Genomic DNA, 57,671 nt, shown 5'->3' with positions numbered 1-57,671 from the left:
CCAATTGAGCAGTGCAGTCGAAGAGGTCAGTGCCGTATCGAGCCAAACCTCAAGCGGGATGCAAAGCCAGCAACATGAAGTATCACAAGTGGCGACCGCGATGGCGCAGATGAAAGCCACCGTTGCCGACGTGGCGCAGAATACCGAAAGCTCATCCACCGCCGCCAACGAAGCGAGCGAGCAGTCCCGTATGGGGGCGCAAGACATCGATGGCATGGTTGCTTCGATTCGCAAAGTAGCAGAGGACATGCGTCAAACGGGCAATACCGTGAGTGAGCTCGATCAGCAGTCGAAACAAATCAACATGGTGGTGGATGTCATTCGTGATATTGCCGAGCAAACCAACTTACTGGCGTTGAACGCGGCAATTGAAGCAGCGCGTGCTGGTGAATCGGGCCGTGGCTTTGCGGTGGTGGCCGATGAAGTGCGTACCTTAGCGGGCCGTACCCAAGACTCAACGGGCGAAATCACCACCATCATCGAAAAACTGCAGCAACACGCCACGCAAGCGCGCAATGCCACTACGCAAAGCTGTGAAAGCATTGAGCAATGCGTAGAGCAGGGCGACCAGGCTCAACAGCTGGTGCGTGGGATTGAAACCTCAGTGGAAAACATCGCTGATATGGGCATGCAAATTGCCAGTGCCTGTGGCGAGCAAGACTCGGTAGCGGATGAGCTAAGCCGTAACATTGAGCGCATCAATGATTCGTCACAAGAAGTCGCTGGCGGTGCTGATCAAACCGCACAAGCCTGTAGCGAGCTCAGCCAGTTGGCGCAATCACTGCAAACGACCATGCAGCGCTTCCGTCTAACCAAATAGGTCGTACCGCCAATAGATGAAAACAAAATCCCGCTGATTCAGCGGGATTTTTTGCTTTAAACGGCGGATGCGTCACTCACCGATAAACGCATATCAATATGGGGGATCCCATCTTCTAAGTAGGCGTCGGAAAACGCCGAAAAGCCATGGGTTTGATAAAACCGCTGTAAATGTGTTTGTGCGCCAATCTCAATATCATCATGTGGCCAATGTTGCTGGCAAGCCTGAATCGCGTGGCGAACCAATTGATGCCCCCATTGACCGTTTCGGTGAGCGGGCGCAACGATCACACGGCCAATGCTGGCGCCTGAGTAACTTGCACCTGGTGCCAGCACACGGGCATAAGCCGCCAGCTCGCCATTCAGCCAGCCCATTAAATGCAGCGTCTCTGGCGCGGTGTCGAGCGCATCAAGCTCTGGGTAGGCACAGGCTTGTTCCACTACAAACACATCTACCCGTAATTTCATCAGTGTGAATAAGGTGCGCGTATCAAGCGCGTCAAATGTCACGATTTGCCAATCCATACCAAAACTCCAAAGGGGAAAGTAAAAAAATACCGCAGACAGGCTGCGGTATTCAAAAGCTATTTATTGGGTGTCGTTAACCAGCTACTGACGAGGCTGGCTTAAATCAACATGATAAACGCCAAATCCCACTTCATCAGTGCCTTGGCGGCGCATTGACCATTGGCCTTTTTGCTCGATAAATTGCGCCGCTTTCTCGCTCGGTGAGGTTTCAAAGCTGACCACAGCGTCGCCTTCGATAGGCGCGATAGACCAGTTGTTATCCGCACTCACTGTGACTTGGCCTTCTTCTTGACTCACACGGCTGATGTAGTTGGCGACCACGGTACGGTTTTCATCCGGCGCGGCAAAGGCGATATGGTCGCTGCCGGTGCCTGGGAACTTACCACTATAAGCACGGTAATTGTTGGTCGCTATCAGGAAGGTTTGCTCAGGGTCAACCGGCTCACCTTGATAGGTCAGGTTGATGATTCGCGACGCGTCTGGATTGACCTCATTGCAATCTCCGTCGTAGCGGGCAGGCTTGGTGATATCAATCTGATACTCGACACCGTCAATGACATCAAAGTTATAGGTGCGGAATCCATCCCAGTTCACCAGTGACTGGGGCTGCTCTGTGTTGGGATCGATTTGGTTAAACTGGCCGGCACTGCACTCTAGCCATTGGGTAAGCTCGGCACCAGAGACTTTCAGTGCCACCAAGGTATTCGGGTACAGATAAAGATCGGCGGCGTTACGGAACGTCAGTTGGCCCGCCTCCACTTCGGTAAAGTTGCTCGGATCGTTTTTGCGACCACCGGCTTTAAAAGGCGCGGCGGCAGACAGCACCGGCAGATCGGCTAAGTCAGGGTCCCCTTGAATCATGCGCTCGACATAGTCTTGCTGTGCGAGGTTAACGATTTGTACGGTCGGATCGTCTTGAAGCAGGGCCAAGTAGGAATACATCACATCATTGGCTTGACCAATTGGCTGATTGACGAAATCTTGTGTGGCTTTATGGTCTGACTCCACAGCCTTAAGCAAAGCTTCATCGGCCTCGACTAAGGCCTTGTTATTGGCCTGATCAAAAATCGGACGCGCCTGAGCCTGACTGTCAGTGACTTGCCATTTGCCATCGACTTGCTCGAGCGCCAGATCTATCACACCGACATGGCTGCCCCAGCGGCCGGCCATCACACTGGCCACACCATTGATCGTGCCTTTATCGATATCCGCACCGGGAATATTGGCGAAGTCTTCTCCAGGGAAGACGGCATGTGAATGACCAAAGGCAATGGCATCAATGCCGTCGACATCCGTGAGGTAATACACAGAATCTTCTGCCATCGCTTTATAAGGCGCTTGTGAAATACCTGAGTGAGGAATAGCCACGACCACATCGGCCCCTTTGGCTTTCATTTCCGGCACTAACTTTTCTGCGGTTTGTTTAATGTCTTTGGCGATCACCTTTCCTTCGAGATTGGCTTTATCCCAAGTCATTATCTGCGGCGGGACAAAGCCGATGTAACCGACTTTGATGGTGTGGCTATCACCGTCTTCATCTTTGAGTTGGTATTCTTTAATTAAATACGGGTCGAAGTAGTGCTCGCCGCTATCGGCATCAAACACGTTGGCGTTGATATACGGGAAGTTAGCGTCGTTGATTGACTCTTTTAAAAAGGCCAAGCCATAGTTGAATTCATGGTTACCGATGTTTCCCACTTCATAATTGAGCAAGTTCATCGCTTTGTACACTGGGTGCACTTCGCCAGGTTGGATACCTTTGCTCGCCATGTAATCGCCCATTGGACTGCCTTGGATCAGGTCACCGTTATCGACCAATAGCGCGTTTTGTGCTTCATCGCGAGCTTGTTTGACCACGGTCGCGGCGCGGACCAAACCGATTTTTTGTGACGGCTTATTTTTGTAGTAGTCGTAATCCATCACATTAGTATGAATATCGGTGGTTTCAATCACACGCAAGTTGATGGTATCGGCAAAGGCACTGCCAGATGCGGCAAACAGACCGGCAACCACCGCGGTGGCGACAGCAGAAGGGAGCAAACGCATAACAGGATCTCCAAGTGAAAAGTGTGCGTTAGTTATCAAGCAATTGAATTATGCCGTTTATCATTCACATGAAGCTGTGCGCTTGATCGGCTTTATCGAACCGTTTCAAAGCTCTGAGGCGGGGATTGAGCGCTTTGCGATCGCAGTCATTGTTTGATTGACCCGATGCCTTACCCATTCCACTACTCCTAAAGCACTAAAAAGAATAAAAAATGAATTTATAGAATTTCAGGTAATAGTTGTGGGGCGATATAGTGGCGGTATTGTCATCAAGGAAATGCGCGATCATGGATTATCTTCCTCTTTTTGCTCAGCTCAAACGTCGTCCTTGCCTCGTGGTGGGCGGTGGCGAAGTGGCATGGCGAAAAACCCGCATGCTACTCAAAGTCGGGGCGGCGGTCACCTTAGTGGCCCCAGAGGTCGACCGTGAAATTGAAGAGGCGCAAGCGCAAGGAAAGTTGAGGGTGTTGCGCGAGGCGTTTCGTCCCGATCATCTGGACGGAAACATGCTGGCAATTGCGGCGACCGATAATGCCTTAGTCAACGAGTTGGTCTCCACTGCCGCTGACAGCCGCAATATTTTGGTCAATGTCGTCGATGACACCCCTAAATGTAGCTTTATTGTCCCTTCTTTAGTGGATCGCTCCCCCATTATCATTGCTATCTCGTCGGGCGGTAAAGCGCCGGTATTGGCACGGATGCTACGTGAAAAAATTGAAACCTTGGTCCCCCAACATATCGGCAAAATGGCAGCGATGGCGGGCGCGTTTCGCGACAAACTGAAAGCACGCATTCCGACTTTAACGGGGCGGCGCAAATTCTGGGAGGCCGCTTTTAGTGGCCGGTTTGCTGATTTAGTCGCGGCGGGCAAACACCAGCAAGCCGAGCAGGCGCTTGAACAGCTCAGTGGACAAATCACCACCCAAGGCGAAGTGGCCTTGATTGGCGCCGGGCCAGGGGATCCTGGGCTATTGACCTTGCGCGCGTTGCAATTGATGCAGCAAGCCGATGTGGTGTTATACGACTATTTAGTCGCTGAGCCGATTATGGAGTTGTGTCGCCGAGATGCAGAGCTGGTTTGCGTGGGCAAACGGGCGAGCTACCACAGTGTGAGCCAAGACGACATTAATCGTCTGTTGGTCGAGCATGCTCAAGCCGGAAAGCGGGTGGTGCGCTTAAAAGGAGGCGATCCGTTTATGTTTGGCCGTGGTGGCGAGGAGTTACAAACACTGGCCAACGCCGGAGTCTCGTTTCAAGTGGTGCCTGGTATCACCGCCGCTGCAGGGGCAACGGCGTATGCCGGTATTCCGCTTACCCATCGCGATCACGCCCAAACGGCGCTGTTTATTACCGGCCATTTGAAAAAAGAACAAGACACGCTGGAATGGGCCACCTTGGCACGCGCGCAGCAAACCTTGGTGATCTACATGGGGCTAATGAAGTCGGCCCACATTCAAAGCCAGCTTTTGGCTCATGGCCGTTCACCGGAGACGCCAGTGGCGGTGATTGAAAACGGCACCCGCCCAGAGCAAAAAGTCTTTACCGGTCAACTCAACAACTTACCGTCGCTGGCGGAACAAGCTGCGTCGCCCGCGCTGATCGTGGTGGGCGAAGTGGCGGCACTCGCCGGTCAGCTGACATGGTTTGGCGAGGGGCGCGCGGTAAGCGATGCCGATCCCACGCAAGCGCCAACCGCCGTGGTTAACTTCGCTTAAAGGATAATGAAGATGGACGCAAAAACACTGACTCACCTCCAGCAGTTGGAAGCCGAGAGCATTCATATACTGCGGGAAGTCGCAGCGGAGTTTGATAACCCCGTGATGCTGTATTCAATTGGTAAAGATTCGTCGGTGATGCTGCATTTAGCACGCAAAGCCTTTTACCCCGGTAAGATCCCGTTTCCGCTGTTGCATGTCGATACCGATTGGAAGTTTCGCGACATGATTACCTTTCGCGATCGCACCGCTAAAGAGCTGGGGCTAGATCTGATTGTGCACAAAAATCCAGAAGGAATAGCACAGGGGATTAATCCTTTTGATCACGGCTCCGACAAGCACACCGACATCATGAAAACCCAAGCGCTGAAGCAGGCGCTGGATCAACATAAGTTTGATGCGGCGTTTGGCGGCGCGCGTCGAGATGAAGAAAAATCCCGTGCCAAGGAGCGCGTCTATTCGTTTCGCGATAAGAACCACCGCTGGGATCCGAAAAATCAACGGCCAGAGCTGTGGCGCAACTACAACGGCCAAGTGAACCCGGGCGAGAGCATTCGTGTGTTTCCGCTCTCTAACTGGACCGAGCTCGATATCTGGCAATACATCTATCTGGAAAATATCGATATTGTCCCGCTTTACTTGGCGGCTGAACACCCGGTGGTGGAGCGTGAGGGCACCTTGTACATGGTCGATGATGCGCGGATGCCGATTGGGCCCGAGGAAACCGTGATGCATAAATCGGTACGTTTCCGCACGCTGGGCTGCTACCCGCTTACCGGGGCGATTGAATCCACCGCGACCACCTTGCCAGAGATCATCGAAGAGATGTTGGTCGCTACCTCAAGTGAACGCCAAGGGCGGGCGATCGACCACGATCAGTCCGGATCCATGGAGCGCAAAAAGCGTCAGGGTTATTTCTAAGGAGCAGTCATGAATCCAGCAATTCAACAACAGGTGGCCGATCTGGGTATTGAGGGTTATCTGCAACAGCATCAACACAAAAGTTTATTGCGCTTTTTGACCTGTGGCTCGGTCGATGACGGTAAATCGACCTTGATTGGCCGCTTGCTGCACGACTCGCAACAGATCTATGAAGATCAGCTGGCTGCTGTCCATGCCGATAGCCAGCGTGTCGGCACCACGGGCGAGAAACCGGATCTGGCGCTATTGGTAGACGGCCTACAAGCCGAGCGCGAGCAGGGGATTACCATTGATGTGGCGTATCGCTATTTCTCCACCTCCAAGCGTAAGTTTATCATTGCCGATACCCCAGGCCATGAGCAGTACACCCGGAATATGGCCACCGGTGCGTCGACCTGTGATGTGGCGGTGATCTTAATCGACGCCCGTCACGGCATCTTGGATCAGACCCGCCGTCATTCGTACATTGCTAACTTGCTGGGTATTCAGCATTTTGTGGTAGCGGTGAACAAGATGGATTTGGTGGCATATAGCCAAGCTCGGTTTGATGAAATTCAACAGCAATATCTGGCGTTTGCCGATCAGCTCAATCCCGGCTTGTCAGTGTCTATGGTGCCCTTGTCGGCACTGGAAGGCGACAACGTGGTCAATGCCAGTGACGCGATGGCGTGGTATCAAGGCGAGCCGCTACTCAGCCAGCTAGAAGCCATCGACATTGAAAAATCGCGCGGGACGGGTGCGCTCCGTTTTCCCGTGCAGTATGTCAATCGACCGGATCTGAACTTCCGTGGCTATGCAGGCACCCTTGCCAGTGGCGAGTTGCATGTGGGCGATGAGGTTAAGGTACTCCCTTCTGGGCTGACCGCGAAGATCGCGCGCATCGTCACCTTTGACGGTGATCGTGAATTTGCCTTTAGCGGTCAAGCGGTCACCCTCACTTTAGATAGAGAAATTGATATCTCGCGTGGCGATCTCTTGGTGCGAGCGGATGATGACGTGGCGGTGGGTCAACGATTTGACGCCGACGTGGTGTGGATGACGCAAACCCCACTGGCACCGGGGCGCGAATACGACATTCAGTTGGCCAGCAAGAAAACCTCAGCGCAGGTTGAGGCACTGTCGTATGGGGTCGATGTTAATACGCTTAATACTCATGACGCAGACACCTTGCCGCTCAATGGCATAGGTCGTTGCACCTTGACCTTGAGCGAAGCGGTGCCGCTGGATACCTATCACGATAGCCCGAATACCGGTGGCTTTATCCTGATTGACCGCCTCACCAATGTGACGGTCGGCGCGGGGATGATCCGTCATGTGGCTGAGACGCAGCCACTAACCACCTCGTCGTTTTCAGCATTTGAGCTTGAATTAAACCAGCTTATCCGCAAGCACTTTCCGCATTGGCAAGCGCGGGATCTACGCCAACTGGGGTAAACGATGAGTTGGCAAGAAACCACGGTACTCACCTTGCTGGTGGCGATTGTCGCCGGCTTGGTGCTCACTCGAATAAAGCCTGTGCTCTTGTTTGCGGGGGCCGCGTTTGTAGCATTCCAAACTGGGCTCACCTCGGTTGAAGCGCTGACGGCGAACTTTACCGCGCCATCACTGCTGACCTTGGTATTGCTGATTTTGGTTTCTTGTGCGCTAGAGAAAACCCATTTGACCAGCTGGGTTGCGCAGCAGGCGTCGCACGGCGAACTCCCCACCGTGATTGCCAAATTAGGCATCTCAAGTGCGTTGCTGTCGGCGCTGGTCAATAACACAGCGGTAGTGGTGTCCATGATTGGCGCGATCAAGCGCAACCGACGTCACTCACCCTCACAGCTTTTGATCCCATTGTCATACAGCGCCATTCTCGGCGGCACCCTAACGCTGATTGGCACGTCCACCAATCTCATTGTGAACAGCTTTGTTGAGCGGGCGGGTTTACCCAGTTTGGGCTTTTTCACGCCAACGGTCATTGGTGCTGCTGCATTGGTGTCAGGGCTATTGGTATTAATTCCGTTTAGCTATCGGTTGCCACGCCATGATGGTGAACAAGAAGAGAGCTTGCCGTATGTGCTCGAAGCACGGTTGGCTGCCGACTCACCCTTATGCGGTCGTAGTGTGGCAGACAATGGCTTGCGGGCACTACGCCGCTTGTACTTGGCCGAAATTCATCGTCAAGACGGCGTCATTGCGCCTGTGTGTCCGGATACGCCGTTATTGGCCGGTGACAAGTTGCAGTTTGCCGGCGATGTGGAAAGTGTCGCGACCTTGCAAGAGATCCCGGGCTTGACCTTGTTCGGCCAGCATCACATTGATGGACAAAACTTGATTGAGGTGGTGGTGAGCCACAGCGCCAGCATTTGTGGCAAAACTCTCAAAGCCGCCCGATTTCGCGAGACCTTTGATGCCGTGGTGGTCGCCATTCGCCGCGGCCATGAAAAACTCGACGGTGGGCTGGGTAATATTCCTTTGCATGCCGGCGATACGTTGGTGTTGGTGCCGGGCAAAACCTTTCGCCAAGACAGCCAAGCGTTACGGCGTGAATTCGTACTCTTTAATGGTTTGGAAGCCAGTACCCGGCTTTCCGAGCGTAAAAGCGTTGCGGTACTAGTGGGATTTGTCGCGGTGATTGGCGCGGCCTTGCTCACCCCTATGCCAATTCTCAATGGCTTAGCCGCTTATTTGGTGGTGTTGCTGGTCACCGGCATTATCTCCTTGCACGATTTACAACGTCGATTTCCGGTTGAAGTGGTGGTGATTGTCGGCGCGGCGCTGACATTGGCACAGCTTATGTTGGCGTCAGGGTTGTCGGCGCGCTTTAGTGATTGGTTTATGGCGACCTTTACCGCAGGGGGAGCGATAGGAGCGCTGGTGGCTGTATACTTACTGACTTTGTTACTGACCGAGCTTATCACCAACAATGCCGCGGCGGCGCTGGCTTTCCCGCTTGGCTATAGCCTGGCGCTAGGGTATGGGGTTGATCCTATGCCTTTTGTGATGGCGGTGCTATTTGGCGCCAGTGCCAGTTTTATTTCCCCTTACGGGTATCAAACCAATTTATTGGTATACAGCGTGGGAAATTACCAGCTACGTGATTATTTGCGTCTGGGACTGCCATTATCTGTGGTGTATTCCGCAGTAGTGCTCACCCTGTTACCGATTGTTTTTCCTTTAACGGCGGTCGCCCCTTAATTATGGCGTGGCCAACGAAATAGCGGAGACTTTCATGACTGACACTGTATCTGCGTCAACTGATCCCAATGTGATCTGGCATCAGCATCATGTTGACCAAGCCCAGCGCAGTGAACAAAAACAGCAGCAACCTGTGGTGCTTTGGTTTACCGGCTTGTCTGGCTCGGGCAAATCGACCATTGCTGGTGCGTTGGAGGCCGCCTTGGTGGCAGAAGGGCACCATACCTATTTGCTGGATGGCGATAATATTCGCCATGGATTGTGTCGCGATCTGGGTTTTTCCGATCAGGACAGAGCCGAGAATATTCGCCGGATTGGTGAAGTGGCCAAGTTGATGACCGATGCTGGTCTGATTGTCCTCAGTGCTTTTATCTCACCATTCCGCGCGGAGCGAGAGATGGTGCGCGAGCGTTTGCCAGAAGGGCAGTTTATCGAAGTCTTTGTCGATACGCCGCTGGCGGTGTGCGAGCAGCGCGATCCAAAAGGGCTGTACAAAAAAGCGCGCGCTGGCGAGATCCCTGCGTTTACCGGCATATCGTCAGATTATGAACCGCCGCACGCACCGGCGATTCATTTAACTGGCGATCAGCGTGTTGCTGAGCATGTGGCGGTCTGCCTTGATGTGTTGCGCGATCGGGGAGTGCTGCGCACCTAAAGGTATCACGCATGGGTGTTGACGGTATCGCCAATGTCGCTGTGCATCTCAAAGCCTTCAGCGAGCAAGGTACAAATCGCGTGGTGGTAGTCGGGATGCACGCGTTTGCCGACCAGTTTAGCCAGCTCGTGGCCGGTGGGACTAAAGCGGTAATAATACAGGCGCATCCCTTTGTGGAGCGGAGTGAGCATGTACTGGGTGTCTTGCAGTGTAAATGGCATGGCAGGATGCATCTCAATGATCCCAGATTCAAGCTCGGTGCGCAGGATCAGCCCCAAGTCCATCAACAGCATTAAGTCGGTGTAAGACAGTTGATAGTGACCCAGAGAGAGCTTATGGGGCGGCTCTGGGCGTAGCAGTTGCACCAAGCCTTGGCGGCGGCGAAAACCGGTGACTAGCTTTTTGGTGCTGTCTTGGCCAAAGGTGCTGGACAATGCACAGGCGCGTTGCAGTGCTTGCGCTTCGCGCTGGGTCATGGTTTCTAAAAGGGTGAGTGCTTTGATCGAGGTGCTTCCCGGACGCAATATTTCCTGTTTAAGGATCTTGGCCCAAAGCTGTTGCATCGCATAGCCGTGAATATTGCGGGCTAAGTCGAAAAAGCGTACCAGCCAATCCGGATCGGGGGTTTGTGCCGTTTCACTGTGACAACTTTCATAGGTATGAGCAATGATCGCTTCGAGGTTGGCTTGTTGCTTTTGCATCACCTGGCGTTGGCGGTTTGCGCTGCGATGGGCGAGATCCTCTTGCTCCACGTCTTGTAAGCGAGCATCAACCTGATACTCGCTCGCAATCGCTTTTAGTCGCCCTTTACTGCCGCGTAGATCGGCATCTTCTTTATAGCTGTGATCTTGGTGTTGCCGTTTCTGTGGGTGGGCGTCGACGACCACGGGTTTTTCTTGCTCTGCCATGCGGTTCTCACACTGATTGTCAGCAAAATTTTATGCTGGCAAATATGTTAATTAATGATTAAATTTGTTAACATTATGGTGTTATCTATTAAGCGTAGGGATGCGTGTGCGAWGGCAAAAACCTAACTCCATCAATTTACTGTTGATCGCCATTTATATCGGCGCACTAGCGATATTGTCTCATTATATTGTCTGACAATGGTGTCGGCGCCGATCAAGCTCACTGATTGATAGAAATCTATCCGTCGTCGTAGGCGCTTAGCGTTGTACCTTGCAGTACATATCCTACCTCTGCCAAGTCATGACTGACATGCTCAGTATTGAGTGTCCCTTCGACATAAACCACATCCCATAGTTCTTGAATCGGCGCGCCATCGGCAAACTTTACGTAAATAATTTGATTGGGCGGTGGGGGTGGCACATGGATGCAGGCGCCAAGAAAAGGGACCAGCAAGAATTCGGTCACCCGTTGATCGTCACCTTCTAACGGGATCACAAAGCCGGGGATTTTAACTTGGCTATTATTGAGTTCAGGGCGAACCGATCCGACCAAGCTTTGCGGGTTATCACCGTCGTGGCTAATGTCTGGCATGCCGCGGCTATCAAACTGTGCCCGTTCGTGCTCAGGAACCAAATCTATCCAATCGAGCATGAGTGGTTCACTGCTTGCCCAAGCAAGCGAACTCAAAAGGCCGCTAAGCAAGGCGATAAGATGGAGCGTTATCCGTTTTTTCATGGGTTATACCTTCATTGTCATGCCGTCGGACAGTGTTTGTCGGTACGCGCGCCAAGCGGGAATTAAGCCGACCACGAGACCAGCGATAAACACGCCGACCATTAACAAACATTCATAATAAGAGGGCCAGTCGAGCGGTAAGAACAGGCCAAATTCACTGATAATATAGGGCTGGGTGAGCGCGAGACCGCCATAAAGCAGTAGCACACCTAAGATGATACCCGCCAGGGTGATGGCAACCGCCTCACTGATCAACAGCAGAATAATATGTACCGGACGTGCGCCCATTGCCCGTAAAATGGCCATTTCTCGTCGACGCTCGTTCAGGCTGGTGAGCAGGCTAGAGAGCATGCCTAATAATCCAGCGACGGCGACAAATCCAGCGATCACTAATAGCGCTTGCTCGCCCACGCGCATCATGCCCCATAGCTCATGCAAGGCAATGCCGGGCATGATGGCAGTCAATGGCTCGCGTGGATAAGTATTGACCCAACGCTGGACGGCAAACGTTTTGATTTTACTGTTCAGACCCACCATGACTGCAGTGAGTTGCTCGGGCTGTAATTCACGCTGCTGTGCTTGGGCTTGAGTGAGGCCTTGGCCGAGTCGTGCGCCACTTTCCCAGCCGACATGAATCGCTTCTATGGCTTCGAGCGACACATGCACACTGCGGTCGACGGGCGTGCCGGTGGGCGCCAAAATACCGGTGACAGTAAATGGCAAATTGTCGTGTTGATTAAAGCTTTTATCGGCCAGTCCATGAGCAATCACTAGGTTATCGCCCATTTTGTATCCCAGATCTTTCGCCACTTGGGCGCCAATCACGGTATCAAATAGACCGGAAAATGGGCCGCCTTGGCGAAAGACGAGTGGTTGTTTTTGACCATATTGATAATGGGAAAAGTAATCATTGCTGGTGCCGAGCACGCGAAAGCCACGGTGAGAATCCCCGAGTGAAATGGGGATGGTCCAACTCACATCTGAGTGCTCGCGAAGGCGCTGATAACTTTCCCAGCCGATATTGTTGGTGGCGTTACCAATTCGAAACACGGAATAGAGCAGCAAATTAATGGAGCCGGAACGGGCGCCCACAATTAAATCGGTGTTGGAAATGGTGTTGGCAAAGCTGGCCTTCGCTTGCGTGCGCACCTTTTCGACGCCGAGTAACAGCACCACGGCGATGGTGACGGTCAGCAAAGAAAGCAATGCGGTGGCGCGGCGATTTTTCAGGCTTTTCCCTGCGAGTCCCAATAGCGAAATCATTGCTGATTCTCCTTGCGACGCATGGCGCGATTCAGCGCGGGAAGCGAGACATCACGGTCAAACAAGGGCGCTAATTGACTGTCATGGCTGACAAACAATAAGCTGCTGTTGGCTTCTCGGCAGCGGTCTTGAAGCAACTGAATAAAGGTGTTGCGGGTGTCAGCGTCGAGCGCAGAAGTCGGCTCGTCAGCGATAATTAACGCCGGCGCACCAATCAGCGCCCGCGCCGCCGCGACCCGTTGTTGCTGGCCGATACTCAGCGCGGTGACCGGCTGGTGGTGGCAGTTTGTGGGTAAGCCCAATTGGTCGAGCAAGGTGGCGGCCTCTTGATGAGGCGATCGTGTCAACGCCTGACGACGCAGGTGAGAGAAGCGCAGCGGCACGGTGACATTATCGATCACCGATAAATAAGGCAGCAGATTAAATTGCTGAAAAATATAACCAATATGGTTAGCACGGAATTGATCACGCTCGCGATCATTCAGTGCCGTTAGCGCTTGATGATTGACCGTCAGTGTACCTGTCTGGGGGATATGAATACCCGCAATCAGGCTTAGCAGGGTGGATTTACCACTGCCGCTGGGACCTTGTAAAAATATATGCTCGCCTTTACCGATCGCAAAGCTATCGATGTCTAAGATCGGTTGCGACTGCTCGGGCCACGTAAAACCTAGTTGTTTGATGGTTATCATGCCTGACAGGGGCACTGGATGCGCCCCGCCTCCTTTTTTCACTACCACTGGATGTGCGACTTAGCACGAATCAAGGTATCAACCCAGACCTTATCATCGGTAACGGCCTGAATTTTGATGGCTTCTGTGTTGGGGAACAGGCTAAACCAATCCGTTTTCAATTCGGTGAAGGCTTGTGGGTTTTGGCAAACGAATTGGTAGTTCACGGATAAAGTGTTGTGGTTACCCTGATCATGCCCATGATGGTCGTCATGGTGAGCATCATGCTCGTCGTCGCCGTGGTGCTCGTCGTGGTTATGGTGCTCGTCATGACCGTGGTGTTCATTGTGGTCATGGTGTTCGTCGTGGTCATGGTGTTCGTCGTGACCATGATGCTCCTCATGGTTGTGATGCTCGTCGTAGTCGTCAAAACTGCTAGTGACTTTGGTCTCGGCAAGCTGGCAATTCGCCGCTTCAGCAAGTTGGAAGCGTTTTCCACCATCACGCAGAAGCGCATAGGCATCTTCGACCGCTTGCTGGTCGGCGGCGTTTTTAGGCTGGTGTTCAAAGCCGACCACATCGTGTCCCGGGGCCGTTAATTCAATGAATACGCGCTCACCGTCTTGGGCGAGGCTCAGTGCCACCTCCCCGTGGACGTGGGCATCGAACGACTGATAGCTGGCTTCATCGGCTAATGTTGCTGCAGAGGTGGTCGCGATGGCCATAGTGATAACGCTGGGTAATAAACGAGCTTTCATGTGGTTTCTCCTCGTGAATAAATGAATTAGATAATGAAGGCATTTATTTCACTCGGTGGGGCGCGCGCCGAAAAGGCTATAGCGGTACGATAAGCTCGCTGAGGTTTTGACCAAACGATGAGGGTATTGGCGGCATAGGTGGGCGTCGGTGTCACGATACTGGAAGCCAGTATTGCTGGTGGGATGAGATGACAGACACCACAATGCTCACTGTGATGGCTCGGAGCTAAGGTGTCGACTTGATGGTGCGCCCACAGTCCGGCTTGGCTAAGCACCAATACAAATAGCAGGTTGACGAGCACTCGCCGAGTCATCCAGACGTCCATGAGGTTATTAAGTAATGTGATAACATAACAATTGTAGCCTTGAACGCCAAGTCTGAAATGAAAGCGCGGGCCTTGCCCGCGATATGATTATTGGTTTACCAGCTCTGTCACCAAGCTGACAACTTGATTCACTTCATCCTCGTTTAGCTTGCCTTCTTTTACAAAACGCACCATGCCTTTGTCATCCAGTACGGCAATCAACGAGCTCTCTTCTTTTAAGCGCCATGCCTCTGCGACACTGCCATTTTCGTCGAGCACAATCGATGACCAGCTAAATTCGCGTTTACTGTCTTCGGCTGACGATTTTACAAAGCCGCCAGTTCCCCACATGGCATCATCTTGATTGATGATGGTGGTGGTTTGATAGCGTGCATCGTCAAAATCCGCGGCGGTAATTGCCGCCATGAGGGGGGCGTTCATTTCTTTGGCGCTACTGCGTCCAGCAATAGCTTGGATCACGCGTACTTTTTCCTGCAACTGTTCGGTTTGCCAAGCTTGATAAACGATATCGTCGCCATTCAAGGTTAGTTCGCCGTGCTCGGCGACCTTGGCTGACGGTAAAGGTGCACCGTTTTGGATCGTGTGCGCCCAACTGGTGCCTGTGAATAACGCAAAAGTGAGAGCAAGTAGGGTTTTGTTCATTCTTTATCATCCATGTCTGTGGTCATTATTTGGCATTCGGTGCCAAGTTATCTATGGTTACGCCAGACAGTGCGTTGTGCCAAGTGCCAAGGGTTAATCCGTGCGCGAGATCGGAGTTTTATCCAGTGATCGTCACTTCAAAGCACGCGTATTGATCTAAGGTAGGAACTTTTCGTGCCAAGTAGGCTCTAATTCTGTGCTTGTCATCAGAATAAGATGGCACTTTGCTTGCTTAGCTTTATACGTGGAGATTGCCAGATAATATTCGGTACTCCAAGGTGGTAACACATAATTTACCAAGAAACGGTGAAAGAGCGTTGTTACTGTTTCGGTCTGTTCATCAGACTTGGTTGAGAAATAAAGGGATCCCTATGCTTCGCATCTTTCGTCAATATCGACCAACCCAGATTGCGCGATATGTGAAACGATTTTTTAAGGGCCGACTTTATATTGAAGGTGTCGGCGCGTTTGAGTTTGATGGTGGGCGTTTGCTACCTCCAGGACACAGTGATAAACGTGCACTCTCGGTCATGACCGAAGTAAATAAAGAAATTAAATCGATGGCCATCACCGCATAAAAAACGTGCGATGCAGAAAAAACACGTCTAATGACGTGTTTTTTTTATCTCTGAGTTTGCGTGTCTTCAGACTTTTGCGTGCCTTCAGACTATTGTGGCGGGAAGCAAACGCCGGTGCCACCCAAGCCGCAGTAGCCTTGGGGGTTTTTGTGCAGATACTGCTGATGGTCTGTTTCTGCTAAGAAATAAGTACCTGCGGGGGCGATCTCTGTGGTGACGGCATCCGACTTGCCCGCTGCTTTTAAAGCGGCTTGATAGGCGGCAAAGCTGGCTTCTACCGTCGCGCGATCGGCAGGATCACAGTAATAAATGGCTGAACGGTACTGTGGGCCCACGTCATTACCTTGGCGCAACCCTTGAGTTGGATCGTGGTTTTCCCAAAAGATCGTCAATAAAGCGTCCAGACTGGTGACACTCGGGTCAAAAATGACATTAACCACTTCGGCGTGGCCTGTTTGACCCGTACAGACATCTTGATAGCGCGGGTGTTGTGTTACCCCACCGCAGTAGCCAACAGAGGTCATGACTACACCTGGTTGTTGCCAGAGTTTGCGTTCCGCTCCCCAAAAACAGCCCATCCCTAAAATGACCTGTTTCTGACCGTTCGCTGGGGCCGTTGTGATAGGTTGCCCAAATACGGCATGTGGCTCGGTGGGCGTGATGGCATCAGCACGATCCGCAATCGCATTATCGGGTTGGCTGAACGAAGATTGCATCGACATAGGCATCCTTTTACTGCTGTGATGAAAAGCGTTATGTGTTGTATGAAACCGCTTTGGGTGTGGACTGATGTGAATGGCGCTAGCATCAAGCCCAGCTCAACGCGTAATATGGCAAGATATCATCAATTTTGTTGAGCGGCACCCTAGTAATGGTTCTCATTGCATGAAGATACGTAAACTCTCCCTTATTGCGATCGCTTTTTTACTGCTACCTAGCTGGGTACGCGCGAGCCTCGACGTTGAGCTCCAAGGACTCGAGGGGGAGGCGCAACAAAATGTAGCAACCTATTTGGCGGCGATCGCGCCCGAAGAACGCGATGGGTCGTATCGGTTTAAGGCGCGTGTCGAGCGCGATGTCCGACAAGCACTCCAGGCAGTAGGCTACTATCAGCCAAAAATCACGCTGAACGAGCCAGAGGGCGATACCCTGGTTGTCTCCGTTAATCCTGGCCCCCCGGTCAACGTGGCGCAAGTCGATGTCGTCTTTTCCGGTGAAGCTGCGATGGATGATGACTTTCATTCGCTTAAAGCGAAAGGACCGCAACCTGGTCATCGGCTCAATCACAGTGATTATGAGTCACTCAAAAGTCAGATCCAGAGCTTAGCCGTGAAAAAGGGCTATTTTGATGGTCGTTTTACGCAAGCCCGGCTCGAAGTTGCGCCTGACCGCCAGCAAGCCTTTATTCGTCTGCATTTTGCCAGTGGCAAGCGTTATCATTTTGGTGCGATCGATTATCAAGGCTCGCAAATCCAGCATAAGCGACTTGATACACTGCGAGATTTTTCACCAGGTGATCTCTATCAAGTTACTGACTTAGGCGAGTTTAACCAAGCGTTAGCAAATACGGGCTGGTTTGCCAGTGCATTAGTCCAAGCGGATATGGAAGACGCCGAGGACAATGAAGTGCCGATCAAGGTGATGTTGACCCCGGAAGCGCGCAACAAGTTTGAAACTGGGGTGGGGTATTCCACCGACATTGGTCCGCGTCTTAAGCTTAATTGGCGTAAGCCTTGGTATAATTCAAGGGGGCATAGCCTGAGCACATCACTGGCGGTTTCTCAGCCAGAGCAAACCCTTACTTCTACCTATAAAGTGCCGCTTGACGATGTTTCACGGGAATATTATCAAGTTCAGCTGGGGTTAAAAAATACAGACCAACGCGATACCACCAGTTTTGAAGCGACGACCTCTGTCTCCCGACACTGGCTTTATGATACCGGCTGGCAGCGCAGTGTATCGCTGCGCTGGCTGTACGAAAACTATAGCCAAGGGCAAGATGAAGATATCGTCAGCGTGGTGCTGCCGGGCGTCAACGTTACCCGAACGCGCGTGCGTGGTGGTCTGATGCCGCATTGGGGAGACAAGCAATCACTGACGCTGGAGGCAGCCGATCCCGCGTGGCTGTCGGATATTAGCTTGCTGCGACTTCAAGGTCGTAGTGCTTGGATTCGCAGTTTAAATAAGAATCATCGTGGCTTACTCCGGGTCGATGGTGGCGCCCTGATTTCCGAGGAGTTTCGTGAAGCACCACCATCATTACGCTTTTTCGCTGGGGGGGATAACAGCATTCGTGGTTATGGCTATGAAACCGTCTCGCCGGTCGATGACAGCGGTCAGTTAAGTGGTGCACGCTATATGTTAACCGGGACTTTAGAATATCAGTATCGTCTTGGTGGCAATTGGTGGTGGGCGTTGTTTGCTGACGGCGGCGATGCATGGACCAACCATTTGTCATGGAAGCGCGCAGCCGGGACAGGCATTCGTTGGTCATCACCGGTGGGCCCGATTCGCCTTGATGTCGCCCATGGTTTTGATAATGACGATGACGACTTTCGTGTGCACCTGACGTTGGGGCCTGAATTATGAGTCGGTGGTTGGTTAGATTAACTTTGATTCTGTTAATCACGATATTTGCGCTGGTAGGTTTGGTGTCCACCACCTTATTTACGCCGATCGGGTTACAAATTGGAGTGTGGGGGGCACAGAAAGCTGTACCTGCATTATCGCTTGATCAAGCCGAGGGCACTTTGCTGACCGGCTTTGAGCTTCGTGGTCTGCAATATCAGGATGAGCAAATCCAATTGGTCGCTAATAAGCTGGGGATTGAGATAAAAGGTAAGTGCTTACTTACCCCATCAATCTGTGTCGAACAACTGGCGGCTGAAGGGGTAACGCTTGCACTTAATTTCCCGCCAAGCGATGACAACACCGCCGCCGAGCCGTCTACCGCGAGGATCCAATCGCCGCTACCGATACATATTAACGCGTTTGCATTCAATGATGTGGCGATTCAGGTGGCGGGACAGGCGATTGACTGGCAGCAGCTCCAAGGCGGTGTGCATGTCGAGGGAGACACCTTAACCTTATCGCCCACAGAGTGGCAGCAGCTGGTGGTTACCCTGCCCACCAACGACAGTGATCAAGAAAATACTGACCGTGCGGTTGGTAAACCTGATAGCGACGCCTCGAGTGCCCCTTTTCATTATCCAGGGCTCCGCTTGCCGTCTATTCATGTGCCGCTAAATATCAATGTTGAGCAATTTAGCCTACGCGATACTCGTATTGACGACGGTACAGTACATACTTTTTCTTCGTTAGATCTCGTCGGCGCCGTCAAAGGCAGTGCGGTGACGATTGACCATTTTTCGGTGGCTGCCCCTCAGGGCACGGCTAAGCTTTCTGGCGATATCTTGTTGGAAGGTGAGTACCCACTGACCTTAGAAACACAGTTGACCACGAAATTGGCACCGCTCCAAGGCCAAGCTTTATCGCTGTCGGCCTCAGGAAGTCTTGCCGCGCTTAAGCTAAACGTGAGCGCGCGCGGCCCGGTGACGGCGACGCTTGAGGGAGAAGCAAACGTGCTGGCACCGAACTTACCTTTTGCCGTGCAATTGGATAGCGAGGCATTGGCGTGGCCGCTGACGGGGAAAGCGATCGCGGCATTACGCGAGCTACACTTTCACGCCGATGGTGACTTATCTGACTATCAGCTGGGGCTACAAAGTGACGTCGACGGTCCTGAGGTGCCGAAAACACAACTAAACCTTGCCGGGCAAGGTAGCCTCTCGGCGCTCAAGCTCTCGCAATTTGAGGCACAAACACTCGGTGGTACTGTTGCTGGGCGCGCCAGCGTGGATTGGTCCAGCGTGCCTTTTTGGCAAGCCGAGTTAGGCTTTGCCCATATTCAACCTCAGCGGCAATGGCCTGAGGTGAATGGTGATCTCACCGGCGCAGTGAGCCATCGTGGACGATTAACCCCACAAGGTGGCTGGGATGTGTCTATGCCAACCTTGGTCGTTCATGGTGAGCTTCAGCAATTACCCCTTTCAGTGTCTGGCGCGCTTAATGCCCATGATCGTGATGGCGATGGGCAACCTAGCGTTTCTACCTCCGGTCTGACGCTTTCCCACGGTCCTAACCGTATTACTGCGCAAGGGCAAGTGCGTGACGAGTGGAAAATGGGGCTATCGGTGGATATTGCTGACCTGTCCCAATCATTACCGATGTTAACCGGTGTGATTCGTGGCGATGCGCGTCTGAGTGGGCCCTTTGCCCATCCCAATGCCAAACTGGCCGTCGATGCCAAGCAGTTGCGCTGGCAAGATCTTCGCATCAATCAGCTTACCTTAGACGGCGCGCTGGCCTTCAAGGATACCTTAGGTGGCAACCTGAATGTGTCTGTGCTGGGAGGGCGCTATCAAACGCTGCGTTTAGAGAACTTAGATCTTACCGTCCGCGGTGATGAAGCCGAGCATCAGCTGGATTTACGCTGGCAAGGCGTTCCTACCTCTGGCGTGCTACGTATTCAAGGTGCGTTGGCGCGCGAGTCCGGTTGGCAAGGGCAACTGCTCGATACGCGGGTGAATGTAGAAGACATTGGCGACATCGTGCAGCAAACCGCGGCGCCCATTGCGTTTACTTTCGCCGATACGCAAACCCAGGTCGGCGAGCATTGCTGGCAGTGGCAAGCCACTTCTTTATGCTTATCACAACCGGCCTATATTGGTGAGCAAGGAGAGGTCGTTGCCAATATTGAAGGGTTTGATGCGAAGCAAATTGCGGCGTTCATGCCGCCGGAATGGCACGTTGAAACACGTGCCAATGCAGCCGTTCACGCTCGATGGCAGCCTGACGCCTCGCCAGATGTACGCGCCTCGATTGATATCACCGACGGTACACTGCGTCAGCAAACAGAGAGGCCACTGGTCATTGACTGGCAACACGCGAACATGGATGCACGCTGGCACAATGACCAATTACAAGGAGCGCTTGCTCTGACGTTGGATGATGGTGGCACCCTTGCGTCTGGCTTTACCCTAACCGATTTATTGGCCCCTACACCTACGATTACTGGCGACCTTACCGTGACTGCTGTGCAATTGGCCAAGCTTGAGCCCTTGCTCGGAAACGATAAACAAGCGGATATGAATGGTGAAGTGAATGCGAATTTACGTCTTGAAGGCCTGCTAACGTTACCGCAAGTGTATGGCGGCATGACGGTCAGTGGGCTGCGGATGAAAGGCTTATCGTCACCGGTGGATATAGATAACGGGCAATTGGCTCTGACGGTTGATGGGCAACAAGGGCAACTGGACGGGCAGTTAATCACGCCTGAGGGTCCGCTAACACTAAAAGGCGATGGCCAATGGCCCCGCATTGATGATTGGCAATTTGGCTTGAATGTATCGGGTGATACGTTACGTGTTAACCTTCCCCCAATGGTAAAGCTCGATGTCGCGCCAGATCTTACCGTCTCTGCGACGCCTGACCAGTTCGCGATTCGTGGTGATATTCATGTGCCTTGGGGACGGATAGAAGTCGAAAACTTACCTGCGTCAGCGGTGACGGTGTCAGACGATACGGTGCTGTTAAACCAAGACTATACGCCAAAAAGTGCAGAACAAGACGAGCCGATGCCGTTTAACCTAGTCACCGATGTAAAGTTAGCGCTGGGGGATGACGTTAGTCTCGCAGCCTTTGGTTTAAAGTCGCGCTTATCCGGTGAACTGAATATCAAAAACAACCCGCAAGGTGTATTAATTGTCGGGAATGTCAGCTTACTGGACGGAACGTATCGCTCGTTCGGGCAAGACTTGATTATCCGCAAAGGGGAAATCTTGTTTAATGGCCCCGCCGACCAACCCTACCTGCAAGTGGAAGCGATTCGTAACCCAGAGCGAATAGAGGGAGATGTGATCGCAGGTATTCGCTTGAGTGGCCCGGCCGATGATCCGGTCGCGGATATATTTATGGATCCGGCTGGCTCGCAGGCGAATGCCTTATCTTATCTATTGCGTGGCCGAGCGCTGGATGCTGGCGCCGGCGATGCCAATATGACCTCGATGCTGATTGGTATTGGGTTAGCGCAAAGCGGAAAATTGGTAGGAGAGATCGGCCAGGCCTTTGGTGTTGAGGATCTCACCTTAGATACCGCGGGTGCCGGCGACGAACAAAAGGTCGAAGTGTCAGGCTATATTTTACCGGATTTGGAAGTGAAATATGGGGTCGGGATCTTTGATGCGATTGGGGTATTTACTGTGCGCTATCGTTTAATGAAAGACCTTTACCTAGAAGCTGTGTCGGGTGTTGACCAAGCGGTCGATGTGCTTTATCAGTTTGAGATTAAATAAAAAAGCCCGCTGATAGAGCGGGCCTTTGCTGTCTCAGTTACACGCTCGATTATTTCTGTGCGCGCTCAAAAGAAGACAGGATTTCGTCTTTTGCAGCTTGTGCATCGGCCCAGCCATCGACTTTGACCCACTTGCCGGCTTCAAGTTCTTTGTAACGCTCGAAGAAATGCGTGATTTGTGCTTTGAGTAGCTCAGGCAGATCGTTCACGTCTTTCACGTGATCGTACTCTTTGGTCAGCTTGCTATGAGGCACTGCGACAACTTTGGCATCTTCACCAGACTCGTCGGTCATTTTTAGCACACCCACTGGACGGCAGCGGATCACTGAACCGGGTACGAGAGGGAATGGGGTTGGAACCAGTACGTCTACCGGGTCACCGTCAAGTGACAAGGTATGGTTTACATAACCATAGTTACATGGGTAAAACATTGGGGTAGACATAAAGCGATCGACGAATACCGCACCGCTATCTTTGTCCACTTCGTACTTGATTGGATCAGCATTCGCTGGGATCTCAATCACCACATAAATATCTTCAGGCAGATCTTTGCCCGCAGGGACCTGGTTCAGGCTCATGGAATGTCCTTTTGTTAAATCAAACAGTGTGTGCCAATTATAACCGCCAAGCGTGAAAATAACAGAGGCGACCTACCAGGTCGCCTCGTCATCATAAAAAAGCGCGGCATTCTTTTTGCTAATACGCGTTAATTGTCTTCATGATCAGGATAGGTTTCCAGGTATTCGCCGACTTTATCCACCATATTACTAGAGCCAACGAAGAAGGGAACGCGCTGATGAAGTTCTTTGGGTTCAATGTCCATCACCCGCTGCATCCCATCCGTGGCTTTACCGCCGGCCTGCTCGATAATAAACGCCATGGGGTTGCACTCATACAGCAACCGCAATTTACCATTTGGATAAGCTAGGGTACTCGGGTACAAGTAAATGCCACCTTTTAGCAGATTACGGTGAAAATCGGCCACCAAAGAGCCAATGTAGCGTGACGTATACGGCCGTTTCTCGTCAGGGACGTTTTCTTGACAGTATTTGATGTATTTTTTGACGCCCTGCGGGAACTTGATGTAGTTGCCTTCGTTAATTGAGTAAATCGTTCCCTCTTTAGGAACGGTCATATTCTCGTGAGAGAGGCAAAACAGACCCAGCGATGGATCATAGGTAAAACCATGCACACCATCACCTGTGGTGTAAACCAACATGGTGGATGAGCCGTAAATGATATAGCCGGCAGCCACTTGGCGATGACCCGGTTGCAGGAAGTCGTCTTCGGTAGGGGGGGTGCCGACCGGTGAAACACGGTGATAAATGGAGAAAATGGTGCCGACGGAGACATTGACATCAATGTTTGATGAGCCATCAAGCGGGTCAATCAATACCACATATTTAGCATTACGATTCAGTTGCTTGTTGAAGATGACCGCTTCATCTTCTTCCTCACTCGCGACACCGCAAACGTGGTCGCGAGCCTCCATCGCAGCTTTAAACTTTTCGTTGGCGTAAACGTCGAGCTTTTGTTGTTCTTCACCTTGTGCGTTTTCTGTGCCGATAGCGCCGGCGATGTCGACCAAGCCCGCTTTGTTGATCTCACGGTTGACAATTTTGGCGGCGAGACGAATCGAGGCAAGCAAAGAAGATAAGTCGCCGCTGGCATGCGGGAACGCGTGTTGCTTCTCAACAATATATTCGCCGAGGGTCTTAATGTCGGGCATTCTCAATCCTTAGTGATGATGAACTGTCTTTCTAATTCAATGGCATTTAAGTGGGCAGTGGTCTGCCTCTTGAAATCGTTGTCATTCTAGCGCTCGTGACTTTTTAATCGTACTGAAGAAATGGATGAGGCCAGGGAAGTGTGATCGCGACATAAAAAACCATGTCATATGCGCGCAAGCGATAAGACCCAAGCGTTAATCCAAGGCATAATAATGGCCCGCGTCCAACGGCTGGGTAACCAACAATACAGTGAAGGCCATGCATATTCATATTTTAGGCATTTGCGGCACCTTTATGGGTGGAGCCGCCATGCTGGCAAAACAATTGGGGCACAAAGTGACAGGCTCAGATAGCCAGGTTTATCCCCCAATGAGTACCTTACTCGAATCCCAAGGGGTTGCTATCATTGAAGGCTATGATCCTGCGCAGCTTACACCTAAGCCGGATTTAGTGGTGATTGGTAATGCCATGAGCCGCGGGAATCCCTGTGTTGAAGCCGTACTCAATCAAGGTTTGCCTTACACGTCTGGTCCGCAATGGCTGCATGATTTTTTACTCCAAGACTGTTGGGTATTAGCGGTTTCAGGGACACACGGAAAAACCACCACCGCCAGCATGCTGGCGTGGATTTTAGAAGACTGTGGTTATCAGCCTGGATTTTTGATCGGTGGCGTGGCCAGCAATTTTAATGCGTCAGCCCGTTTGGGGGATAGTCCGTTTTTTGTGGTCGAGGCCGATGAATACGACAGTGCATTTTTTGATAAGCGCTCCAAGTTTATTCACTACCAACCGAAAACCTTGGTTATCAACAACCTTGAGTTCGATCATGCCGACATTTTTGATGATCTGGCCGCTATTCAAAAGCAATTCCATCATGTGATACGCACCGTACCGGGGATTGGCCAGATCATTGCGCCGTCCGATGATCCCAACGTAGCTGAAACACTTGCAATGGGGTGTTGGAGTGAGTGTGTGTATGCGGGGCCTGATGGCCAGTGGCAAAGCGTGAAAAAAGACGCAGCTGGCAGCCAATTTGATGTGTACTTTGCCGGTGATCTCGTGGGATCGGTTAACTGGGATTTGGTCGGTGATCATAACGTGCGTAATGCTTTGATGGCGTTATCAGCGGCGCGTCATGTGGGAGTGACCCCGGGTCTGGCTTGTCAATCGCTCGAGAGATTTATCAATACTAAGCGTCGGCTTGAGTGGCGTGGCGAGCGGGCTGGCGTCACGGTATATGACGATTTTGCCCATCATCCGACTGCTATTCGACTGACCTTAGAGGGCTTGCGAGCCAAGGTCGGCGCAGGGCGTATTCTCGCCGTATTAGAACCGCGCTCGAACACCATGAAACAAGGGGTCCATAAAGACACGCTTGCCGCGTCGCTGGCGAGTGCGGACAGTGTGTTTTTATATCAGCCTCAAGGGCTCGATTGGTCGCTCGATGCGGTGGCGGATCATTGTGCTCAACCTACGCAAATTCACACTGATATAAACACACTGGTTGTCGCGTTGAGTGAGCAAGCCTTGCCGGGCGATACCGTGTTGATCATGAGTAATGGGGGTTTTGGTGGTATTCACGATAAGTTGCTCAGTGCGTTGAGTCACAAAGGAGAAAAGCATGACGGATAAGCGTATCACGCTGGCATGGACAGGAGCGTCAGGCGCGCCATACGGCCTACGGTTACTGGAGTGCCTGCTTGCGCAAGATTATCAGGTCTTTTTACTGATATCCTCGGCCGCTCGCGTGGTGCTGGCGACCGAACACGGGTTGAAACTCCCGTCAGGCCCGCAAGCGGCACAGAAAATATTAGCCGAACATCTGCAATGTGATAGCAATAAACTGATCGTTTGCGGTAAAGAAGATTGGTTTTCGCCGGTCGCCTCGGGCTCGGCAGCGCCGAAGCAAATGATTGTCTGTCCCTGCTCGGCCGGATCCTTGTCTTCGATTGCCCATGGTCTATCCGATAACTTGATTGAACGGGCGGCGGATGTGGTGCTCAAAGAACGGGGGCAATTGTTACTGGTCGTTCGCGAGACGCCGTTTTCAACGCTGCATTTAGAAAACATGCACAAGCTATCGCAGATGGGCGTCACCATTATGCCTGCTGCGCCGGGTTTTTATCACCAACCCCAGTCTATTGACGACTTGGTCGATTTTATGGTGGCGCGCATTCTCGACCACTTAGGGGCGGCGCAAACCTTGGTGCCGCGCTGGGGGTATGACCAACGCCCTCGCGATAAAGCATAATCAATCAGGTTCAGGCAAGGCCTGAACCTTCACTTTACGAGGGTGGCCCTAAACGAGCAGCCAGATATCGGCTAAGGTTTGAGTACCATCACATGCATGGTAGCGCCTTCAAGCACTTTCGCGGCCACCGATCCTAACATCATCTTGTTGACGCGAGAACGCTTATGACTTGGCATAACGATCAAGTCGCACTCCAAGCGCTCGGCGGTTTTGATAATCCCTTTGTAAGGCTTGCCTTCTTCAACAGACACCTGGCAGGCCACGTTTTTCGGAACATATTTATCCGCAAATCCTTGCAGATTTCGCTTCATATCGCGTTTCATTTTATTGGCAGCTTCTTCAGGGAAGTAAGAGGCGACCATGGAATTATGAATCCCCGGCAGGACTGTCAGAAGGTGGAGCTTAGCGCCGGATTGACTGGCCAGCCATGCAGCGTGATCGACCGCATTATCCGCGAAGCTCTCATCATTTAAATCGACCGGAACCAGAATGTGTTTATACATAGCGATATCCTTTGCTATCAAAAAAAGAAAAGGGCACGCGCCGCGCACGTGCCCCCTGTCATTAGGCTTGGCGGATGCGACGGCGTTGATTCCAGCCTAGCAATGCCAAGAGTAATAGTGTCGGCACAAAAACCCATTCTTTCCACGGGCGGATGTTATCCACCGTGACGGTTTTAATTTGCCAATCAAAGTCGATCCCTGCCTTATCGGCATCGCTTCCAAATTGGACCCTATCAACCAGTAATGAGTTATCCTCTTCGCGCAGTATCAAACCGGTATCACGTACCCGTGCATCGCCGCTTTCGAGGCGACTATCTACCGACAAAACCACATGTTTGGAAATCTGATCGCCAAAGAAGTTTTCCCCTTCCACTACCAGTTGCAGCGGTTTTCCGTCAGGCAGTTGCTCGGCTACGCGCATAATTTCTGTTCCTGGGTAGCTGGTGGTGGGTGGATAGATTTCATCCCACCAAAAACCAGGTCGGAATAGAGAGAAGGTGATAAGCAACAGCAATACGGTTTCCCACCATTTATTTTTGGTCATCCACCACCCTTGAGTTGCGGCAGAGAAAGCCAGCATCGCAATGGTCGCGGAAATAATGGTCAATATCAGGTGGAAAGGACCGTCGAGGTCGAGCAACAACAACTGAGTGTTGAAGATAAACATGAAAGGTAAAATGGCGGTACGAATATCGTAGGTAAAGCCTTGTACACCGGTACGAATCGGATCCGATTTAGCAATGGCCGCGGCCGCGAAAGCGGCGAGACCGACCGGTGGCGTGTCATCGGCGAGAATCCCGAAGTAGAACACAAAAAGGTGCACGGCAATAAGCGGAATAATCAGCCCTTGTTGTGCCCCCAAGGTCACAATGACAGGGGCCATCAGTGTAGAAACCACAATATAGTTTGCCGTGGTCGGTAGCCCCATGCCTAACAGTAAGCTGATCACTGCCGTAAAGAGCAACATCAAGAAGATATTACCGCCAGAAATTAGCTCGACAAAATCGGTCATGACCAAACCAATGCCGGTTAGAGTCACGGTGCCGACAACGATCCCGGCAGCCGCCGTGGCGACACCGATGCCAATCATGTTGCGCGCGCCAGTGACAAAGGCTTCGAGCAGATCAACGCCCCCTTCTCGAATTTCTTCTTTGAAGTTGGTGCGTTGATTAAAGTAGGCGATCAGTGGACGCTGGGTCACTATGATAAAAATCATAAAAATAGTCGCCCAGAACGCTGATAGGCCGGGTGAAAAACGCTCGACGGTCAAACACCAAACCAGCACGCCAATTGGCAGCAAGTAATACAACCCGGAGCGAACGGTAGGGCCTGGCTCTGGCACCTCTGATAAATCCGTGGCCGCTGGATCTTCGGCGGCTTCAGACTTGTAGCGGGCGGAATAGCGCACCAGAAGAACATACGCAATTAGGGTCAGTATGCCGATCACCACGGTGGCCATGCTACCAAATACGTCTTTGGTCCAGCCAATGCCGTAATAGACCGCTGCGCTGAGCACTAATAGCCCAACAAATACCGTCATAAAGGAAAAGAGCTTTTGCAATACCGTACTAGAGTGGCGGCGCGGCAAGCCTTCCATACCCGCTTTACAAGCTTCCAAATGGACGATGTAAATCAGCGCAATGTAGGAAATCAACGCCGGGAGCAGGGCAGCTTTGATCACTTCGACATAAGAAATCCCTACGTACTCCACCATCAAGAAGGCGGCGGCCCCCATTATCGGCGGTGTGAGCTGACCGTTGGTGGACGCGGCCACTTCTACTGCCCCCGCTTTGTGGCTTGGGAAACCGACCCGCTTCATCAGTGGAATGGTAAAGGTGCCGGTGGTCACCACGTTAGCAATCGAGGATCCTGAGACTAACCCGGACAGGCCCGAGGCGACTACTGCGGCTTTCGCGGGACCGCCGCGCATGTGGCCCAGTAAAGAGAACGCCACTTTGATGAAATAGCCCCCAGCGCCCGCGCGATCGAGTAAGGCACCAAAGAGTACAAACAGGAAAACGAATGAGGTAGAGACGCCCAATGCAACCCCGAACACCCCTTCAGTGGTTAGCCACAGATGCGACATCGCCTTATTAAGGCTGGCGCCTTTGTGGGCAATGACATCGGGCATGTGGGGGCCAGCAAAGGTGTAAAACAAGAAAACGGCGGCTACCACCATTAATGGTGGCCCTAAAGCGCGTCGTGTTGCCTCGAGCATCAATACCATGCCGATCGCGGCAACACTAATATCGAAGGCAGTATAGGCACCGGCACGATCGGCCAGTTGATTGTAAAATAAGAATAAATACCCGGCGGCTAGGCTGCCGATAAGGGCAAAAATCCAATCTAGAAGAGGTACACGGTCGCGAGGCGATGTTTTACGTGCGGGGTAGGCAGTGAAGGCCAAAAACATCGCGAACGCTAAGTGGAGTGAGCGTGCTTGTGTATTATTGAGGACGCCAAAATCGAGCGCAAAGGGAAGTGGCGACGCATACCAAAGCTGAAAAAGGGACCAGATAAGTGGTACCAGCCAAAGAATACGTCCTGATAGTCCATGTGGTGAGCGCGCACCCGTATCTGCTTGCGCCACCATGTCTTGCACATCAGGAGACGGTTGATGTGTCTTCGTCATGCAGTTTGTCCTTATTATCATATGCACCGCTGATGCGGCGGCAGTGTCCCGAGAAAAGCCTACTTGGCCTATTTCACTGGTGTGGTGATTGGCCAGTCTGCAGCTCACTGCTCCCCGCGTTTTCATTGACCCTCAACGAAAGCGTGGACAGTGTGTTAGCAGCTAAAAACAGATAGTACTAAAAACCGATAGTAACAGAGCGGTACAGAAAAATTAAAAAGATGTTATCGCTTTTGTCTTAGGGAGGGCGCTTCAAATATGAGACAAGGCAGACAGGCAGCGGTGTCACGCTGCCTGATAAAAAAATCAATAATGGTATTCGAACAAGTCACAAATCGCTTCAAATAGCGCTTCTGTGCTGGTACCTCGGGTGGGGGTGATAAAGATCGTATCGTCCCCGGCGACAGCGCCTAAAATGCCTTCGGCCTTACCGAGTGAGTCGAGTAGACGCGCAATTAATTGGGCGGCACCTGGACCGGTATGAATCACGACCACGGCCTCGTTGTAGTCGATTTCCATCACCAGCTCGCGCAACGCGCTGCCAGTGGTCGGAACACCGAGCTCAATCGGCAAGCAATAGACCATCTCCATCTTGGCGTTACGGGTACGTACAGCGCCGAATTTGGTCAACATGCGCGAGACTTTCGATTGATTGATGCCCTCAAATCCTTGAGCACGTAGGGCTTCGACTATTTCGCCTTGAGAACTGAATTTTTCTTCTTTGAGGATCGCTTTAAACGCTCGAACTAATTGGTCTTGTTTTTCTGAGTTACGCATGACGGCAGACTCGTAATGACAAACGAGTAGCTATTTTGCATATACATGCAATCAGGAGCAATCATTGCGCGCCTAAAATGGCGACAATATCACTGTTGTTACGTCTCGCCTAAGCCTTGAACGCACACCGGTTTCGAGGGTGAGCGAAAAAATGAGAGCTTAGGCTGATCATCACCGCCCGAAGCTTGAGTGGGGGTATACCCGGGCATATGATGAAGCAACAGTTCGCACCATTGATGGGCGATTTGTGCCCGAACAGAAGCCGGACCGGATCCGGACAATAAGAAATATCGAAAGGAGAACGACATGAAAGTTGCTGTGATTGGCGCTGCGGGAGGCATTGGTCAAGCCTTAGCCCTACTACTTAAAAATAACCTGCCAGCCGGTTCCGACTTGGCGTTATATGATATCGCACCGGTGACGCCCGGTGTGGCCGTCGATTTGAGCCATATTCCGACCCCCGTCAGCATTAAAGGGTTTAGCGGTGAAGATCCAACCCCGGCGCTAGAAGGGGCCGATGTTGTGCTGATCTCTGCAGGGGTAGCACGTAAGCCGGGCATGGATCGCTCTGACTTGTTCAATGTCAATGCAGGTATTGTTAAGTCATTGGCGGAAAAAATCGCCGATGTGTGTCCAAAAGCCTGTGTTGGTATTATTACTAATCCAGTCAATACCACGGTAGCGATTGCTGCGGATGTCTTAAAAGCGAAAGGCGTCTATGACAAAAACAAACTGTTTGGTGTGACGACGCTGGATGTGATTCGTTCTGAAGCTTTCATCGGCGAGCTTAAAGGCATGGATCCTCGTGACGTCTCCATTCCCGTGATCGGTGGCCACTCAGGTGTGACGATCTTGCCACTATTATCGCAAGTTAAAGGCGTTACCTTCAGTCAAGAAGAAGTGGAGTCACTGACGCCACGTATTCAAAACGCAGGGACGGAAGTGGTTGAAGCGAAAGCAGGGGGAGGCTCAGCAACCCTATCCATGGGACAGGCGGCATGCCGTTTTGGCCTGTCTTTAGTGCGAGCGTTGCAAGGTGAAGCTAATGTGGTTGAATGTGCGTACGTTGAAGGCAGCGGTGAACACGCACGCTTTTTCGCGCAGCCTGTACATTTAGGTAAAAATGGTGTCGAGGCAATCTTAGACATCGGTGAGCTGAGTGCCTTTGAACAGCAAGCGATGGACAAGATGTTAGACACCCTGCATAACGATATCCAAATGGGTGAAGAGTTCGCCGCAAAATAAACGGCAAGAACGAAAAAAGCGGCGTCCAATTAGGGCGCCGCTTTTTACATGTAGGCACAAGCGTGATAGCGAGGCATCACTGCGGTGAAGTCTGCGCTGACTAAGCTCTGCGTTGCCTAAGTTCTGTGCTGACTAAGCTCTGTGCTGACTAAGTTCTACGTTGACTTAAGTATTGCGATCAACGGCCAACTTGGCGAGCGCGACTAAGGCTTGTTTGTAGGGCGAATCAGAAAGGCTATCGAGGGCACGGACCGCTTTTTCTGCTTCTTGCTCTGCGCGTTCACGGGTATAAGCGAGCGAGCCACAGGCGTCCATACACGCTAAAATAGCGTCGAGTTTGTCGCGTCCGTTCCCTTTTTCGATCGCGTCGCGAATCATCGCTGATTCAGCATCACTGCCGTGCTGCATTGCATGAAGCAAAGGCAGCGTCGGTTTGCCTTCAGCCAGATCATCACCGGTTTGCTTGCCCATCTCATCATCTTTACTGGTGTAGTCAATGACATCATCAATGAGCTGGAACGCAGTCCCCAGGTAACGGCCATAATCTTGCAGGGCTTTTTCCGTATCAGTATCCGCTTGGTTGAGAATTGCCCCTATCTGTGTCGCAGATTCAAACAAACGCGCCGTTTTTGAATAGATCACCTGCATGTAACTGCTTTCACTGGTGTCGGGATCGTTACAGTTCATTAACTGCAACACCTCACCTTCGGCAATGACATTGGTCGCTTCACTCATCAAATCAAGAATTCTCAGTGAGCGTAAGCTGGTCATCATCTGAAATGAACGCGTATAAATATAATCCCCCACCAAGACGCTTGCCGCATTGCCAAATAAAGCATTGGCGGTGGCATTACCACGGCGTAAGTCGGATTCATCGACCACATCATCATGAAGCAAAGTGGCAGTGTGGATAAACTCAATGAAAGCGGCTGCGGTGGTGTGTTTATCACCTTGGTAACCCAATGCACGCGCGGCCAAAATGGCCAACATGGGACGTAAACGCTTGCCACCGCTGTTAACGATGTAAAAACCAAGCTGATTAATCAGCGCGACATCAGAATTGAGCTGAGCGAGTATTTTTTGGTCGACCTGCGCCATGTCATCACTGATCAAGGCTTGGATTGATTTGAAATCCATGTATATATCCGGGCGTTGTCCTAGTTACTTGCCTGCCGAGCTAACGATGCACAACTTACCCCATGTAAGGTGTGAGTCACGATCGCTAATACGTACAGACGGTGATGGATCTTTCGTCAGTATCGGCACTAGAGCGGGTATTAAGACTGACATGGTACACCAGATAACGTGTGACGAGATAGCGATCACACCGGTAAAATGTGTGGGAATGAATGCTGAGCAGCTTTTCACCAATTTTCTTGCGTTACCCTCTTGCCTCTAATTAATTTCTACCGTAGAATTCGCGCCCTATTGATGAATTATATGCGCACCCCTTGTTGTTCATAAATGCAGCAGGCCGTGCGGAAATGCGGAGTAAAACATGTACGCAGTTTTCCAAAGTGGTGGTAAGCAACACCGAGTAAGCGAAGGCCAGACTATTCGCTTGGAAAAGCTAGACGTTGAAACTGGCGCAAGTGTAGAACTTGACAAAGTATTGCTAGTGGCAAACGGCGAAGACGTTAAAGTTGGCGCGCCTTTTGTTAGCGGTGCAACCGTAACAGCAGAAGTTGTTACTCACGGTCGCGGCGATAAAGTGAATATCGTTAAGTTCCGTCGTCGTAAACATTCTCGCAAGCACATGGGCCACCGTCAGTGGTTCACTGAAGTCAAAATCACTGGCATCAGCGCTTAAGAGTAGGAGAGAGAAGAGATGGCACACAAAAAAGCTGGCGGTTCCACTAAAAACGGCCGCGATTCAGAAAGTAAACGCCTAGGTGTTAAGCGCTTCGGTGGTGAGTCTGTACTAGCAGGTAACATCATCGTGCGTCAACGTGGCACTAAGTTCCACGCAGGTAGCAACGTAGGTTGCGGTAAAGACCACACTCTATTCGCTCTGTCAGACGGCAAAGTGAAGTTCGAGACCAAAGGTCGTCATAACCGTAAATTCGTTACTATCGAAGCTGAATAAGCTTCAACGCAACGCGAATTTTTGAAGCCCTGCCTTATGGCGGGGCTTTTTATTGTGTCTGGGGATCACCGATCAAGCCACCGCCTCATCACGGTACGCAGATAATCGGCCAACGCTGAAAAATGATCCTAAGATCGATATGATCACCATTCACTAATCTGGGATAAGGCTGGTTGTGAGACGCCATAGGCATTCATAACTGGTGCGGAGAAGTTAGCATGAAGTTTGTAGATGAAGCGATTATTCGCGTCGATGCCGGTGACGGGGGCAATGGTACCGTCAGCTTCCGGCGTGAAAAGTATGTGCCTAAAGGGGGCCCAGATGGCGGCGACGGCGGTGATGGTGGTGACGTTTACCTGCTTGCCGACGAAAACCTGAATACCCTGATTGACTATCAATTTGAACGTTTTCATGCCGCGGCACGTGGTGAGAATGGTCGAGGCGGCAACTGCACCGGGAAACGCGGCGAGGATCGCGTCTTGAACGTGCCGGTGGGGACGCGCGCAATCGATGAAGACACGGGTGAAGTGATCGCAGACCTTACCGAGCATGGTATGCAGGTTATGGTGGCGAAAGGGGGCTTCCATGGCCTCGGAAATACACGCTTTAAGTCCTCGGTCAATCGTGCACCTCGACAAAAAACCATGGGCACGAAAGGTGAAGTACGTGCACTGCGTTTGGAGCTATTACTGCTTGCCGATGTTGGTATGCTTGGCTTGCCGAATGCGGGTAAATCGACCTTTATTCGTGCGGTATCGGCTGCCAAACCGAAAGTGGCTGACTACCCATTTACCACCTTGGTGCCAAGCCTTGGGGTGGTTCGTGTCGCCGCAGACAAAAGCTTTGTCGTGGCTGATATTCCCGGCTTGATTGCAGGCGCGGCAGACGGCGCAGGGCTAGGGATTCGCTTCTTAAAACACCTTGAGCGCTGTCGTGTGTTGTTACACATGATTGATTTGCTACCCGTTGATGGTACCGATCCGGTTGATAATGCGTTTACCATTATTGATGAGCTAAACCAATACAGTGAGAAACTTGCCGATAAACCGCGTTGGTTGGTGTTCAATAAAGTCGATCTGATGCCGGAAGACGAGGCCCAAGCTCAGATTGAGCGTGTGCTTGATGCGCTCGCTTGGGACGATAAGCATTATGCGATTTCGGCGATCAATAAAGCGAATGTGCAACCGCTTATTTATGATCTGATGGCGTCGATTGAGGCACTGCCTGCGCCGAAGCCAGAGGTTGAGCCTGAAGATGAAACCGTCGCCTTTAAATGGGATGATCATCACGAACAACAGCTCAAGCAAGACGACGATAACGATGATGACTGGGATGATTGGAACGAAGACGACTACGACGTCGAGATCATCTACAAGCCATAATCAGACTCACGCCGCTGCCGATTGCAGCGGCTTTTTTTTGTCCGTGATTTAGCGAACAATTGAAGAGACTTTTATTTGCATCAAAGACTGGCATGAGCCAATCGCCAATACTGAAGGCGTCGCAGAGAGAGAAGAGGGATTTTGGGTGACAAAACGACTTACTGAGCCAGAGCAACGCGCGATATCACGTTTAGTGATTGAAGTTGGGCAACGGCTATTACAGCATGGTGCGGAGAGCAAACTTGTCAGTGATGTAAGTATCCGGCTCGGTCGTGCGTTAGGGTTAGACAGTGTTGAGCTGTCGTTATCCGCCAGCTCGTTGGTGGTGACCACCTTGAGTCATGGTCATTGTATTACCACGGCAAGACGTAGCCCAGATCGTGGTATTAACATGAAAGTTGTAACAGATATACAGCGGACCGTGATCTTAGCAGAGAAGGGCTTTCTCGACGCGTTAGCGGTACGTAAACGCTTAAGCCGTATCAAACCATTCCGTTACCCTCCTTGGCTCGTTGTTGGGATGATAGGCTTGTCATGTGCCGCCTTTAGCCGGTTAGCTGGCGGCGATGCCGTGGTGTTTGCGCTGACCTTTGTCGCCTCTGCCACCGGCATGCGGGTTCGGCAACTTATCGCCCACCGTCACTTTAACCCTTTTTTGACCTTTGCAGTGACCGCTATGGTGACCACTCTCCTATCCAGCACGGGAACCATCATGGGATGGGGCAATGAGCCTTTTTTGATCATGGCATCATCTGTCTTGATGCTGGTCCCTGGGTATCCCTTTATTAATGCCGTCTCGGATATGATGAAAGGATTTGTGGATATGGGGATCGCACGTTGGACCATGGCGTCATTACTGACCCTTGCCACGGCAATGGGTATTGTGGGGGCGATGAACTTGGTAGATGCATGGGGCTGGTTATGACCTTACTTGTGGCGTTATTGCAAGATATGTTCTTTGCGATGATCCCTGCCGTGGGGTTTGCGTTAGTCTTTAATGTTCCGGTGAAAGCGCTTAAGTATTGTGCTTATGGCGGTGCGGTTGGGCATGGTTTACGCTTTGTTCTGATGGAGTCGGGGGTGGCGATTGAGTGGGCGACACTGGCCGGTGCGACCACGATTGGTTTTCTGGGCGTGTATTGGTCTCAGCGCTTCCTGGCTCACCCGAAGGTTTTTACCGTCGCTGCAATTATTCCCATGATTCCAGGGGTGTACGCGTTTAAAGCCATGATCGCGCTAGTGACGATTAATAACCAAGGTTACAGCCCGGCGCTATGGGCCAGTTTGATTGAAAACTTACTCAGCGCTGGCTTTATTCTCTCCGCGTTGGCAATTGGTCTTGCGATGCCTGGGCTATTGTTTTATCGTCGCCGACCAGTGATCTAATCGAGGAAGGCGAGCGCAATGCGAATTAGTTTAGTGGCCGCAATGGCAAACGACCGCGTGATCGGAAAAGACAATCGAATGCCTTGGCACTTGCCCGCTGATTTAGCGTGGTTTAAGCGTACAACACTGGGCCACCCTGTGGTGATGGGACGTAAAACCTTTGAGTCGATTGGACGCCCGCTGCCTAAGCGTGTCAATGTGGTGATCAGTGGTGATGCGGACTTTGCGCCCGAGGGCGTGACTGTGGTGCGCTCTCCCGAGCAAGCGCTTGAAGTGGTGGCTGGCTATGAAGAAGTGATGGTGATTGGCGGCGGTACTATTTATCAGGCGTTTTTACCTCAAGCTGATCGTTTGTATCTCACCTTTATCGATTTAGACGTTGACGGTGATACCCGTTTTCCTGAATGGGGAACCGGATGGTCAAAAACCGAGGTCGGCACGCATCCCGTGGATGAAAAAAATGCGCACCCTCTTACCTTTACGGTTTGGGACCGCGCTTAACCTTTTGTCTATTCGGCGGGAACGGTAAAGCAGGCTTTATCTTCCCAACGCAGGAGCGTCAACTTTCCTCCCCAGACACAGCCGGTATCTAGCCCATAAAGTTTGGGCTGAATAGTGCCATTCAATGCCGCCCAATGACCAAAGACTACGGCTTGCTCAAGCGGTTGGCGATTAGGTACCTCGAACCATGGTACTAAGCCACTGCCTAAGGCTTGATCAGGGGGGAGTTTGCACTGCATATCCAAACGCCCGTCAGGGGAACAAAAACGCATCCGCGTGAAGCTATTAATAATATAGCGATAACGTGCTACCCCGGTCAGCGTAGCATCCCATTGATCAGGGCTGTCATGGTACATACTCTCCAATAACCAAACTTGGTCTTCACTCCGCAGAATCGCTTCCACCTCACGGGCGCAGGCGACGGCAGTCGATTTATCCCACTGCGGACTGATGCCGGCATGGGTCAGCAGAAACCCGCCGTCTGGTGCGGGTACATCGCGTATTAGCGGCTGTTGAGCCAGCCAGTTTAATAGTCTGTCTGCGTCTGGTGCATCAAAGATAGGTTGCGTTTTATCTTTTGCTTTGACGGGTTTAATCCCATTGGCGACCGCCAGCAAATGGAGATCATGATTGCCCAATACCAACTTTGCGGATTCACCAAGCTGATAAAAATACCGTAAAACTGCGAGGGAATCGGGACCGCGTGCGACGAGATCGCCGACCGAGTAAAGCGTATCTCGGGCCGGCGAAAAGTCAGCTTCAGCCAATAAAGCATGTAGCGCTTTATCGCAGCCGTGGATGTCCCCGACAAGATAGGTAGCCATATGCCTCCTTGGAGGAGTTAGTGAAGAATGTTGGGGAGCGCGAGACGGAAAGGTGCAATATTGACCTTAAAAGACTGCGCATCTTGATCTTGCATGGTATAAAACCCTTGCATCACCCCAACAGGCGTTTCAATGATGGTACCACTGGTATAGGTATACTTTTCGCCTGCGGCAATCTTAGGTTGCTCGCCGACAACACCCTCACCTTCGATTTCCAACTCCTTGCCATTAGCGTCAGTGATCAGCCACTTTCTTCGCATCAACTGTGCGGGGGCGTCTCCTACATTTTTAATCGTGACCGTGTAGGAAAAGACAAAGCGTTCATGGTCTGGTTCCGATTGGTCTTCCACGTATTGAGTGGCGACGTGGACCTCGAATTGCGCGGGTTCAGTGGCTTGCAAGTCAAGACTCCTGTTTATGATGAGTGATTGGCATCTAACCAATTTGCGAGGCTAGAGAATTGCGCCAGTGTCATGTTCTCTGGACGTAAACTGGGATCGATTCCGAGCTCGGTTAAGGTGTCAACATCGACCAGCGATTTGAAACCGTTCCGGATAGTTTTGCGGCGTTGATTAAAGCCTTCACGACAAACACGTTCCAACCACGACAAATTAGTGACTGGATGCGGTAAGGTTTTATGTGGGACGAGGCGAACGACCGCAGAATCAACCTTGGGCGCTGGCTTAAAGGCGCTTGGCGGTACTTCCAGCACGGGCACCACTTTACAGTAGTATTGTGCCATGACCGTGAGGCGGCCATAGGCTTTAGTGCCTGGGCCTGCGGCCAAACGTTTTACCACCTCTTTTTGTAGCATGAAATGCATATCCTGTACGTGGTCAGCAAAGGAAAAGAGATGAAACATCAATGGGGTGGAGACATTGTACGGTAAGTTACCGAAAATGCGCAGAGGCCCCTGCTTTGCCAGCTCAGCGAAATCAAACGCCATGGCATCGGCTTCATGAACTGTCAGCTTTGGTCCCATAAATGGATGGCTTCGCAGGCGCGCGGCAAGATCGCGGTCGAGTTCGACCACGTTGAGGTGATCGACTTGTTCGGTCACCGGTTCGGTCAATGCGCCTAAACCCGGGCCAATCTCTACCAGGTTTTCACCGGATAAAGGATTGATTGCCGCGACAATACCGTCGATGACATACGGGTCGTTTAGGAAGTTTTGTCCGAAACGTTTTCTGGCACGGTGGCCTTGATGGACTTTATCGCTCATGCTTTGCTATCTACTAATTCAATGGCGTGGGAGATGGCCGTCCGCAGGCTTCCTGTATCCGCCGTACCGGTACCCGCTAAATCCAATGCGGTACCATGATCTACTGATGTTCTAACAAATGGGAGGCCCAAGGTGATATTCACCGAGCGCCCAAATCCTTTGAATTTTAACACAGGTAAGCCCTGGTCGTGATACATCGCTAAGACAGCGTCGGCGTCTTGCAAATATTTATCCTGAAAAAGGGTGTCGGCGGGCAGTGGGCCAATAATATCCATGCCTTGTTGGCGTAACTCATCAAGCGCTGGCTCAATGATGTCGATTTCTTCTCGACCCAAGCAGCCGTCCTCTCCCGCGTGCGGATTGAGACCGCAGATATAAATGCGCGGTTGCTTAATGGCGAATTTTTGTTGTAAGTCTTGATGCAAAATCGCAATGACGTCATGCAAGCGCTCACGGGTAATAGCTTTAGCCACATAGGCGAGTGGGATGTGCGTCGTCACCAGCGCGACACGTAAGCCTTCGGTGGCCAGCATCATCACCACTTGGTTGACGTTGGCGTGTTGGGCAAAAAACTCAGTATGACCGCTGAAGGAAACGCCGGCGCGATTAATGATCCCTTTATGGACAGGCCCGGTGACAACCGCTGCAAATTCGCCGGTCATATTTCCTTCTGCCGCACGAGTCAGCGTGTCGAGCACATAGCGACCATTGGCCTCATCTAACTCGCCTGGCACAACATCTGCGCCCATCGGGATATCTGCAACGACCAGCTCCCCTGCTTGATGAGGGCGAGGCCGTGCTGATGGGTCATAGTCCCGCAAACTCACGGCGAGATTGAGCGCTTCGGCTCGCGCTGCCAGCATCTGTTTATTGGCGATGGCTACCAGCTGATGTGGCCAAGAGAGCAGGGCCATTGCTAAGACCAAATCCGGACCAATGCCCGCCGGCTCGCCAGGGGTGATTGCGATACGCTCAGCTGTCATCATTGATCACCTCAACATAGGCACCCGCGCGCAGCTCTTGCAGCCAGGCTTGCGCTTCTTCATTAAATTTGCGGTTAAACAGCATACGGTAAGCACGGTTTTTAACCGCCGCATCGGTTTTATCGACATCGCGACGATCGGTCACTTCAACCACATGCCAGCCATGCACGGTCTTAAAAGGCTCACTAATTTGACCTTTTGGCAAACTATCGACTTTGGCTTTAAACGCGGGCACATAAGCTTCTGTGGTTGACCAGCCTAAGTCCCCCCCGTTAACGGCAGAGCCCGGGTCATCACTATATTGTTTGGCGAGGTCGGCAAAGGTTTGTTCGCCACGCTCGATTTGTGCAATCAGCTGATTGAGCTCTTTTTTCGCTCCTTTATCACTGAGTACGATCGAGGGTTTGATCAAAATATGGCGGGCTTTAACTTCGGTAACGGCGACCGTTTCCAAACCTTGCACATCATCGATTTTCAAAATATGAAAACCCACACCACTGCGAAATGGCCCGATAATAGCGTCTTTTCCTTGGTTGGTAATTTGGTCGGCGAAAATCGTTGGCATTTCTTCTAGGCGCAACCAGCCCCAATCACCGCCATCAAGTGCTTTGGGTCCCTTAGAATATTCCATCGCCAGCTCCGCCACGTTGCCGCCATGACGTAATGTATCGACTAAGCGATACGCTTGCTTTTTCACCGCGTCACGTTCAGCTTTGTCCGCGTCATCATCCAATTTGAGTTGGATGTGAGAGAGCTTATAACGCACTTTTTGCATCTGCTGTTCGTTAAGCTGACTGGCTAATGTCTCAACTTCTTGCGGCAAAATGCTAATACGGCGGCGTACCTGTGCATTGCGCGCTTCTGAAATCGTGAGCTCTCGGCGAACTTGCTCGCGATATTGATCCCATGCGATCCCTTGCTCTGCCATTTTGTCGCGCAGAGCATTCACACTGACTGATTGCTCTTTAGCAATATTTTTGATCGCTTGTTGTAACTGGCTGTCGTCAATTTGGATGCCTAGCCGCTTTGCTTCCTGTAGCTGTAGTTCTTCAACAATGAGTCGCTCGCGCATCTGCTCTTCAAGAACGTCTTGAGGCGGTAATTCACGATCTCCGTTGGCCGCATTACGGGTGACCGTTTGGCGCATGGCCGTCATTTCACTGTTCAGCACCACACCATCATTCACAACGGCGATGACGCGATCTAGCTCTTGAGGTGCTGCTTGGGTTAAGGGGGTCAGCAACACTAAAACGCCAGTGATGAGGGCGTGACTCCATTTGTTCATGCTTTGTCCACTTTTTTTCATAGGTTCAACAGTCCAGACCACAATAAGGCGTGTTAGTTCTTTAATGCAAAGGGATCACGATAACCCAGAGCATTGCCTGAGTCAGTGTTAAAGTTAAAGCCACTGTCAGCTCCCAATCCGAGTAAGCTGAATGACAAGGTAACATTGTTGTCGTAAACCGGATCGGCGTTAATATCAGCGCGCGACATTAAGTATTCGTTGTAACTTAACCCGACGACCCAACAGTCTGAGCGATAGGTGAGGCTAACTTGGTTTTCCAACATGACATCTTGGGTAAGGTCGCGCCAGTATTGGCCTGTAAAACTTAGCCCGCCGCCGAGAGGAAACCCTGTGACGACGCCAGCTTGTGAGAGGCCATCATCGGTGAGCCGGCTGATGTCTCGGTTTGGCAGCGTCGAGACAATATATTCTTGTGCGACGTAGCGATAACTGGTTTGTGCATAAAACTGGCCGCGGCGATATTCAGCAATCGCGTTACCAAACTGCATTTCGCGTAAGTTGCTGTCATATTGCATCGATGCGCGGACAAACAAGTTGTCATCAATGTTGGCTTCCCCTTCTAACGCCCAAGACGAATAATCAAAGGTCTCTGCATCTTGGTTAGACGGTTGGTCAAAGTAGTAAATTTGCCCAAAGGACAAATTCAGACGCTCTTTATATCCGCCATCATAAAAGCGGGTCGTCGCGCCGTAGGTGAGTTGGTTTGCCGGATTAATGTAATCAATGCTACTGAATTGATTACCGCGAAATAGGCCGTAGTAGTCGGTTTGCAAGCGTGCGGTATCATAACCGCCGCCACTAAAGTTGACCGGGTTATAGATACCGTCTTGATCCACATCTTTAATATACAAATACTGGACTTGCGGCTCGATAGTTTGGCTGAAATGACCGCCCATGGCCCAGAAGTTACGCTCTAGGACAACGCCAGAGTGCAGGCGCAGAGTGGGGACTTTTCGCTCGACTGAATGACTCAGCTCCGCATTAGATTCTGCATCCTGAATGGCGCTATCAAAGCGCTGATCATAGTGCGTATACAGCATGCTGGCTTCCGCCGTGGCATTAAACCAAGGGCGGGTATATGGCAGCGTTAGGGTCGGGGCTAAATGTGTCCGGGTGGCTTCGGGTTTATTGGGATCATCGTTAGCAAATACACTAAATTGCGCAGGCACACTAATATCGAGCCAATCCGTGACTTGTGGCGCGTAGTAGTTAAGATCCACTTGTGGCATCAAGCGATAGACACTGGTGCCTTCTGTTAGCGCTTGGAAGTCGCGAACACGAACTGTACTGTTCCAATCTAAACCGCGATAACTGATCTCGCCCGTTTGGAGTAGCGTGTTGTCTTCTCGTTTGCCCACATTAGAGTCCAGGCTCTGAAAGTAAGCGATATCACTGACTTTGCTGTAATCTGCTTCGTAGCGCCAGTGATCTTGTACACCGCTATGTTGCCAGTTGAACCCCCAACGTGAATCGAGCTCGGGGTTGAGTTGATCGTCAGGCAGGTATTCAGAGTAAAGCGACCCGCTTCCTATTGGTGTAAGGTAGCGAATGTTGGTCTTTAATTGAACGCCTCGCTCAGACATATATTTGGGCGTGAGTGTGGCATCCAGTTGCGGATGGATATTCCAATAAAACGGCGTTTCCATCTCGATGCCATCACGATCACTCCAAGTAAGCGACGGATATAAAAAGCCTGTCAGCCGACCTTCTTCTACCGGTACACGCAAATAAGGCAGATAAAAGATCGGGACGTCCATTACCTCAAATCTAGGGTGATAAAGATCAGCAAATAAGCTGCTGTCTTCTTTCTCAATTTTTGAGGCAGAAAACCGCCAGCTTTTATCTTCATCTGGACACGTGGTATAGGTGCCATCCTCAAGCTCGTAGAAGGTGGTGCCGTTTTTAAACACCCGTTTCGCCTCGCCCCGTCCTGGGGTACATAGCATCTTATACTGGGCGTTATTCAGCGTGGTGTCTTCGCTTTCGAGGTTGGCTTGTAGATAATCTGATGTCACCATCATCTGGCCATCATTGAACACCACATCCCCTTGTGCCGTAACGATCCGCTCTGGATCGCGTAAGGTTGCGGTATCGGCCGTCATCTTTCGATGGCCTTGCGTGACTTCGACATTGCCACTATAGATGGCTTTGTCGTTGGTCTGCGCCTCAGCACGATCTGCGACCACACGAATGGGGGCGTTATTCACATCCTGTGTCTGCTCGCTGGCCGGAACGCACTGGGCCTCCTTGTCAGAGCAAGGCTGAGTCGCTGGGTCTGTGTTGGCAAACACAAGGGCTGGGCCGTAGAGCGCCAAGCTGATCATGGTGGCTAAAAAGCTACGTGCAGTCGGTGACATTGAAGAAGACATTCCTGTTTTATCTGATTGCGTGGTGTACACGAAGGCAACGCATCAGTATGCTTTGGCTGCAAAATGCGATTATCATAAATCAATTTGCGCCCGGCATCACCTTTAAATGTGCAGGGTGTGAAACTAGCAATGAGACCATGGCATGCGACTAAATGGCAAGGTAATTGGGGCAATTCTCGGCACATTGTTGGGAGGCCCAATCGGTTTTCTTCTTGGCCTTTTCTTAGGTCATCAGTTTGATAAAGCGAAACAGCGCGCGCGTTTCGGCGGTTTGGGTGGCCAAGGGCCACAAGCACAACGTGTTTTTTTCCATGGCACCTTTGCCGTGATGGGACATATGGCGAAAGCTAAAGGGCAGGTGACGCAACAAGAAATTCAGCTCGCCAGCTTATTGATGGATCGCATGCAGTTGCAAGGTGAAGCTAGGCAACTGGCCCAGCAGGCGTTTCGCGAGGGAAAAGACAGTGACTTTCCGCTGGATGAAACCCTCAACGGTATTCGTGCCTTAAGCCAGGGGCAACGTGACTTATCGCGTGTCTTTTTGGAAATGCAGATACAAGCTGCGTTTGCCGATGGTGAGATCCATCCTAAAGAGCGTGAACTTTTGTATGTAATTGCCGAAAAGCTGGGCTTTTCGCCACAGCAACTGGAACAGCGTCTGCGAATGCAAGAAGCTGCGTTTCGCTTTAGCCAAGGCTATCAAGGCGGCTGGCAGCATCAATCCGATGGCCCCGGTGCGCCGCCGCAGCAGAATGAAATCGACGATGCTTATGATGTATTAGGTGTTGACGCTTCTGCTTCCTCTCAGGAGGTGAAAAAAGCGTATCGGAAACTGATGAATGAGCATCACCCCGATAAATTGATGGCGAAAGGTTTGCCGCCAGAAATGATGGAGATGGCGAAAGAAAAAGCGCAAGAAATCCAAAAAGCGTACGACGTAGTGAAAAAAGCCCGCGATATATAGCGGGCTCGTTAGGTTGATTAATCGTCGCGATCATCAATCAAGCGCATCAATCAGGGTGTGTTGTGGTGCACCACGAAAGAACCCATCAATGTTGGCGATCAGCTGTTGTGCCAGAGTGTGAACGGCTTCGTCAGCGCCCCAAGCAATATGCGGGGTGACAATAAGATTGGGTAATGATGCTGCAACTAACGGATGTGCGTCGGGGGCGGGCTCTTGACTGAGCACATCCAAGCCAGCACCACCAATTTGGCCGCGTTTTAACGCGCATAACAGGGCCTGTTCATCCACGAGATCGCCGCGGCCAGTATTAATCAAAATGGCATGCTGTGGCATCTTGGCCAACACGTCTTGATTAATCAAGTGTCGGGTTTTGTCGGTTAACGGGCAATGCAGCGACAGCACATCAGCCTGTTGAATCACTTGTTCAAAGAGCTGATAGCCTGGCCGGCAATGGCTCGCCCCTTGATGCTCGGCAAACATGACTTTCATGCCTACGGCCTGGGCCAATTGCCCGACCGCTTCTCCTAGTGCGCCTTTGCCAATAATCCCTAAGGTACTGCCAGCAACACTGCCTATCGGGTGAGTAAAAAAGCAAAACTGGCCCCGTTTTTGCCATTCACCTTGACGCACATCGGCATGATAACCCATCAGCTGACGTTTTAAGGCGTAAATCAGAGCCATGACATGCTCGGGCACGGATTGGGTGGCATACCCTTGTACGTTGCAGACTTGTACGCCGTGTGCCTGACAAGCCGCTAAATCGACATTGTTGACCCCGGTTGCCGCGACCGCGATCAGTTTTAGCTTGGGAAGTGCAGTCAGTATTGCTTCATTGATCACGACTTTATTGGTGATTGCCACATCGGCATGTTGCAGGCGATCGATCACGTCACCGGGAGCGGTGGCAGGGTAGGATTGCCAATGATGGGGTTGATGAAGCGTTGGCAGCGTAATGTGAGCAGGAATGGTGTCTCTATCGAGAAAAACCACCTTGATGGGGGTGTGATGAGCCATGTTGTTCTCCGTGTCTCAATGCATGGCCCTAGAATGTGAGATTAGTAGCTTTTCTGCAAACCTTAATGGTCAGCCTGTGAGGTTAGCAGGCGCAAGCTGATACTCACTCGCTAGTCGATTATTCGGCATCTGCGGATAAAATGCGCAGGGCGCTTGAAAGTGCATCGGCGTTTCAGTGACAGGATGCAAAATGCTTAATTCTGCGGCATGCAAATGAAGGCGAGAGGCATACTCAAAGGCTTCTGGCAGCGCATAAAACTCATCGCCGACAATCCCATGCCCAAGGGCCTGCATATGCACACGGAGCTGATGAGAGCGGCCGGTGAGAGGATACAATGCCATTAAGCTTGTCTGTGCATGCTGATGCAAACAGCGGTAGTGCGTTTGCGAGGGCTTGCCGTGTTCAAAACAGACCTTCTGTCTGGGGCGATTGGGCCAGTCGCAAATCAAGGGTAGATCGACATTTCCCTCGTCGTGTATAGGGTGCCCCCACACTTCGGCGTAATACAACTTGGTGGGCACGCGCTCGCGAAATTGCGCTTTAAGGTGTCGCTCAGCGGCTTTGTGCGCGGCAAACGCCATGACGCCAGAGGTCGACATATCTAAACGATGGACCAGCTCTGCGTCCGGGAATTCGGCTTTAACCCGTGACCACGCACTGTCGTAATGCGCAGGATCACGGCCAGGGTTAGCCAATAATCCACTGGGTTTATTAATTACCACCAGATCGGCATCTTGATACAAGATATCGAGCCAAGGTGTAGTGGGAGGATGATACTCAATGATTGCCATATAAGGGTTCGGGGCCGGTTGGCCCCGCCTTCGTTCAAAGGGTGATTATTGGTGGCTGACCACAATCAAACGCAGGGCGTCTAAATCGACTTGTGCGTGTTGAATATGATGCGACAAGGTACTGATCTGATCGCGTAGTGCGTCGAGCTCATCATCACGAATATTGGGGTTAACCGTTTTCAGTGCATCGAGCCGTGCTAAGGCCTGATTCAGCTCGCTGTCCATCTCTTGGTGGGCGGCCGTTTGAATCTCAGACAAGGCTTTTTGGGCCAGCGGTTCGCTTTTCTCAATCAGCTGGTGGACTTGGGCCTGAACCGAGTTGACCATTTTACTGCCTAAATGACGATTCACCGGGCTGAGCTGGCGATGAAACGATTCAAACTCAACGTTGGCTGAGAGATCATTGCCGTTCGCATCCAAAAGCAACCGCACCGGCGTTTGCGGTAAAAAGCGATGAATACCCGACGATTTAGGGGCTTGTGCATCAATGGTGTAAATCAGTTCAACAAACAGGGTTCCCACAGGCAGCGCTTTGTTTTTGAGCAAAGAGACCGCGGTGGTGCCGATGTTTTCGCTCAGCAATAAGTCGATACCGCCACGCACGATCGGGTGCTCCCAAGAGACAAACTGCACATCTTCGCGACTGAGTGCCGTATCGCGGTCGAAGGTCAGTGTGCACCCATCCGTTGGTAGGCCAGGGTAACTGGGCACCATCATCTGCTCCGACGGCTTGACCACGATGGCGTTTTCACCTTTGTCATCTTGATTAACGCCGATGGTATCAAACAGACCGAGCGTGAAGGTGACAAGGCCCGTATCGCCATCTTGATCGGCGATGGTTTGCGCCAGCTTCTTGGCAGCCTCCCCGCCGTGTGAGTGCATCTCGAGCAGTTTATCGCGGCCTTGCTCCATCTCTGCTTTAAGGCGTTGATTCATGGCGGCGCTATCGTGAATGAGCGTATTTAGCGCATCATCATGTTGGTTATTGGCTAACAGGGTTAACAATGTCTCGCCATACTGCTCAAACACCGCACGGCCGGTTGGGCAGGTATCCTCAAAGGCGTCAAGCCCTTCGTGATACCAACGCGCTAAAATGGTTTGCGCTGTGCCTTCAAGGTAAGGAACGTGAATGGCAATATCTTGACGCTGACCAATACGATCAAGGCGACCAATGCGCTGCTCGAGCAAGTCGGGGTTCATCGGTAAGTCGAACATCACCAGCTGATGGGCAAACTGGAAGTTCCGGCCTTCTGAGCCAATTTCAGAGCAAATCAAGACTTGAGCCCCGCCTTCCTCTTGGGCAAAGTACGCTGCCGCTTTATCACGCTCAACAATCGACATGCCTTCATGGAACACGGTGCCACGGATCCCCTCACGCTCGCGCAAGGCCTGCTCAAGCGTCAGTGCGGTTTGCGCGCGTGAGCAAATGATCAGTACTTTGTCGCGACGGTGGGTTTTTAAATAATCCAGCAACCAATCGATACGTGGGTCAAAGCCCCACCAGCTGGCACTATCGCCCTCAAACTGCTGATAAATATCTTCAGGATAAAGATTTTGTACCGCTTTTTGTTCGCTCGAGCTTGTGCCTCCCATCATGCCCGCCACCCGCATGGCAGTTTGATACTGGCTCGGTAACGCCATAGGGTGCATGTGCAGATGTCGGCTCGGGAAGCCACTGATGGCAGCCCGCGTGTTACGGAACAAAACGCGCCCGGTACCGTGGCGATCCATTAAATCATCAATCAGCTGTTGGCGAGCGGTGTGCTTGGTTGCATCATCATCGCTATCAATGGCGCTGAAGCGTTCATCAAGCTCGTCACTTTGCAATAGCGCCCGAATGCTACGTTGGGCATTATCACTTAACGGGGCATCGGCAAGTAGCGCTTCAACCGCCTCGGCGACAGGGGCATATTGTTCGGCTTCTTCAACAAAGGCGTCATAATCATAAAAACGATCAGGGTCGAGCAGGCGTAAACGCGCAAAATGACTTTGCTGACCTAACTGCTCAGGGGTCGCGGTGAGTAACAACACCCCAGGGGTATGCTCAGCAATGCTTTCGATAATCTGATATTCACGGCTCGGTGCCGTTGGTGTCCAGGTTAAATGGTGTGCTTCGTCCACTACCAATAAGTCCCAATGGGTGTCACAGATTTGCTCGACGCGACGCCGGTTTTTGCGTAAAAACTCCAGTGAACATAACACCAGTTGCTGGGTATCAAATGGGTTGGGTGAGTCAGCAAAGGCCTCGACACAGCGCTCTTCGTCAAAAATAGAGAAGTGCAGGTTAAAGCGGCGCATCATCTCGACCAACCACTGATGCTGCAAGGTTTCTGGAACCACGATCAGTACCCGCTCGGCTTGGCCTGCAAGCACTTGCTGGTGAATGATCATGCCCGCCTCAATGGTTTTCCCTAAGCCGACTTCATCCGCGAGCAAAACCCGCGGTGCGTGACGACGACCCACCTCATGGGCAATGTAAAGCTGGTGAGGAATTAACCCAGCACGCATCCCCGTCAACCCCCGTAGAGGGCTACGCAACTGCTGATGCTGATTGGTTAACGCCCGATAACGCAACGCAAAACGATCCATGCGGTCAAGTTGACCGGCAAAGAGTTTGTCTTGCGGCTTGTTAAAGCGGATCTGATGGCTGAGTAAGATTTCGCGCAGCGAGACTTCGTCTTCCTCGGTGTCTTCGCGATAGCCGTAATAGGTCAACACCCCGTCGTTTTCTTCAACGCGCGAGACGGTCATGGTCCAGCCCTCGTGACTTTCTACCTCATCGCCGGGGTTGAACATCACCCGAGTCACGGGCGCATCATGGCTGGCGTACAGCCGTGTTTCATCACTAGCAGGAAACATTAGGGTCACGGTACGGCCATCAACGGACACCACAGTGCCCAGTCCAAGATCATGCTCCGTATCACTGATCCAACGTTGTCCAAGCGCAAATGACATAAGGGAAAACCTCTGAATTAACTCGATTGTCGAAAGACTCGGTGCCGCGCAAACGCAACCCGATTAAATAGTGTGTTATTCAGTGTGGCACTGAAAAAATTGGTCGCCAATAGTACTCGAACTTGTGAGGAGGGTCACGATGAAACTCCATCAATCGCGGCAAAGATCGTCTTGACATACAAACGTCATCAACGCGCGGCAAAGATGAAAACGTGAACTGGCACAATCAAACAAGTTGGGCGATGCGCAACGGCCAGGTCTATGCTTACTTTAAGCGCTGTCATCGACAGTGAATTGCCGACACAGGAGGTGCCTATGGGCGACGCCGACCGGAAGCTGTTTGTATTAGACACTAACATTCTCCTCCACGAACCTTTCGCCATCTATTCCTTCCAAGAACACGATGTCGTGATTCCTATGACCGTCCTCGAAGAGCTTGACCGTATTAAAGATAGCAAGCGTGATGTCTCTCGGGATGCCAGAGTGGCGATTCGTGCCTTGGAAGATATCTTTAAAGAAGCCACACCCGATGAAATTGGCGAGGGCATTGTGGTCGGTAAAGGCGATGCGACGGGTACCGTCTCTATTCTGGCTGATTTTGAGATTAAAGAAACGGTCCATGCCTTTGCTGATAAAGCGGGCGATAATCGCATTTTAAATGCGGTGTTATACCTTCAAACCAAACGCTCACCGCGCAAAGTTGTGCTGGTGACCAAAGATATCAATATGCGCCTGCGCGCCAAAGGGGCGGGGGTGATGTATGTCGAGGATTACCGTACCGACCAACTGATTGATGATGTTCGGTTGCTCACCAAAGGCTTCCATCAATGTGCGGGCAGTTTTTGGGATAAAGTGGGGCAATGCGACAGCCAGGCCTATGGCTCCGAAACACGCCACACATTACCGGCTGAGCTATTAGAAACGCCTTTTGTGAACCAGTACTTATTGGATGAAAGTGACGACTTCGCCGCACGAGTGCAAGCCATTGATGGTGATAAAGCGATCATCAAAGATCTCAGTCGAGAGCGATTAATGCACCGTGCTGCTTGGGATGTTAAACCGAAAAATATCTATCAAGGCATGGCAATGGATGCGTTGCTTGATCCCACAATTGATTTAACCATTCTGACAGGGCCTGCAGGCTGTGGGAAAACGATTTTAGCCATGGCTGCGGCATTAGAGTTAGTGGTAGAAAAGGGCATGTACGATAAGATTATCGTTACCCGTAATACGCCAGATATTGGCGAGTCGATTGGTTTTCTCCCCGGGACAGAAGAAGAGAAAATGCTGCCATGGCTCGGCGCAGTGACCGATACCCTCGAAGCGTTACACATGAATGATGAATGCACCGACGGTTCGATGCGCTACATTATGGAAAAAGCGAATCTGCAGTTTAAATCGATTAACTTTATGCGCGGGCGCTCGATTCAAAACGCGTTTGTGATTTTGGATGAGTGTCAAAACCTGACCGCCTCTCAGCTTAAAACCATTATCACCCGTTGTGGGGAGGGGACTAAGTTAGTGTGCTCGGGGAACTTAGCGCAAATCGACTCTTCCTATTTGACACCTATAACATCCGGACTGACTTACATTGTTGAGCGGTTTAAAAACTTTGAAGGCAGTGCGTGCGTGTACCTCAATGGTGTGGTGCGAAGCCGGCTGGCTGAGTTTGCCGAAGAGAACCTTTAACCATCAAGGTGGCGGCCTCTATGCCGCCACTGATGGGGTTACGCCGTGACACCGATATAATCACGCATGATGGCTGGCGGTGTCTTGAGCGTATCAACCGGATCGTGAAGCTGGATTCGGCCATTATCGAGATAGATAAATTGATTGGCGATCGCTTGTGCATCGTCTGGATGGTGAGTGACCATTACCACCGTCGTGCCTTGTTCTTGAGCGGTACGTTTGACCAAGGCTAACATGTCTTGTTTTAGCGCCGGATCAAGTGCCGAAAAGGGTTCATCGAGCAGTAATAAAGGCTGGTTGCGTGCGATGCTTCTCCCCAAGGCGATGCGTTGGCGTTGGCCGCCCGATAGTTGGCTGGGTAGACGAGATAAATAATCGGTCAACCCTACCGCGTGTGCAGCATGGCGCACGGCCTCTTGCTGTGTGGCCGTGAGTTTAAGCGAGGGAGACAAGCCAATCGCCATGTTGTCGAATACTGACAAATGGGTAAATACGTTGTGTTCTTGAAACAAAATAGACAGTGGCCGCTGGTGAGCGGGTGTCGTGGTGACGGGCTTGCCATCAATGGTGATCTCGCCACTATCTGGCGCGATCAGCCCAGCAATCAGTGATAATAAGGTGCTTTTTCCTGCACCGCTGGGCCCGAGCACGGCCACAATCTCTCCAGGGGCTATTTGGGCATCAAAGATCATCCAATCTTGCTGGTAACGATAGTGGACATTGGAAAGCGTCAGCATGCGTGTCTCCATTGGATCAGACGAGTGATTAGGGCATAGCAACCCAAACTGGTAAGCAGTAATAGCATGGCAGCGGCAGCGCCTGCGTCCATTTGGTAGCTCCCCATCAAGCGAAACAAATAGAGCGGCAGGGTTTGAAAATTTTGGCTACCAAAAAGTGCGATCGCACTAAGATCGCCCATCGATAACACAAAACTCACCGCCACGCCGCGCGCGATCGGGGCGCGTAAACACTGCCATTCGATAAGATGTAGACGGTTGACACCTTTTAGCCCCAAGGTAGCGCAAAGATTGTGATAGGACTGGGCAAGTTGATAGGCGGGCGCGCTCAGTACTTTTATTAAATAGGGCAACGCCATCAGGGCGTTCACGGCCATCACCAACCACAGCGCCAAGCTGAATACATCGCTAAACTGGCGAAACAGTAAAAAAATCCCGGTACTGAGGACAATACTGGGTACCACTAAAATCATCGCCCCTAACGTTTCAATGCCATTCGCTTGTTTCTTACGCCCGTTCAAGCGCCAATGACGACTGGCTAAGATGACAGAGGTGGCCAACACGAAGGCCAAGACGGTTGCGCCGGTAGCGATAAGCAGTGAATGCATGGTGGCTTGCCATAATGCTGTGTCGTTCAGCACAATTAACGCGCTAGGGTTAAGGCCACGCGCGATCACAACCCCGAGAGGTGGTAGAACCAACAATAAAGTCAGCGCAATCCAGAGACTGTCCCAACACTTCGCCGTGCGACTATCGAGTGCCGATGGAAGCGGTTGCACTTCGCTGGGGGTGTTGGCAATCGGCCGAGTCAGTGTTTGCACAATAAAAGCAAAGGTGCCGCACAAGAGCATTTGCCACAGCGCCAGAGCGGCACCGGTTTGTAAGTCAAAATCAAAATGAATGGCTTGATAGATAGCCAATTCAATGGTGGTCGCTTTGGGGCCACCGCCTAATGCCATCACGGTGGCGAAGCTGGTGAAACACAGCATGAATACCAGTCCGACGACATGGGGTAGACTTTGCCGCAGATAAGGCCATTCAAGGTGGCGAAAACGTTGCCAGCCTCTTAGACCAAGCTGGGTTGCCAGGCGCCTTTGATCCGCCGGGATCCCTTCCAAGGCCTGCACCATCAATTGGGCCGAAAAAGGCAGGTTAAAGAAAACATGCGCAAGCAAAATGCCGCTTAAGCCATAGAGAGAAAATGGCATCGCCGCATCAAATTGCGCGAAGGCTTGTGCAATCCAACCGCTGCGGCCGTAGATGGCAACCAATCCAAACACGCCCACCAATACCGGCAGCACCAGGGTCATGGCAAACAGTTTGAGTAGCCAAGCTTTCCCTGGAAATTGTCGCCGAGCCAGCGCATGGGCCACAGGAATGGCGAGCCCAACGCTGAGCACCACAGATAAGGTAGCCTGCTTAAAGCTAAACAGCGTGACATGGCGCAGATAGGCATCTTGCCACAGGGCGGACAGCTTCAAGTCTTGACTGTGTAAGAACAGCGCCCAGAGTGCGCTGCCAATTAATAACACGACCAAGCTGGCCGCGAGACTGCCCGGCCAGGTTCGAGAAGGGTTGAGCATCGACGTTATTCAACCAAAGCGGTTTGCCAATCGCGCACCCATTGCTGACGGTTACCCATCACTTCATCGGGCTGGTACAACAGGCTCTCTTCTGGTTTGTTCAGCGTATAGAAGGCGTCAGGCAAGCTAACATCGGTGACCGGGTACATCCACTGCGTGGTTGGGATCACAGACTGTGCTGTGTCACTGAGCATAAATTGTAGAAACGCATCGGCGCGTTCTGGTTGGTCGGTATAAGCAGACTTCGCCGCCACTTCAATTTGCATATAATGGCCTTCTTCAAACATGGCGGCGGCAAAGCGGTCATCATCGTCAGCGACCAGGTGATAGGCGGGCGAAGAGGTGTATGAAAGCACCATATCTGCCTCTTTGTTGAGGAACATGTTGTACGCTTCGGTCCAGCCTTTGGTCACGGTAATAGTGTTGTCGGCAAGGTCGCGCCATGCCTGCTGGCTTTGATCGCCGTATACTTTTTGGATCCACAGCATCAAGCCTTGGCCAACTGTTGACACACGTGGATCTTGGTAAATCACACTGATATCGTCACGCTCCTCAATCAAAGCCTTCAAGCTTTTGGGTGGGTCGAGCAAACGCGTGGTGTCATACACAAAGGCAAAGTAGCCGTAATCGTAGGGGATAAAGTAGGGATTATCCCAACCGCCGGGTACCTGCAGGCGCTCCGTATTCACCGCGTGCTCGGCGACAATGCCGCTACGCTCAGCTTCTTTCATCAAGTTAGTATCCATACCGAGTACAATATCAGCCTTGGTAGTATTGCCTTCGATACGTAAGCGATTAAGCAGAGCAGCACCGTCACTAAGAGACACAAACTCTAATTGGCAGTCACAGCGTTTTTCAAATTCGGCTTTGATTTTTGGCCCTGCGCCCCAATCGGCGATAAAAGAATCATAGGTATAGACCGTCAGAGGGTCGGCGGCTCGGGCGCTGAGTGATAACAGCGATAAAGAAACCAGAGTGAGAACAGAGGTAATAACTTTCACAGCACGCTCCTAAGTTGGGCGTGGGTGTTGAGGCAAGTTGATGGCAACATCAAGTCTCAATCCCTACGCCAGTGTTAGCTGGATCAGGTTCGATGGGTTTAGCGCCGCGCGCAATCTCAGCCGTGAGGCTCCCCAATGAGTACGGTGCTATTGTACTGATTGGCTTAGTGTTCACCAAGCCTTTTAATCCGCGAGTTGGTTAAGCGTCCAGTCGTAGTCATAATCCAAGCGTGCATCCTTGGGAAGCTTGATGTCTCTATATTGATTGATATGGGTGATCACCCCTTGTTCACTGCCGCCAAAGTCAGTCTCAAACCACTCATAGATAGAAGAAAGCTGCCACTGATTCCCCTGTTGACTCACGCCTTTATCACTATTAATAAAGGAGTAGGCGGCTTGTTCTAATTGCGCGTCCAAGGTGTCGGCTTGAAAGGCTTGCGGTTGCAGGTTAGGGCAGCCAAGGCTGGCACAATTGACCGCATAGTGGGTACGCGGATCTTGCCATAGCGGACGCAAAATACGGTGTTCGATATCATTGAGCGTGAGGGATTCGCCAGCCACCGTCACTACGTCATCATCCCACGGACCAAAGCTAAACAGCCCACCGAGTTTGGTGATCGAACTGACTGGATAGTTGTCCAAAATCAGCGTCACCGTGACCGCATTGTAGAGGTTAACCCAATACGCGTATTGTTCGTCTTTGCTCAGGGTGCGCGGATCGCGCTCGGTAAGCATGCGAATGTAATGATCGAGGGTCGCTTTATCGGCCTCGGTGACGGCTGCGTAGTTAAATAAGGTGTGCTGCCCCTGAGGCTGTAAATACTTATCGAGTAATACTTGCCAACTGTGATGCGTGAAGGTGGCTTGGCTGTCAGGATTATGTGCATCCCACATTGCCCAGTAGTCCGCTTTGGGCGCGGCTTGACTGATGAGCGGAAACACTAGCCCGAACAGAAGTATCAAATGTTTTTGCATTGTCAGTCCTTAATGCGATCAAACCTTCTTTGAGACTAGACCAAGCGAGTCAGCGGTTGGTTTCATTGAGGATAGAAAAATGGGAAGGAACGCCAATAAATGCGGAATAATCAGCACTTATTGGCGAGAGATGAGTGGATGGTATTACACCAAAAAATCAGGTATTTGCTGCTCAAAGCGCGAAATTTCCGCTTCGTGCTGTAACGTCAGCCCGATACTATCCAAACCTTCGAGTAAGCAATGATGGCGAAAATCATCCATCCGGAAGCTAAAGCAGTGTTCACCGGCACGGATGGTTTGGGCGGGCAAATCTAGCGTTACCGCCGCGCCTTCATTTTCGGCCACATACGTAAATAAAGCATCGATTTGGCCTTCTTCAAGGGTCACCGGCACCATTTGGTTATTAATGCAGTTGCCATAGAAAATATCGGCAAAACTGGGGGCGATAATCACTTTAAAACCGTAATCATCCAGCGCCCAAGGAGCATGTTCGCGTGACGAGCCACAGCCAAAGTTTTCGCGGGTGAGTAACACGCTCGCCCCTTGGTAGCGCGCTTGATTGAGCACAAACTCGGGGTTCGGCTGTTTGCCCGCATCGTCTAAAAAGCGCCAATCGTGAAACAGGTGCTGGCCGAATCCGGTGCGGGTGACTTTTTGCAAAAACTGTTTGGGGATGATCGCATCGGTGTCGACGTTTGCCGCATCCAATGGGGCAACAATGCCGGTATGAGTGTGTATGCCTGACATAAGGCCTCCTTATAATTGGTTAACGTCAACAAAGTGACCGGCAATGGCGGCGGCAGCGGCCATGGCTGGGCTGACCAAGTGGGTACGGCCTTCACGGCCTTGGCGGCCTTCAAAGTTACGGTTGCTGGTCGATGCACAGCGCTCTTTGGGGCCTAAGCGATCGTTGTTCATCGCCAAGCACATTGAGCAGCCGGGTAAGCGCCACTCAAAGCCCGCCTCGCGGAAAATCACATCCAGCCCTTCTTGCTCTGCTTGGGCACGCACTTGCTCTGAGCCTGGCACCACCATGGCATGGACGCTATCTGCGACGTGCCGACCTTTGGCGACCGCCGCGGCTGCGCGCATGTCCTCAATTCGAGAGTTGGTGCATGAGCCAATAAACACTTTATCAATTTGGATATCTGTTATGGCTTGGCCTGCGGTTAGCCCCATGTATTTCAGCGCGCGTTCCGCCGAGTGGCGCGCGATCGGATCTGCCATGTGCTCAGGAGCCGGCACGCTATCGTGCACACTAACCACTTGGCCGGGGTTGGTCCCCCAGGTGACCTGATGATGAATTTGACTGCCATCGAGTGTCACGACACGATCAAATTGCGCATCGGCATCCGAGTGCAAGGTTTGCCAAAAATCGACCGCTTGCTGCCATTGTTCACCTTTAGGAGCAAATTTCTTGTCTTTTAAATAGGCAAATGTGGTCTCATCGGGGGCGATCAGGCCCGCTTTTGCGCCCAATTCGATCGCCATGTTGCAGACCGTCATTCGCCCTTCCATGGACAAGTCGGTAATGGCGTCACCGCAAAATTCCACCACGTGTCCGGTGCCGCCGGCATGACCGACTTGGCCGATAATCGCTAGGACAATGTCTTTGGCGGTGATCCCGGGGGCGGTTTTGCCCGTGACTTCAATTTTCATCGTGCGGGCGCGGGATTGCTTGAGCGTTTGGGTGGCCAGTACGTGTTCGACTTCGGAGGTACCAATACCAAAGGCCAGTGCACCAAAAGCACCGTGAGTTGCCGTATGAGAATCACCACAGACGATGGTATTGCCAGGCAAAGTAATCCCTAACTCGGGCCCCATCACATGGACAATGCCTTGGTAGGGGTGATTCAAGTCGTACAGGGTGACGCCAAATTCTTCGCAGTTTTTAGCCAAGGTTTCCATTTGGATGCGCGCCATTTCCCCTGACGCGTTAATGTCTTTGGTTTCGGTGGATACATTGTGATCCATGGTGGCGAAGGTTTTGCTCACTTGGCGCACCGGACGGCCTTTCTCTCTCAGGCCGTCAAACGCTTGTGGCGAGGTCACCTCATGCACCAAGTGACGGTCAATATACAGTAGCGGCGCTTCGCCTGGTTGCTCAGTGACCACGTGAGACTGGTGAATTTTTTCGTACAAGGTCTTGGCGCCTTGCTGGGTGTTTGCATTCGACATAGCTCGTATCCTTACGGGTAATGATTATGCGCCTTGGCGGATATAGGCGGCGATACGATCGCCCATCTGCTCGGTGCTCAGTGCTGGATGGTTACCGGCCAGATCGGCTGTCAGTTCACCGGCTGCCAGCGCTTGGCTCACTGCGTGTTCAATCGCACAGGCCGCGTTTTCTTCGCCCAACGAGTAACGCAGCATAAGTGCCGCTGATAAAATTTGCGCCACTGGATTAGCAATGTTTTGCCCGGCGATATCGGGCGCGGAGCCACCGGCTGGCTCATACAAGCCAAATTTACTCGCGTTCAAACTGGCTGAGGGCAGCATGCCCATAGAGCCTGTGATCATCGCGCACTCATCAGAGATGATGTCGCCGAAAATATTTGAACACAGCATCACATCAAATTGCGACGGGTCTTTAATCAGCTGCATGGTCGCGTTGTCGATATACATATGGCTTAAGCTGACATCCGGATAATCTTTTGCCACCGCTT

At 51.7% G+C, this 57,671-nt stretch carries 52 protein-coding genes and 1 riboswitch (2 of these 53 cut by a window edge); of the genes, 20 read left to right on the top strand and 32 right to left on the bottom strand.

Annotated elements, in window-relative coordinates; all coding sequences use genetic code 11:
• On the top strand, positions 1 to 820 hold the 3' portion of the coding sequence (locus BZG78_RS04845) for a methyl-accepting chemotaxis protein (protein ID WP_077660538.1). The gene continues 812 nt to the left of window position 1, outside the view; the window shows 820 of its 1,632 coding nt (coding positions 813–1,632); its start codon lies off the left edge, out of view; it ends in the stop codon at positions 818 to 820.
• A 56-nt stretch (positions 821 to 876) separates the two neighbouring features.
• Here BZG78_RS04845 and BZG78_RS04840 read toward each other — a convergent pair whose 3' ends face one another.
• Positions 877 to 1,344: a GNAT family N-acetyltransferase gene (locus BZG78_RS04840; RefSeq protein ID WP_077459992.1), complete on the bottom strand. Its 468-nt coding sequence runs from the start codon at positions 1,342 to 1,344 to the stop codon at positions 877 to 879.
• Positions 1,345 to 1,428: 84 nt separating this feature from the next.
• The gene (gene cpdB, locus BZG78_RS04835) at positions 1,429 to 3,393 is read right to left on the bottom strand and encodes a 2',3'-cyclic-nucleotide 2'-phosphodiesterase (RefSeq protein WP_077660537.1); all 1,965 of its coding nucleotides are present in this window, start codon (positions 3,391 to 3,393) and stop codon (positions 1,429 to 1,431) included.
• A 287-nt stretch (positions 3,394 to 3,680) separates the two neighbouring features.
• Here cpdB and cysG point away from each other — a divergent pair, with 287 nt between their 5' ends.
• The 5 genes from cysG to cysC are packed head-to-tail and all read left to right on the top strand — an operon-like array spanning position 3,681 to position 9,864.
• Entirely contained in the window at positions 3,681 to 5,108 is a 1,428-nt protein-coding gene (gene cysG / locus BZG78_RS04830; RefSeq protein ID WP_077660536.1) for a siroheme synthase CysG, read from the top strand.
• Between the two features lie 12 nt (positions 5,109 to 5,120).
• Positions 5,121 to 6,029 (top strand): sulfate adenylyltransferase subunit CysD, encoded by a 909-nt coding sequence (gene cysD, locus BZG78_RS04825; RefSeq protein ID WP_077459989.1) that lies wholly within the window; start codon positions 5,121 to 5,123, stop codon positions 6,027 to 6,029.
• A gap of 9 nt (positions 6,030 to 6,038) precedes the next feature.
• On the top strand, positions 6,039 to 7,463 hold the full coding sequence (cysN, locus tag BZG78_RS04820) for a sulfate adenylyltransferase subunit CysN (RefSeq protein WP_077660535.1): 1,425 nt from the start codon (positions 6,039 to 6,041) through the stop codon (positions 7,461 to 7,463).
• Between the two features lie 3 nt (positions 7,464 to 7,466).
• Positions 7,467 to 9,209 (top strand): SLC13 family permease, encoded by a 1,743-nt coding sequence (locus BZG78_RS04815; RefSeq protein WP_077660534.1) that lies wholly within the window; start codon positions 7,467 to 7,469, stop codon positions 9,207 to 9,209.
• A gap of 34 nt (positions 9,210 to 9,243) precedes the next feature.
• Entirely contained in the window at positions 9,244 to 9,864 is a 621-nt protein-coding gene (gene cysC / locus BZG78_RS04810; protein WP_077660533.1) for an adenylyl-sulfate kinase, read from the top strand.
• 5 nt (positions 9,865 to 9,869) lie between these two features.
• Here the strand turns inward: cysC and BZG78_RS04805 are convergent, their stop codons facing one another.
• From BZG78_RS04805 to BZG78_RS04775, 7 genes are all read right to left on the bottom strand, one after another.
• A complete protein-coding gene (locus BZG78_RS04805; RefSeq protein ID WP_077660532.1) occupies positions 9,870 to 10,772 on the bottom strand; it encodes a TIGR03899 family protein in 903 nt (300 codons plus the stop codon).
• A 238-nt stretch (positions 10,773 to 11,010) separates the two neighbouring features.
• Positions 11,011 to 11,508, bottom strand: a complete 498-nt coding sequence (locus tag BZG78_RS04800; RefSeq protein ID WP_021023528.1) for a DUF3299 domain-containing protein — start codon at positions 11,506 to 11,508, stop codon at positions 11,011 to 11,013.
• 3 nt (positions 11,509 to 11,511) lie between these two features.
• Positions 11,512 to 12,771 carry an ABC transporter permease gene (locus BZG78_RS04795; protein ID WP_077660531.1) on the bottom strand — a complete coding sequence of 420 codons (1,260 nt, stop codon included), beginning with the start codon at positions 12,769 to 12,771 and terminating at the stop codon, positions 11,512 to 11,514.
• Positions 12,768 to 13,463 (bottom strand): ABC transporter ATP-binding protein, encoded by a 696-nt coding sequence (locus BZG78_RS04790; RefSeq protein WP_077660530.1) that lies wholly within the window; start codon positions 13,461 to 13,463, stop codon positions 12,768 to 12,770. Before BZG78_RS04790 ends, BZG78_RS04795 begins: the two co-directional genes overlap by 4 nt.
• 41 nt (positions 13,464 to 13,504) lie before the next feature.
• On the bottom strand, positions 13,505 to 14,200 hold the full coding sequence (locus tag BZG78_RS04785) for a DUF2796 domain-containing protein (RefSeq protein WP_077660529.1): 696 nt from the start codon (positions 14,198 to 14,200) through the stop codon (positions 13,505 to 13,507).
• A 26-nt stretch (positions 14,201 to 14,226) separates the two neighbouring features.
• The gene (locus tag BZG78_RS04780; RefSeq protein ID WP_077459981.1) at positions 14,227 to 14,514 is read right to left on the bottom strand and encodes a DUF2607 family protein; all 288 of its coding nucleotides are present in this window, start codon (positions 14,512 to 14,514) and stop codon (positions 14,227 to 14,229) included.
• Between the two features lie 99 nt (positions 14,515 to 14,613).
• Positions 14,614 to 15,168, bottom strand: coding sequence for a YtfJ family protein (locus tag BZG78_RS04775; RefSeq protein WP_077660528.1), 555 nt, complete (start codon positions 15,166 to 15,168; stop codon positions 14,614 to 14,616).
• A 371-nt stretch (positions 15,169 to 15,539) separates the two neighbouring features.
• On the opposite strand from BZG78_RS04775, the gene BZG78_RS04770 reads away from it, so the two are divergent.
• The gene (locus BZG78_RS04770; protein WP_077459979.1) at positions 15,540 to 15,746 is read left to right on the top strand and encodes a DUF1107 domain-containing protein; all 207 of its coding nucleotides are present in this window, start codon (positions 15,540 to 15,542) and stop codon (positions 15,744 to 15,746) included.
• Between the two features lie 89 nt (positions 15,747 to 15,835).
• Here the strand turns inward: BZG78_RS04770 and msrA are convergent, their stop codons facing one another.
• Complete coding sequence (msrA, locus tag BZG78_RS04765) at positions 15,836 to 16,468, bottom strand: peptide-methionine (S)-S-oxide reductase MsrA (protein ID WP_241824026.1); 633 nt, start codon at positions 16,466 to 16,468, stop codon at positions 15,836 to 15,838.
• Between the two features lie 163 nt (positions 16,469 to 16,631).
• On the opposite strand from msrA, the gene BZG78_RS04760 reads away from it, so the two are divergent.
• Entirely contained in the window at positions 16,632 to 18,335 is a 1,704-nt protein-coding gene (locus tag BZG78_RS04760; RefSeq protein ID WP_077660527.1) for an autotransporter assembly complex family protein, read from the top strand.
• 8 nt (positions 18,336 to 18,343) lie between these two features.
• Positions 18,344 to 22,099: a translocation/assembly module TamB domain-containing protein gene (locus BZG78_RS04755; RefSeq protein WP_199877162.1), complete on the top strand. Its 3,756-nt coding sequence runs from the start codon at positions 18,344 to 18,346 to the stop codon at positions 22,097 to 22,099.
• A gap of 49 nt (positions 22,100 to 22,148) precedes the next feature.
• Here the strand turns inward: BZG78_RS04755 and ppa are convergent, their stop codons facing one another.
• Together ppa and fbp are read right to left on the bottom strand one after the other, a co-directional pair.
• Positions 22,149 to 22,676: an inorganic diphosphatase gene (ppa, locus tag BZG78_RS04750; RefSeq protein WP_077459975.1), complete on the bottom strand. Its 528-nt coding sequence runs from the start codon at positions 22,674 to 22,676 to the stop codon at positions 22,149 to 22,151.
• Positions 22,677 to 22,804: 128 nt separating this feature from the next.
• Positions 22,805 to 23,827: a class 1 fructose-bisphosphatase gene (fbp, locus tag BZG78_RS04745; protein WP_077459974.1), complete on the bottom strand. Its 1,023-nt coding sequence runs from the start codon at positions 23,825 to 23,827 to the stop codon at positions 22,805 to 22,807.
• Positions 23,828 to 24,086: 259 nt separating this feature from the next.
• Between fbp and mpl the strand changes: the two genes are divergently transcribed.
• Both mpl and BZG78_RS04735 read left to right on the top strand, forming a co-directional pair.
• Positions 24,087 to 25,460, top strand: coding sequence for a UDP-N-acetylmuramate:L-alanyl-gamma-D-glutamyl-meso-diaminopimelate ligase (gene mpl, locus BZG78_RS04740; protein WP_077660525.1), 1,374 nt, complete (start codon positions 24,087 to 24,089; stop codon positions 25,458 to 25,460).
• The gene (locus tag BZG78_RS04735; RefSeq protein WP_077660524.1) at positions 25,450 to 26,079 is read left to right on the top strand and encodes a flavin prenyltransferase UbiX; all 630 of its coding nucleotides are present in this window, start codon (positions 25,450 to 25,452) and stop codon (positions 26,077 to 26,079) included. The genes mpl and BZG78_RS04735 overlap by 11 nt, the downstream gene beginning before the upstream one ends.
• A gap of 71 nt (positions 26,080 to 26,150) precedes the next feature.
• Here BZG78_RS04735 and BZG78_RS04730 read toward each other — a convergent pair whose 3' ends face one another.
• The 3 genes from BZG78_RS04730 to argR all read right to left on the bottom strand — a co-directional run bounded on the left by BZG78_RS04730 (position 26,151) and on the right by argR (position 29,991).
• Positions 26,151 to 26,582 carry a universal stress protein gene (locus tag BZG78_RS04730; protein WP_077660523.1) on the bottom strand — a complete coding sequence of 144 codons (432 nt, stop codon included), beginning with the start codon at positions 26,580 to 26,582 and terminating at the stop codon, positions 26,151 to 26,153.
• A 61-nt stretch (positions 26,583 to 26,643) separates the two neighbouring features.
• The gene (locus BZG78_RS04725) at positions 26,644 to 29,214 is read right to left on the bottom strand and encodes a TRAP transporter permease (protein ID WP_077660522.1); all 2,571 of its coding nucleotides are present in this window, start codon (positions 29,212 to 29,214) and stop codon (positions 26,644 to 26,646) included.
• 306 nt (positions 29,215 to 29,520) lie between these two features.
• Positions 29,521 to 29,991, bottom strand: a complete 471-nt coding sequence (gene argR / locus BZG78_RS04720; protein WP_077459970.1) for a transcriptional regulator ArgR — start codon at positions 29,989 to 29,991, stop codon at positions 29,521 to 29,523.
• 306 nt (positions 29,992 to 30,297) lie between these two features.
• On the opposite strand from argR, the gene mdh reads away from it, so the two are divergent.
• Positions 30,298 to 31,236: a malate dehydrogenase gene (mdh, locus tag BZG78_RS04715; RefSeq protein WP_077660521.1), complete on the top strand. Its 939-nt coding sequence runs from the start codon at positions 30,298 to 30,300 to the stop codon at positions 31,234 to 31,236.
• A gap of 165 nt (positions 31,237 to 31,401) precedes the next feature.
• Here the strand turns inward: mdh and ispB are convergent, their stop codons facing one another.
• Complete coding sequence (ispB, locus tag BZG78_RS04710; protein ID WP_021023345.1) at positions 31,402 to 32,373, bottom strand: octaprenyl diphosphate synthase; 972 nt, start codon at positions 32,371 to 32,373, stop codon at positions 31,402 to 31,404.
• Between the two features lie 361 nt (positions 32,374 to 32,734).
• Here ispB and rplU point away from each other — a divergent pair, with 361 nt between their 5' ends.
• The 6 genes from rplU to folA all read left to right on the top strand — a co-directional run bounded on the left by rplU (position 32,735) and on the right by folA (position 36,591).
• Positions 32,735 to 33,046 carry a 50S ribosomal protein L21 gene (gene rplU, locus BZG78_RS04705; RefSeq protein ID WP_021023346.1) on the top strand — a complete coding sequence of 104 codons (312 nt, stop codon included), beginning with the start codon at positions 32,735 to 32,737 and terminating at the stop codon, positions 33,044 to 33,046.
• Between the two features lie 18 nt (positions 33,047 to 33,064).
• A complete protein-coding gene (rpmA, locus tag BZG78_RS04700) occupies positions 33,065 to 33,322 on the top strand; it encodes a 50S ribosomal protein L27 (RefSeq protein WP_025675203.1) in 258 nt (85 codons plus the stop codon).
• 218 nt (positions 33,323 to 33,540) lie between these two features.
• The gene (gene cgtA / locus BZG78_RS04695) at positions 33,541 to 34,704 is read left to right on the top strand and encodes an Obg family GTPase CgtA (RefSeq protein WP_077660520.1); all 1,164 of its coding nucleotides are present in this window, start codon (positions 33,541 to 33,543) and stop codon (positions 34,702 to 34,704) included.
• 145 nt (positions 34,705 to 34,849) lie between these two features.
• Positions 34,850 to 35,629 carry a threonine/serine exporter family protein gene (locus BZG78_RS04690; protein WP_077576487.1) on the top strand — a complete coding sequence of 260 codons (780 nt, stop codon included), beginning with the start codon at positions 34,850 to 34,852 and terminating at the stop codon, positions 35,627 to 35,629.
• Complete coding sequence (locus BZG78_RS04685) at positions 35,626 to 36,090, top strand: threonine/serine exporter family protein (RefSeq protein WP_077660519.1); 465 nt, start codon at positions 35,626 to 35,628, stop codon at positions 36,088 to 36,090. The genes BZG78_RS04690 and BZG78_RS04685 overlap by 4 nt, the downstream gene beginning before the upstream one ends.
• 18 nt (positions 36,091 to 36,108) lie before the next feature.
• On the top strand, positions 36,109 to 36,591 hold the full coding sequence (gene folA / locus BZG78_RS04680) for a type 3 dihydrofolate reductase (RefSeq protein ID WP_077646016.1): 483 nt from the start codon (positions 36,109 to 36,111) through the stop codon (positions 36,589 to 36,591).
• 8 nt (positions 36,592 to 36,599) lie between these two features.
• Here folA and apaH read toward each other — a convergent pair whose 3' ends face one another.
• The 6 genes from apaH to lptD are packed head-to-tail and all read right to left on the bottom strand — an operon-like array spanning position 36,600 to position 43,283.
• Positions 36,600 to 37,415, bottom strand: coding sequence for a bis(5'-nucleosyl)-tetraphosphatase (symmetrical) ApaH (gene apaH / locus BZG78_RS04675; RefSeq protein WP_077660518.1), 816 nt, complete (start codon positions 37,413 to 37,415; stop codon positions 36,600 to 36,602).
• A gap of 17 nt (positions 37,416 to 37,432) precedes the next feature.
• Positions 37,433 to 37,816 carry a Co2+/Mg2+ efflux protein ApaG gene (gene apaG / locus BZG78_RS04670; protein ID WP_021023353.1) on the bottom strand — a complete coding sequence of 128 codons (384 nt, stop codon included), beginning with the start codon at positions 37,814 to 37,816 and terminating at the stop codon, positions 37,433 to 37,435.
• Positions 37,817 to 37,830: 14 nt separating this feature from the next.
• Positions 37,831 to 38,637: a 16S rRNA (adenine(1518)-N(6)/adenine(1519)-N(6))-dimethyltransferase RsmA gene (gene rsmA, locus BZG78_RS04665; protein ID WP_021023354.1), complete on the bottom strand. Its 807-nt coding sequence runs from the start codon at positions 38,635 to 38,637 to the stop codon at positions 37,831 to 37,833.
• Positions 38,634 to 39,623 carry a 4-hydroxythreonine-4-phosphate dehydrogenase PdxA gene (pdxA, locus tag BZG78_RS04660; protein WP_077660517.1) on the bottom strand — a complete coding sequence of 330 codons (990 nt, stop codon included), beginning with the start codon at positions 39,621 to 39,623 and terminating at the stop codon, positions 38,634 to 38,636. Before pdxA ends, rsmA begins: the two co-directional genes overlap by 4 nt.
• The gene (surA, locus tag BZG78_RS04655; RefSeq protein WP_077576497.1) at positions 39,610 to 40,905 is read right to left on the bottom strand and encodes a peptidylprolyl isomerase SurA; all 1,296 of its coding nucleotides are present in this window, start codon (positions 40,903 to 40,905) and stop codon (positions 39,610 to 39,612) included. The genes pdxA and surA overlap by 14 nt, the downstream gene beginning before the upstream one ends.
• A 53-nt stretch (positions 40,906 to 40,958) precedes the next feature.
• Positions 40,959 to 43,283: an LPS assembly protein LptD gene (lptD, locus tag BZG78_RS04650; protein WP_077660516.1), complete on the bottom strand. Its 2,325-nt coding sequence runs from the start codon at positions 43,281 to 43,283 to the stop codon at positions 40,959 to 40,961.
• 154 nt (positions 43,284 to 43,437) lie between these two features.
• On the opposite strand from lptD, the gene djlA reads away from it, so the two are divergent.
• Positions 43,438 to 44,259, top strand: a complete 822-nt coding sequence (djlA, locus tag BZG78_RS04645; RefSeq protein ID WP_021023359.1) for a co-chaperone DjlA — start codon at positions 43,438 to 43,440, stop codon at positions 44,257 to 44,259.
• 33 nt (positions 44,260 to 44,292) lie between these two features.
• On the opposite strand, the gene BZG78_RS04640 is transcribed toward djlA, so the two are convergent.
• From BZG78_RS04640 to rapA, 3 genes are all read right to left on the bottom strand, one after another.
• On the bottom strand, positions 44,293 to 45,273 hold the full coding sequence (locus tag BZG78_RS04640) for a D-2-hydroxyacid dehydrogenase (RefSeq protein ID WP_077660515.1): 981 nt from the start codon (positions 45,271 to 45,273) through the stop codon (positions 44,293 to 44,295).
• 69 nt (positions 45,274 to 45,342) lie between these two features.
• On the bottom strand, positions 45,343 to 46,065 hold the full coding sequence (gene rluA, locus BZG78_RS04635) for a bifunctional tRNA pseudouridine(32) synthase/23S rRNA pseudouridine(746) synthase RluA (protein ID WP_077660514.1): 723 nt from the start codon (positions 46,063 to 46,065) through the stop codon (positions 45,343 to 45,345).
• A 45-nt stretch (positions 46,066 to 46,110) separates the two neighbouring features.
• Positions 46,111 to 49,020, bottom strand: a complete 2,910-nt coding sequence (gene rapA, locus BZG78_RS04630; protein WP_077660513.1) for an RNA polymerase-associated protein RapA — start codon at positions 49,018 to 49,020, stop codon at positions 46,111 to 46,113.
• Positions 49,021 to 49,335: 315 nt separating this feature from the next.
• Here rapA and BZG78_RS04625 point away from each other — a divergent pair, with 315 nt between their 5' ends.
• Entirely contained in the window at positions 49,336 to 50,709 is a 1,374-nt protein-coding gene (locus tag BZG78_RS04625; protein ID WP_077660512.1) for a PhoH family protein, read from the top strand.
• 38 nt (positions 50,710 to 50,747) lie between these two features.
• Here BZG78_RS04625 and thiQ read toward each other — a convergent pair whose 3' ends face one another.
• The 7 genes from thiQ to leuB all read right to left on the bottom strand — a co-directional run.
• Complete coding sequence (gene thiQ, locus BZG78_RS04620; protein WP_021023364.1) at positions 50,748 to 51,446, bottom strand: thiamine ABC transporter ATP-binding protein; 699 nt, start codon at positions 51,444 to 51,446, stop codon at positions 50,748 to 50,750.
• Positions 51,440 to 53,029, bottom strand: coding sequence for a thiamine/thiamine pyrophosphate ABC transporter permease (gene thiP, locus BZG78_RS04615; protein WP_077660511.1), 1,590 nt, complete (start codon positions 53,027 to 53,029; stop codon positions 51,440 to 51,442). The genes thiQ and thiP overlap by 7 nt, the downstream gene beginning before the upstream one ends.
• A gap of 5 nt (positions 53,030 to 53,034) precedes the next feature.
• Positions 53,035 to 54,021: a thiamine ABC transporter substrate binding subunit gene (thiB, locus tag BZG78_RS04610; RefSeq protein WP_077660566.1), complete on the bottom strand. Its 987-nt coding sequence runs from the start codon at positions 54,019 to 54,021 to the stop codon at positions 53,035 to 53,037.
• Positions 54,022 to 54,073: 52 nt separating this feature from the next.
• Positions 54,074 to 54,175: riboswitch (TPP riboswitch) on the bottom strand.
• 38 nt (positions 54,176 to 54,213) lie between these two features.
• The gene (locus BZG78_RS04605; RefSeq protein WP_077660510.1) at positions 54,214 to 55,005 is read right to left on the bottom strand and encodes a DUF547 domain-containing protein; all 792 of its coding nucleotides are present in this window, start codon (positions 55,003 to 55,005) and stop codon (positions 54,214 to 54,216) included.
• Between the two features lie 144 nt (positions 55,006 to 55,149).
• A complete protein-coding gene (gene leuD / locus BZG78_RS04600; protein WP_077660509.1) occupies positions 55,150 to 55,752 on the bottom strand; it encodes a 3-isopropylmalate dehydratase small subunit in 603 nt (200 codons plus the stop codon).
• Positions 55,753 to 55,761: 9 nt separating this feature from the next.
• Positions 55,762 to 57,183: a 3-isopropylmalate dehydratase large subunit gene (gene leuC / locus BZG78_RS04595; protein ID WP_077660508.1), complete on the bottom strand. Its 1,422-nt coding sequence runs from the start codon at positions 57,181 to 57,183 to the stop codon at positions 55,762 to 55,764.
• 24 nt (positions 57,184 to 57,207) lie between these two features.
• Positions 57,208 to 57,671: the end of a 3-isopropylmalate dehydrogenase gene (gene leuB, locus BZG78_RS04590; RefSeq protein ID WP_077660507.1), read on the bottom strand. Its footprint extends 628 nt past the window's final position; 464 of the gene's 1,092 nt are visible here — the last part of the coding sequence; the start codon falls outside the window, past its right edge; it ends in the stop codon at positions 57,208 to 57,210.

The organism is Salinivibrio sp. MA351 (assembly GCF_001996065.1).
Lineage (GTDB): Bacteria > Pseudomonadota > Gammaproteobacteria > Enterobacterales > Vibrionaceae > Salinivibrio > Salinivibrio costicola.
Note: the sequence above shows the minus strand (reverse complement) of the source record. Positions and strands in the feature narration are given on the sequence as shown.

Coding starts and splice junctions, on each gene's coding strand:
- cysG (WP_077660536.1), top strand. CDS start 3,681: ATGGATTATCTTCCTCTTTTTGCTCAGCTCAAACGTCGTCCTTGCCTC.
- BZG78_RS04625 (WP_077660512.1), top strand. CDS start 49,336: ATGGGCGACGCCGACCGGAAGCTGTTTGTATTAGACACTAACATTCTC.
- BZG78_RS04800 (WP_021023528.1), bottom strand. CDS start 11,508: ATGAAAAAACGGATAACGCTCCATCTTATCGCCTTGCTTAGCGGCCTT.
- BZG78_RS04725 (WP_077660522.1), bottom strand. CDS start 29,214: ATGACGAAGACACATCAACCGTCTCCTGATGTGCAAGACATGGTGGCG.
- thiQ (WP_021023364.1), bottom strand. CDS start 51,446: ATGCTGACGCTTTCCAATGTCCACTATCGTTACCAGCAAGATTGGATG.
- cysC (WP_077660533.1), top strand. CDS start 9,244: ATGACTGACACTGTATCTGCGTCAACTGATCCCAATGTGATCTGGCAT.
- BZG78_RS04605 (WP_077660510.1), bottom strand. CDS start 55,005: ATGCAAAAACATTTGATACTTCTGTTCGGGCTAGTGTTTCCGCTCATC.
- pdxA (WP_077660517.1), bottom strand. CDS start 39,623: ATGATGACAGCTGAGCGTATCGCAATCACCCCTGGCGAGCCGGCGGGC.
- BZG78_RS04685 (WP_077660519.1), top strand. CDS start 35,626: ATGACCTTACTTGTGGCGTTATTGCAAGATATGTTCTTTGCGATGATC.
- BZG78_RS04640 (WP_077660515.1), bottom strand. CDS start 45,273: ATGGCTCATCACACCCCCATCAAGGTGGTTTTTCTCGATAGAGACACC.
- thiP (WP_077660511.1), bottom strand. CDS start 53,029: ATGCTCAACCCTTCTCGAACCTGGCCGGGCAGTCTCGCGGCCAGCTTG.
- BZG78_RS04840 (WP_077459992.1), bottom strand. CDS start 1,344: ATGGATTGGCAAATCGTGACATTTGACGCGCTTGATACGCGCACCTTA.
- cpdB (WP_077660537.1), bottom strand. CDS start 3,393: ATGCGTTTGCTCCCTTCTGCTGTCGCCACCGCGGTGGTTGCCGGTCTG.
- BZG78_RS04775 (WP_077660528.1), bottom strand. CDS start 15,168: ATGAACAAAACCCTACTTGCTCTCACTTTTGCGTTATTCACAGGCACC.
- BZG78_RS04735 (WP_077660524.1), top strand. CDS start 25,450: ATGACGGATAAGCGTATCACGCTGGCATGGACAGGAGCGTCAGGCGCG.
- mpl (WP_077660525.1), top strand. CDS start 24,087: ATGCATATTCATATTTTAGGCATTTGCGGCACCTTTATGGGTGGAGCC.
- fbp (WP_077459974.1), bottom strand. CDS start 23,827: ATGCCCGACATTAAGACCCTCGGCGAATATATTGTTGAGAAGCAACAC.
- rpmA (WP_025675203.1), top strand. CDS start 33,065: ATGGCACACAAAAAAGCTGGCGGTTCCACTAAAAACGGCCGCGATTCA.
- cysN (WP_077660535.1), top strand. CDS start 6,039: ATGAATCCAGCAATTCAACAACAGGTGGCCGATCTGGGTATTGAGGGT.
- lptD (WP_077660516.1), bottom strand. CDS start 43,283: ATGTCACCGACTGCACGTAGCTTTTTAGCCACCATGATCAGCTTGGCG.
- ppa (WP_077459975.1), bottom strand. CDS start 22,676: ATGAGCCTGAACCAGGTCCCTGCGGGCAAAGATCTGCCTGAAGATATT.
- leuD (WP_077660509.1), bottom strand. CDS start 55,752: ATGTCAGGCATACACACTCATACCGGCATTGTTGCCCCATTGGATGCG.
- BZG78_RS04795 (WP_077660531.1), bottom strand. CDS start 12,771: ATGATTTCGCTATTGGGACTCGCAGGGAAAAGCCTGAAAAATCGCCGC.
- BZG78_RS04730 (WP_077660523.1), bottom strand. CDS start 26,582: ATGTATAAACACATTCTGGTTCCGGTCGATTTAAATGATGAGAGCTTC.
- apaH (WP_077660518.1), bottom strand. CDS start 37,415: ATGGCTACCTATCTTGTCGGGGACATCCACGGCTGCGATAAAGCGCTA.
- cysD (WP_077459989.1), top strand. CDS start 5,121: ATGGACGCAAAAACACTGACTCACCTCCAGCAGTTGGAAGCCGAGAGC.
- BZG78_RS04770 (WP_077459979.1), top strand. CDS start 15,540: ATGCTTCGCATCTTTCGTCAATATCGACCAACCCAGATTGCGCGATAT.
- ispB (WP_021023345.1), bottom strand. CDS start 32,373: ATGGATTTCAAATCAATCCAAGCCTTGATCAGTGATGACATGGCGCAG.
- BZG78_RS04805 (WP_077660532.1), bottom strand. CDS start 10,772: ATGGCAGAGCAAGAAAAACCCGTGGTCGTCGACGCCCACCCACAGAAA.
- BZG78_RS04790 (WP_077660530.1), bottom strand. CDS start 13,463: ATGATAACCATCAAACAACTAGGTTTTACGTGGCCCGAGCAGTCGCAA.
- BZG78_RS04785 (WP_077660529.1), bottom strand. CDS start 14,200: ATGAAAGCTCGTTTATTACCCAGCGTTATCACTATGGCCATCGCGACC.
- rsmA (WP_021023354.1), bottom strand. CDS start 38,637: ATGAGCGATAAAGTCCATCAAGGCCACCGTGCCAGAAAACGTTTCGGA.
- folA (WP_077646016.1), top strand. CDS start 36,109: ATGCGAATTAGTTTAGTGGCCGCAATGGCAAACGACCGCGTGATCGGA.
- djlA (WP_021023359.1), top strand. CDS start 43,438: ATGCGACTAAATGGCAAGGTAATTGGGGCAATTCTCGGCACATTGTTG.
- BZG78_RS04760 (WP_077660527.1), top strand. CDS start 16,632: ATGAAGATACGTAAACTCTCCCTTATTGCGATCGCTTTTTTACTGCTA.
- leuC (WP_077660508.1), bottom strand. CDS start 57,183: ATGTCGAATGCAAACACCCAGCAAGGCGCCAAGACCTTGTACGAAAAA.
- rplU (WP_021023346.1), top strand. CDS start 32,735: ATGTACGCAGTTTTCCAAAGTGGTGGTAAGCAACACCGAGTAAGCGAA.
- rluA (WP_077660514.1), bottom strand. CDS start 46,065: ATGGCAATCATTGAGTATCATCCTCCCACTACACCTTGGCTCGATATC.
- msrA (WP_241824026.1), bottom strand. CDS start 16,468: ATGTCGATGCAATCTTCGTTCAGCCAACCCGATAATGCGATTGCGGAT.
- mdh (WP_077660521.1), top strand. CDS start 30,298: ATGAAAGTTGCTGTGATTGGCGCTGCGGGAGGCATTGGTCAAGCCTTA.
- BZG78_RS04780 (WP_077459981.1), bottom strand. CDS start 14,514: ATGACTCGGCGAGTGCTCGTCAACCTGCTATTTGTATTGGTGCTTAGC.
- rapA (WP_077660513.1), bottom strand. CDS start 49,020: ATGTCATTTGCGCTTGGACAACGTTGGATCAGTGATACGGAGCATGAT.
- surA (WP_077576497.1), bottom strand. CDS start 40,905: ATGAACAAATGGAGTCACGCCCTCATCACTGGCGTTTTAGTGTTGCTG.
- argR (WP_077459970.1), bottom strand. CDS start 29,991: ATGCGTAACTCAGAAAAACAAGACCAATTAGTTCGAGCGTTTAAAGCG.
- BZG78_RS04815 (WP_077660534.1), top strand. CDS start 7,467: ATGAGTTGGCAAGAAACCACGGTACTCACCTTGCTGGTGGCGATTGTC.
- cgtA (WP_077660520.1), top strand. CDS start 33,541: ATGAAGTTTGTAGATGAAGCGATTATTCGCGTCGATGCCGGTGACGGG.